This window comes from Clostridium sp. CTA-6 (assembly GCF_054768115.1).
Genome location: NZ_BAAAAU010000002.1, coordinates 346,027 through 403,697, shown reverse-complemented (window position 1 = coordinate 403,697; position 57,671 = coordinate 346,027). Strand labels below are relative to the sequence as shown.

Annotated in this window: 39 protein-coding genes (2 of these 39 only partly in view); 8 read left to right on the top strand and 31 right to left on the bottom strand. The window is 27.4% G+C overall.

The features are described from left to right. The 7 genes from ACYUDJ_RS05080 to ACYUDJ_RS05050 all read right to left on the bottom strand — a co-directional run. On the bottom strand, positions 1 to 566 hold the beginning of the coding sequence (locus ACYUDJ_RS05080; protein ID WP_003487406.1) for an APC family permease. Its footprint begins 886 nt before the window's first position; the window shows 566 of its 1,452 coding nt (coding positions 1-566); it begins with the start codon at positions 564 to 566; its stop codon lies off the left edge, out of view. Positions 567 to 1,165: 599 nt separating this feature from the next. After that, a complete protein-coding gene (locus tag ACYUDJ_RS05075; RefSeq protein WP_042385794.1) occupies positions 1,166 to 1,636 on the bottom strand; it encodes an HAD family hydrolase in 471 nt (156 codons plus the stop codon). A gap of 192 nt (positions 1,637 to 1,828) precedes the next feature. Then, a complete protein-coding gene (locus ACYUDJ_RS05070; protein ID WP_043031135.1) occupies positions 1,829 to 2,575 on the bottom strand; it encodes a phosphate ABC transporter ATP-binding protein in 747 nt (248 codons plus the stop codon). A gap of 1 nt (position 2,576) precedes the next feature. Further along, complete coding sequence (pstA, locus tag ACYUDJ_RS05065) at positions 2,577 to 3,407, bottom strand: phosphate ABC transporter permease PstA (RefSeq protein ID WP_003487409.1); 831 nt, start codon at positions 3,405 to 3,407, stop codon at positions 2,577 to 2,579. Positions 3,408 to 3,442: 35 nt separating this feature from the next. Beyond that, positions 3,443 to 4,315 carry a phosphate ABC transporter permease subunit PstC gene (gene pstC / locus ACYUDJ_RS05060; RefSeq protein WP_043031133.1) on the bottom strand — a complete coding sequence of 291 codons (873 nt, stop codon included), beginning with the start codon at positions 4,313 to 4,315 and terminating at the stop codon, positions 3,443 to 3,445. A gap of 233 nt (positions 4,316 to 4,548) precedes the next feature. Then, positions 4,549 to 5,460: a phosphate ABC transporter substrate-binding protein gene (locus tag ACYUDJ_RS05055; RefSeq protein ID WP_003487412.1), complete on the bottom strand. Its 912-nt coding sequence runs from the start codon at positions 5,458 to 5,460 to the stop codon at positions 4,549 to 4,551. A 416-nt stretch (positions 5,461 to 5,876) separates the two neighbouring features. Continuing rightward, entirely contained in the window at positions 5,877 to 7,388 is a 1,512-nt protein-coding gene (locus tag ACYUDJ_RS05050; protein WP_043031131.1) for a DUF5050 domain-containing protein, read from the bottom strand. 435 nt (positions 7,389 to 7,823) lie between these two features. Here ACYUDJ_RS05050 and ACYUDJ_RS05045 point away from each other — a divergent pair, with 435 nt between their 5' ends. After that, on the top strand, positions 7,824 to 8,813 hold the full coding sequence (locus ACYUDJ_RS05045) for an acyltransferase (RefSeq protein WP_043031130.1): 990 nt from the start codon (positions 7,824 to 7,826) through the stop codon (positions 8,811 to 8,813). Between the two features lie 59 nt (positions 8,814 to 8,872). Here the strand turns inward: ACYUDJ_RS05045 and ACYUDJ_RS05040 are convergent, their stop codons facing one another. Further along, positions 8,873 to 11,656, bottom strand: coding sequence for a cell wall-binding repeat-containing protein (locus ACYUDJ_RS05040; protein WP_043031185.1), 2,784 nt, complete (start codon positions 11,654 to 11,656; stop codon positions 8,873 to 8,875). A gap of 316 nt (positions 11,657 to 11,972) precedes the next feature. Here ACYUDJ_RS05040 and ACYUDJ_RS05035 point away from each other — a divergent pair, with 316 nt between their 5' ends. Next, entirely contained in the window at positions 11,973 to 12,404 is a 432-nt protein-coding gene (locus ACYUDJ_RS05035; RefSeq protein WP_043031129.1) for a hypothetical protein, read from the top strand. 76 nt (positions 12,405 to 12,480) lie between these two features. Here the strand turns inward: ACYUDJ_RS05035 and ACYUDJ_RS05030 are convergent, their stop codons facing one another. The 4 genes from ACYUDJ_RS05030 to ACYUDJ_RS05015 all read right to left on the bottom strand — a co-directional run bounded on the left by ACYUDJ_RS05030 (position 12,481) and on the right by ACYUDJ_RS05015 (position 27,732). Then, positions 12,481 to 14,763, bottom strand: a complete 2,283-nt coding sequence (locus ACYUDJ_RS05030) for an Ig-like domain-containing domain (RefSeq protein WP_043031126.1) — start codon at positions 14,761 to 14,763, stop codon at positions 12,481 to 12,483. Between the two features lie 283 nt (positions 14,764 to 15,046). Next, complete coding sequence (locus ACYUDJ_RS05025) at positions 15,047 to 20,773, bottom strand: cell wall-binding repeat-containing protein (protein ID WP_242867340.1); 5,727 nt, start codon at positions 20,771 to 20,773, stop codon at positions 15,047 to 15,049. 650 nt (positions 20,774 to 21,423) lie between these two features. Further along, a complete protein-coding gene (locus tag ACYUDJ_RS05020; RefSeq protein ID WP_043031124.1) occupies positions 21,424 to 23,481 on the bottom strand; it encodes a cell wall-binding repeat-containing protein in 2,058 nt (685 codons plus the stop codon). A gap of 480 nt (positions 23,482 to 23,961) precedes the next feature. Continuing rightward, a complete protein-coding gene (locus ACYUDJ_RS05015) occupies positions 23,962 to 27,732 on the bottom strand; it encodes a cell wall-binding repeat-containing protein (RefSeq protein ID WP_052500376.1) in 3,771 nt (1,256 codons plus the stop codon). Positions 27,733 to 28,395: 663 nt separating this feature from the next. Between ACYUDJ_RS05015 and ACYUDJ_RS05010 the strand changes: the two genes are divergently transcribed. From ACYUDJ_RS05010 to ACYUDJ_RS05000, 3 genes are all read left to right on the top strand, one after another. Further along, positions 28,396 to 29,430, top strand: a complete 1,035-nt coding sequence (locus ACYUDJ_RS05010) for an FAD:protein FMN transferase (protein ID WP_043031122.1) — start codon at positions 28,396 to 28,398, stop codon at positions 29,428 to 29,430. A 112-nt stretch (positions 29,431 to 29,542) separates the two neighbouring features. Then, positions 29,543 to 29,935 (top strand): NusG domain II-containing protein, encoded by a 393-nt coding sequence (locus ACYUDJ_RS05005; protein ID WP_003487436.1) that lies wholly within the window; start codon positions 29,543 to 29,545, stop codon positions 29,933 to 29,935. A gap of 17 nt (positions 29,936 to 29,952) precedes the next feature. Further along, on the top strand, positions 29,953 to 30,489 hold the full coding sequence (locus ACYUDJ_RS05000; protein WP_043031119.1) for a Gx transporter family protein: 537 nt from the start codon (positions 29,953 to 29,955) through the stop codon (positions 30,487 to 30,489). Between the two features lie 102 nt (positions 30,490 to 30,591). On the opposite strand, the gene ACYUDJ_RS04995 is transcribed toward ACYUDJ_RS05000, so the two are convergent. The 12 genes from ACYUDJ_RS04995 to ACYUDJ_RS04940 form a co-directional block, all read right to left on the bottom strand. Further along, entirely contained in the window at positions 30,592 to 31,680 is a 1,089-nt protein-coding gene (locus tag ACYUDJ_RS04995; protein WP_043031117.1) for a cell wall-binding repeat-containing protein, read from the bottom strand. 403 nt (positions 31,681 to 32,083) lie between these two features. Then, the gene (gene rnfB, locus ACYUDJ_RS04990) at positions 32,084 to 32,917 is read right to left on the bottom strand and encodes an RnfABCDGE type electron transport complex subunit B (RefSeq protein WP_043031115.1); all 834 of its coding nucleotides are present in this window, start codon (positions 32,915 to 32,917) and stop codon (positions 32,084 to 32,086) included. Positions 32,918 to 32,930: 13 nt separating this feature from the next. Beyond that, positions 32,931 to 33,509, bottom strand: a complete 579-nt coding sequence (locus ACYUDJ_RS04985) for an electron transport complex protein RnfA (protein WP_042385801.1) — start codon at positions 33,507 to 33,509, stop codon at positions 32,931 to 32,933. A gap of 54 nt (positions 33,510 to 33,563) precedes the next feature. Next, positions 33,564 to 34,163 carry an electron transport complex subunit RsxE gene (gene rsxE / locus ACYUDJ_RS04980; RefSeq protein WP_043031113.1) on the bottom strand — a complete coding sequence of 200 codons (600 nt, stop codon included), beginning with the start codon at positions 34,161 to 34,163 and terminating at the stop codon, positions 33,564 to 33,566. Continuing rightward, positions 34,163 to 34,735 carry an RnfABCDGE type electron transport complex subunit G gene (locus ACYUDJ_RS04975; protein WP_003487446.1) on the bottom strand — a complete coding sequence of 191 codons (573 nt, stop codon included), beginning with the start codon at positions 34,733 to 34,735 and terminating at the stop codon, positions 34,163 to 34,165. The genes rsxE and ACYUDJ_RS04975 overlap by 1 nt, the downstream gene beginning before the upstream one ends. Further along, positions 34,735 to 35,667, bottom strand: coding sequence for an RnfABCDGE type electron transport complex subunit D (locus ACYUDJ_RS04970; protein WP_003487448.1), 933 nt, complete (start codon positions 35,665 to 35,667; stop codon positions 34,735 to 34,737). The genes ACYUDJ_RS04975 and ACYUDJ_RS04970 overlap by 1 nt, the downstream gene beginning before the upstream one ends. Before the next feature lie 22 nt (positions 35,668 to 35,689). After that, positions 35,690 to 37,009: an electron transport complex subunit RsxC gene (gene rsxC / locus ACYUDJ_RS04965; protein ID WP_042385803.1), complete on the bottom strand. Its 1,320-nt coding sequence runs from the start codon at positions 37,007 to 37,009 to the stop codon at positions 35,690 to 35,692. Between the two features lie 1,398 nt (positions 37,010 to 38,407). Beyond that, complete coding sequence (locus ACYUDJ_RS04960; protein ID WP_043031181.1) at positions 38,408 to 39,823, bottom strand: sodium:solute symporter family protein; 1,416 nt, start codon at positions 39,821 to 39,823, stop codon at positions 38,408 to 38,410. Positions 39,824 to 40,081: 258 nt separating this feature from the next. Further along, on the bottom strand, positions 40,082 to 41,596 hold the full coding sequence (locus ACYUDJ_RS04955) for a sensor histidine kinase (RefSeq protein WP_003487456.1): 1,515 nt from the start codon (positions 41,594 to 41,596) through the stop codon (positions 40,082 to 40,084). Beyond that, positions 41,586 to 42,284, bottom strand: coding sequence for a response regulator transcription factor (locus ACYUDJ_RS04950; protein WP_003487459.1), 699 nt, complete (start codon positions 42,282 to 42,284; stop codon positions 41,586 to 41,588). Before ACYUDJ_RS04950 ends, ACYUDJ_RS04955 begins: the two co-directional genes overlap by 11 nt. Then, positions 42,230 to 42,904, bottom strand: coding sequence for a phosphatase PAP2 family protein (locus ACYUDJ_RS04945; RefSeq protein ID WP_052303008.1), 675 nt, complete (start codon positions 42,902 to 42,904; stop codon positions 42,230 to 42,232). Before ACYUDJ_RS04945 ends, ACYUDJ_RS04950 begins: the two co-directional genes overlap by 55 nt. Before the next feature lie 131 nt (positions 42,905 to 43,035). Next, on the bottom strand, positions 43,036 to 44,046 hold the full coding sequence (locus tag ACYUDJ_RS04940) for a YeiH family protein (protein ID WP_042385805.1): 1,011 nt from the start codon (positions 44,044 to 44,046) through the stop codon (positions 43,036 to 43,038). A gap of 308 nt (positions 44,047 to 44,354) precedes the next feature. Between ACYUDJ_RS04940 and ACYUDJ_RS04935 the strand changes: the two genes are divergently transcribed. Then, complete coding sequence (locus tag ACYUDJ_RS04935; RefSeq protein ID WP_003487467.1) at positions 44,355 to 45,677, top strand: aminotransferase class V-fold PLP-dependent enzyme; 1,323 nt, start codon at positions 44,355 to 44,357, stop codon at positions 45,675 to 45,677. Between the two features lie 108 nt (positions 45,678 to 45,785). Here the strand turns inward: ACYUDJ_RS04935 and ACYUDJ_RS04930 are convergent, their stop codons facing one another. The 3 genes from ACYUDJ_RS04930 to ACYUDJ_RS04920 all read right to left on the bottom strand — a co-directional run bounded on the left by ACYUDJ_RS04930 (position 45,786) and on the right by ACYUDJ_RS04920 (position 49,559). After that, entirely contained in the window at positions 45,786 to 47,054 is a 1,269-nt protein-coding gene (locus tag ACYUDJ_RS04930) for a cation:proton antiporter (RefSeq protein ID WP_043031112.1), read from the bottom strand. A 310-nt stretch (positions 47,055 to 47,364) separates the two neighbouring features. Next, positions 47,365 to 47,931: an HD domain-containing protein gene (locus tag ACYUDJ_RS04925; RefSeq protein WP_003487471.1), complete on the bottom strand. Its 567-nt coding sequence runs from the start codon at positions 47,929 to 47,931 to the stop codon at positions 47,365 to 47,367. A 287-nt stretch (positions 47,932 to 48,218) separates the two neighbouring features. Beyond that, complete coding sequence (locus tag ACYUDJ_RS04920) at positions 48,219 to 49,559, bottom strand: MATE family efflux transporter (protein ID WP_042385806.1); 1,341 nt, start codon at positions 49,557 to 49,559, stop codon at positions 48,219 to 48,221. A gap of 383 nt (positions 49,560 to 49,942) precedes the next feature. Here ACYUDJ_RS04920 and ACYUDJ_RS04915 point away from each other — a divergent pair, with 383 nt between their 5' ends. Together ACYUDJ_RS04915 and ACYUDJ_RS04910 are read left to right on the top strand one after the other, a co-directional pair. After that, a complete protein-coding gene (locus ACYUDJ_RS04915) occupies positions 49,943 to 51,130 on the top strand; it encodes an amidase domain-containing protein (protein WP_043031110.1) in 1,188 nt (395 codons plus the stop codon). 203 nt (positions 51,131 to 51,333) lie between these two features. Continuing rightward, positions 51,334 to 54,012, top strand: a complete 2,679-nt coding sequence (locus ACYUDJ_RS04910; RefSeq protein WP_043031108.1) for an EAL domain-containing protein — start codon at positions 51,334 to 51,336, stop codon at positions 54,010 to 54,012. A 421-nt stretch (positions 54,013 to 54,433) separates the two neighbouring features. On the opposite strand, the gene ACYUDJ_RS04905 is transcribed toward ACYUDJ_RS04910, so the two are convergent. The 4 genes from ACYUDJ_RS04905 to ACYUDJ_RS04890 all read right to left on the bottom strand — a co-directional run. Next, a complete protein-coding gene (locus ACYUDJ_RS04905) occupies positions 54,434 to 55,108 on the bottom strand; it encodes a TVP38/TMEM64 family protein (RefSeq protein WP_003487482.1) in 675 nt (224 codons plus the stop codon). 25 nt (positions 55,109 to 55,133) lie between these two features. Continuing rightward, complete coding sequence (gene mnmM, locus ACYUDJ_RS04900; RefSeq protein ID WP_043031106.1) at positions 55,134 to 55,700, bottom strand: tRNA 5-(aminomethyl)-2-thiouridylate-methyltransferase MnmM; 567 nt, start codon at positions 55,698 to 55,700, stop codon at positions 55,134 to 55,136. Between the two features lie 43 nt (positions 55,701 to 55,743). Beyond that, complete coding sequence (locus ACYUDJ_RS04895; RefSeq protein WP_003487486.1) at positions 55,744 to 57,237, bottom strand: hypothetical protein; 1,494 nt, start codon at positions 57,235 to 57,237, stop codon at positions 55,744 to 55,746. A 66-nt stretch (positions 57,238 to 57,303) separates the two neighbouring features. Continuing rightward, positions 57,304 to 57,671, bottom strand: the 3' portion of a protein-coding gene (locus tag ACYUDJ_RS04890) for a HAMP domain-containing sensor histidine kinase (protein WP_043031104.1). Its footprint extends 1,027 nt past the window's final position; only the last 368 of its 1,395 coding nucleotides appear in the window; its start codon lies off the right edge, out of view — the gene reads right to left on this strand; it ends in the stop codon at positions 57,304 to 57,306.

Here is a 57,671-nt window from a genome sequence, read left to right as displayed (position 1 = left end):
GTGAACAATGCAATTCCTACACAAGCAATCATAAGTGTTACTACACTTTGCATAAAAGCTGCTGGTTTTGCTCCAAAATAATTTACTATTGTTATTATTATGGCACTTATAGAACCTATTAATGCCCAAGAAGCATAAATATCATACCCTGCGATTGTATACATATAACCTTTCAAATAAGAAACAGAAAATAAATTTTCTAATACTGAAGGGAATGCAACCGCTTCAAAGGCTACAACGGAAATATATCCTAAAATCATTCCCCAAGTACATATAAAAGCTGCTTTTTTGCCTAATGCTCTATAACTAAATACCAAATCTCCCCCACACTTTGGCATAGCTGATGTAAGTTCTGCATAGGTTAGCCCTACAAATAATACTACGATTCCGCCTATTACAAAGGCCAATATAGCGCCCATGCTTCCTGCTTTCTGTATCCATTCACCTGTTAATACAACCCAACCCCAGCCAATCATAGCTCCAAAGGCTAAGGCCATAATATCCTTTTTCGATAGAACCCTTTCAAAATTTTGATCACTGCTACTGACGTCATTTTCCCTAGACATAATGATCCCCCTTTAATTTATAGTTAATTTTTTAATATTTTAATAATAAGATTATTTAACAATATTATAAGGTATAAGTTACAACTTGCAACTTAACCATTAGTGATGTTGTTACTTCATTATAATGTTTTTAATGGTAAACTGTCAACAAATTTTCCAATATTTAATATTTAAGTTATTTTAAACTATAAAAACTTTACTTTTGTTAATAAATTTGCTTAAATTTTACTAGTTCCTAGGTTATAAAAATTTATTCATTTATCCATTTCTGAATATATATACATATTTTCTTGAACTTATAAATAAATTTCTTAATAAATCTCTGTTTATACTAAAAAACCTTATTGCCTAATAATAAAAATAGCCTTTGAAATCTAATTTATAGAATTTTACAATCTATAAATTTAATTTTAAATAAATAAGAGCTATGAAATTTAGGTTTCTCCCCATTAATTTCATAGCTTTTATTAGCTTATTTTTATTTCTCAATTAATAAAAAATATTTAATTTTAATATAACAACACTCTCTTTTATTTCTAAATGGCCTTTATAAAAATTTATACTCCTATATTTTATGAGAATTGTTTTTAACTTTACTGTCAATCCCTAAGAGTAGCTACTATTCTATTGGTATTTTCAATCATAGAAAACACTTTTTCTATACTTCTAACAACTATGTCTGATTGAGCTATTAGTTTTCCTGCACAGCCTTCCTCACCTATTACAGCTATAGAAAGAATAGCTGCCTTAAACATTTCTATATCATTCATCCCATTACCTATTACCATAGTTTCCTCTGATCCCAATTTTTCTACAAAGGATTTTTTATGAAAAGTAGCATTACCTTTAGGAAAAGTTTCTACACTTACTGGTAAACCTTCACATTGCTTTTTAACATTTCCATAAGTATCTGCAGTTATTATGTATACCTTTAATTTTCCACTTATTTTTTTTAAGTTTTCTTTTGTTTGAGAGGCCATAATTCCATCCTCTGCTACTGTTCCATTATAATCAAAAACAATATTTTTAATATTAAGGTTATCTCTACCTGGAATTTCTACAAAAATCATTCTATACCTACTTTCTTTCATATCTAATGTACTGTACCACAAGATACTGTATTTATAATTGTATAATTTGAAATTAAATTGTGTAAATAAACATTTAAACTTTACATAAGCTTTATATTTATTTAATATTAAATGAATACTTGTATTATTAAATAATTCCAATATTTACGTGATATTTTCTTATATTATAGATTATCCATAAATTCCACTTATATAGTTTTTGGTTTCCTCATTTATAGGACTGTTAAATACTTTCTCTGTTTCCCCACTTTCTATTACTTCTCCATTTAACATAAAAATGGTATTATCCGAAATCCTTTTGGCCTGGGCTAAATTATGAGTAACTATTAATATAGTATATTTTTTCTTTAGTTCTAATAAAAGTTTTTCTATTATAGCCGTATTTTTTATATCTAGGGCAGAACAAGGCTCGTCCATTAAAAGTATTTCTGGTTCTGGAAGCAAAGCCCTTCCTATACATAATCTTTGTTGTTGTCCTCCTGATAATTTTAAAGCAGACATATTTAAATTATCCCGTACTTCATCATATAAACCCACTAATTTTAATTTTTCTTCTATTGTCTTTTTTACTTCAGATTTATCTTTTATTCCATAATACTTTAAAACATAATTAAAATTTTTGTATATAGAAAAAGGGAAGGGCGCTGGACTTTGAAATACACAACCAATTTTTCTCCTTAAAAGCTCTAAAGGAATACTTTCTGTGTCCTTTCCATTAAAGTAAATCTCACCTTCTATTTTAAAATTTATCGCTTCTTTTATTATGCCATTTAAAGTCTTAAGCAATGTAGACTTACCACAACCAGAAGGGCCTATTATAGCCGTTACCTTATTTTTTTCTATATTTAAATTCAAATTTTTTAATATATGATTTTTGTCTAAATACACATTTAAATTATTTGTCTCTACTATATTCAATTTACACCCTCCTTCTTCTTACAATTAGCATAGATAAAAAATTTAAAATTATTAATATGCTCATTAAAACAAAAGCTGTTCCATAGGCATTTTCCATGGATATACCTTGACTTATTAATATATAAAGATGATAAGATAATGCCATAACTGGTGACATTATAGAATCCGGTGTTGGTGCTGAAATTACAGCGGAGGTTAACATAATAGGTGCTGTTGCCCCCATAGCAAATCCACCAGATAACATTATTCCAGATACTATCTCTTCTATGCACTGAGGTAATATTATCTTAAAAAAAGTATAGGTCTTATCTATACCTAAAGAATAAGAGGATACTATTAATTTTTTATCTACTTCCTCTATAGCCTTTTCCGTAACCACTTCTATATATGGGAAAATCATTATAGACAAAGTTATAGCTCCTGCTAAAAGAGATACTCCTAAATCTAAAAAGAATACCAAAAATGAATATCCAAACAAGCCTAAAACTATGGATGGAATCCCGGATATGGAATGTATTATTATATGTATTATGCCGTCTATTTTTTTATTTTTATTGTATAAAGTAAGATAAACCGCCGTAGCTATACCTAGTATTGATGCGGTTATAGAGCTTATAAACATAAGTAATAGACTTCCTACTATAGCTGGAAATATTCCTCCTTCTTTCCCGAGAGGCATACCCTTTGGGTTATTTAATAAGAAATCTTTGTTTATAGTATGTATACCATTTTTAATCACATAAGCTATTATAAAAAAAACTATAAATACTACTAAAAAAGTGCTTAAAAAGTACCAAAGTAACAATAAAATATCTTTTAAGGATTTTTTCATACAAGTCACCTTTTCTACAAAATTTTCAAATAAAATTATTGTTGTATATTTTTCTTTAGCATATAAAATATAGAATTTATAATAAAGAGCATTATCATAAGTATCAATCCTGATGCAAAAAGTCCATTATAATGCATACTATCTACCTGAGCTGAACCCATTTCTAAGGCTATTAAGGAAGGTATAGTTTCTCCTTTACCGAATAGTTTTGGCATTAATGGACTATTACCTATAACCATCATAACTGCCATAGTCTCACCCATGCCTCTCCCTACTGCTAAAATTATAGAAGCTAATATTGCCTTTTTAGATGCTGGAATTATTAAATTATTCATCATATACCATTTTGATATGCCTAGAGATTTGGAATAAATAAAATATTTATCATAAACTTTTATCATAGTATCAGTACAATTAGATATTATAAAGGGAAGTATCATAATGGCTAAAACTATGGCTGCACTTAAAATACATTCTCCAGATGAGACACCTAATCTTCTCTCAAAAAATTTTACAACTACAGAAAGTCCAATAAAGCCATATATTACAGATGGAATTCCTGACAACATATCTATTATAGGTTTTAATATATTTCTTAACCTTTTTGAAGCTATATTAGCTAAAAATATAGAAGTACCTATTGCTATAGGTAGAGCTATTATTACTGCTAAAAAAGTCACATATATGGTAGATACTATAAAGCTTAGTATAGATAAATTAGGCGTCTCTCCTGAGGGTTCCCATACACTTTTAGTTATAAAATCCATAAAGGATACATTTTGGAATATATTTAAGCTTTCTTTCAATATGAATATAAGTATCAAAGATAAAATTACTATAGATAGAAATGTAAAAAATTTTATTATGTAATAAAAAAGTCTATCCCAAAATTTATACAAAATTTTCACCTCCTCAATATATCCTATGGCATAAAATAAGCCTATTGTATTTCCTTTTTTATATACAGACCATACATAGAAATTATTTAAATAGGATAAGAAGTCCTAATCTATTTTAAAGTATATACATTAATCATAAGTTTAAAATAACTTATATACTTAACATACGTAAAATAAATAAGAACTCCTAAAAATGCCTAATTTAATTGTATTTTTTATTAAATTCACAATTAATTTTTAATTTATTTTATAGAAACAAAACCTGATTCATCAATTATTTTTAAACCTTCCTCAGATTTTAAGAAATCTACAAAAGTTTGTTCTACTCCTGTAAGTTTACCATCTTTTATAAGTAAAAGTGGTCTAGCTATCTTATATTTTCCACTAGCTATATTTTCTTTTGTTGGGGCTATATTATCAACTTCCATTGGTATTAACTTACCCTTATTTTGATCTACAAGACCTACTGAAGCATATCCTATAGCATCCTTATTTTCTATAACCTTTTGAGTTAATGCTCCCATAGATGGTGCTTGTACAGCATCTTTGCTTACTTTTTTATCTCCCATAACAGCCTTTTGGAATACTTTTGCAGCTCCACCGCCTGCATCTCTAACTACAAGTACTATTTTATTAGCTGGAAGTGAAGGATCTACATCCTTCCAAGTTTTAGCTTCACCTGAGAATATTCTTTGAATTTCTCCTGAAGTAAGACCTTTTTTATTTTTTAATATTGGATTCTGTGGATTAACTGAAAGGGTTAATGCATCATATCCTAGTTTTATTTCATTGTATTCTTTCATTTTAGCTTTTTCATCTTTACTAACTTCTCTAGATATTAAACCAAAATTAGCTGTTTTTTCTAAAGCAGCCTTTACTCCTGCTCCAGAACCTCCTGAAGATACTGCTAACTCTATATTTTCATCTGGAAGTTTATCATTCATTTTTTTCCATGTACCATGCTTAGATTTTAAGGTATCTCCTGCTTTAGAAACTACTGGAGCTAAAGTTGAAGAACCTATACACATTATTTTGCCTGATTCTTTTTTTGAAGATCCTTCATCACTATTAGAAGTCTGTTTACTTCCACAGGCAGTAAAAAGTAATGCAGATGTTAATAACACACTTAACATTACACCTAGCTTTTTTTTCATAAATATTCCTCCCTTATAATAGTAACTATTAAGTCAATATATGTTAAGCCTAATGTCTCACATAGTATTTTATCATAATATTTACAACATTAGTTATATTATTACAAAATACCACATAAATTTTATTTATACTAATTGCTGTATCTATTTGTTTTATTTATATGTTTTTTATGTATTTACTTGATAAACATATATTTTATTTTACAAATAATTTTAAAATAAAAAGCTGACTGATAGAATAAATAAAAAAGTTCAAATAAAATTTTAACTTGAATATATTTTAAAAGGCTTTGATAATATAAACTTACCTAAAAAATTTATCTAAATAAAAAGATATAGAATAAATAGTCTTATAAACTATAAATTCTATATCTATATTGTTTTATTTAAAATATTTAAATATTAACGATTTAAATTTAATACACCTTAAATCTCATTACAACTGGTTCTTTTATTTCCTGTCCTTTAATATCTTTAATAGGTTTACTAACAACTAAATAATACAATCCACCTCTTTTATATAAAGTTTTTTTAGCTATTACTATGTTTTTACCCTCATTAACATTTACATCTATATCTGTTACTTTATTAAAGGAACTATCCATTACATAAACTTGATCTTTTAAATTCTCTGGATTTACAGCTCTATTAAAACTAATCTTCCAAATCTTATTTTGTGGAACTTCTTTAGCTTGTCCCCAGTCTTTATAGGAAGAGAAAACTTGATTAAACTTTTCTTTATCTTCTACTTCATAGGTTACTTGTTCTAATTTCATCTTATCATCTTTAGAAAGATCCTCATTATGATATGTTAAGTACCCATTTGAATAATGTAAATTTTCTACATGGTTGTCCAAAATTTGTTCTAATTTTGTACCATCATTTTTTACTTTATATAAAGTTCCTCCATCTGAATAATTACTAAAATATATATAATCATTGTAGTAAACTAAATTTACAGCTCTATCCTCTGTAAGCATTTGATTATTACTTCCATCTATCTTCATCTTATAAAGATTATAATCATCTTCATTGTTACTATAATAAATATAATCTAAATCTTTAACTACATAGTCTGCTTTGTGTAAATACTTAAAAGAATTGTCATTACAAACAGGGAAATCAGCTTTCACCCAGTAATGATCCTTTGCAATATCTTCATCTGACATATTAAAATATTTATAACGAACATAGCCGCTATCTGGCACCGGATCATTCCAAGTAGCATCTACTTGATAGTTTTTACCATTTATTCTTACTATATTCCAAGCATGACTAACACCATTACCATTCCCAGTTACCCTTATAGTATAAACCCCTACTTTATTTAATAGGAGCTGCATAGCTTTGGCATAACCATCACATACAGCGAAGTTATTTACAAGGCATCCATAGGAAGTAAAAATTAACTCTGAGCTAATATTCCCATTTAAAGCCTCTTCATCATATTTAGTATTTAAAACTATATAATCATGAATAGCCATTTCTTTTTCAAGTTCAGACATATCTGCGGTTACCACATTATTTGTTATAGATTGTACTTTACTATTTAATTCTTGTTTCATAGTATTTATTGTTTCTTTACTCTCTCTATATCCTAATTCTAGTATACCATTACTCCAAAAGGAACATTTCTCATAATCAAAATAAAATATTTCTGGATGATCATCTAAAACTTTTTCTAAAACCTTAAAAACTTCATCAGCATTTTTGGAATAAGTAGATGTATCAACCTTATCTTTTAAGTTTACAAGCCCATTTAATATACTATCATAAAGATACTTATTATATGTTACCGTTGTAGAATAGGAACGTTTTTCCACATCCGGTGCTGGATATTTCTTTATATTATCCGCTGCTAAAACATTGCTAACATTTAGGGAAAATATAAGAATAATTAAATATAAAATTTGTCTTGTTTTTTTCATAAACCTACCCTCACTTAATTATATAAAACCTAAATTTTAGATTTTGTATAGTAATCTTTTATTTAACTTTTATTAAATTTACAATAAAATATATTTTTATTTAAATAACTTCTTATTTTATATGTTAATTATCGACTATTTTTTATTTTTTTTAATATAGTATATTAGTAAATATCTTTTATTTTTGATATAATAATATTTGAAAATTTATCCGATGACTACCCGCTCTAATACTCCCATCTTCTTAAAAGTGGGAGTAAAGAGCGGGTACGTCCCTGGATAACGATTTCTCCTAAAGGATAACGACTTCTAAGGAGTAAAACTCCTAAGAAGTCTGTTAATAAGCTTTAGTGGTAGTAAAAACTCCCTCTGAAGCTAAGAACTCTGTTTATATTGAAGGAGGTAATAAAAATAAAAAGCAAAAGAATTGTAGCTATGGATTTATTAAGAGCTTTATCTACCATAGCAGTTATATTGATTCATATAACAGGCACTATATTATATAATAGCAATAATAAAAGTTTAACTTATAATTTTTCTCTTGTTTTAAACCAGTTAACAAGATTTTCAGTACCTGCTTTTATATTTTTATCTGGGTTTGGCCTAGCCTTAAGCTATAAAAAAGAAAGTAAATATCTATATTACCTAATCCATAGACTAAAAAAAATAATACCAGATTATTTAGTTTGGTGCATTATATATATTTTTTTAATAGAAAATCCAAACTTAACTTATAATGATAAAATACATAGTATCTTTGATGGAACGCTATACTATCACTTTTATTTTGTTCCTATAATAATTATATTATATTTAATATTTCCTATATTTTATAAATTTTTTAAAACTAAATTCGCATTATTTATTACCTTTTTTCTCAATATGGGAATATATATATTGCTTAGGTATCCTAATATACCTAAAAACGTTAGTGAAAAACTAACTAGAGAAAGTACAATTAATTGGATATTCTATTTTGTACTAGGAGTTTATCTTTGTACTAATTATAATAGAATACATATTTTTATAAAAAAACATAAAAATAAACTATTAATTCTACTATTAATAACTACATATATATTATTAAAAGATACATATTCATGTTTAAAAATAAATAGCAACTTAGATTATGGGACAACCTTTATAAGACCATCTGTTATGTTGTTTAGCATATTCTTTATATTGTACATAATGAGTTTTTCCATTAACAACATAACTTCAAAAAAAATATTTTATATCATATCAAATCATTCCTACACAGTATATTTATCTCATCCATTACTGCTTTATTGGCTTAAAAAATATTATACACAAAATAAATATATAATAGGAAGCTACAAGTTCTTTATAATTAGTTTTTCTATTTGTTTTATTGGAGGTTTACTAATATCAATATTAATAAATAAATTTAAAAAATTATTATAAAACAAAGGCAGATACAAAAATTGTATCTGCCTATTAAAGTTGCCTTGTTTACAAGTATTTTATTTTCCGTAACTTACAAATTGACTTGTATCTATATTTTCATATGAATATTTTGTAGCTGTACATTTTGCATATTCGTCATTTTCATAATTCCCTCTTTTATGATCTTTATGAAAAATGTTATCAGGAATATTAAAATAAGTGTGGTTAACTTTATCTAATGAATTATTAGATCCATTTTTATTAAAAATAGGTTCATCCCATGTAACATCTAAATTGTACCATTCATTGTCTAATTTAACCATATTCCAAGAATGTCTATCTCCACCTACAGCGCCATGTACAGAAATTCCCGTAACATATTTGCATTCTATTCCTGCTGCTTTTAACAATTCATACATAGCCTTTGAATAACCTTCAGAAGTACCAATCCTTTTTACTAAAACACCATAAGCATTACAATCATCTGGTAAAATAATTTTCTTATTGTGATTATCCATGTTATATTCTGTATTTTTAACTATATAATCATGCAAAACTAATTCTTTCTCTACATCAGACATACCTTCTTTTATAACATTGTTTATAATTTCTTGTACCTTAACTTTAACTGCTGCTTTTTCCATTTCTATAGTAGCTTTATCTAATTTATAAGTAATATTTATATTTACTTCTCCTTCAGGACTTTGAAAACTATCTTGATCATCTCTAATTTTTGGGTGCATTTCAGGACAACCATAATCAACTTCTGGATATCGTGAATATATTGATTCTAGAAGCATTAGAAGTTCAGATGAATCCAAGTCCACAATATCCTCTTGTAATTTTATAGACACACTAGGTTCGACTCTTTCTAAAACATCTCTTATTATGTCACAAAATTCCTGTGTATTATTAGCTACTAGCTTTTCTAAAGCTTTAACTTTTATATTAAATTCTTTATTCTTTTTTACAGTTCCTCTCTTTACTACAGCCGTTAAAGTTATATTTTCATCTTTATTTGTTCTTTTAACTACACCTGTATTTGAAAGAATATCATTATTACTTGATCTCCATTCTATATCTACCTTATTTTTCTCATCTCTTATAGGTAATTTTATATTATCAACTACAGAATTAAGATTACCTTCTAATTTTAAATCTTTTAGTGAAATATTCACAAGTTCTTCATCTGTGAATTCTTTAGCTTTAACAGTTACAACAAAGTCCTTTGTGTCCTTAGCTTCACCCTTTGACAAAGTAGCTGTTAAAGTTATTACAGCATTGCCTTCTGTTGCCCTTGGTCTTGTAACCTTACCTGTGTTATTCACTATATTTACATTAGTAGATTTCCAGGCTATCTCTACTCCATTTTCTGCCTTGATAGGTAAATCTAAATCTCCTATTACATTATTTAAATCTCCTAAGATCAATTTAGCTTTCTCTTTTTGAACTAAATTAGCATCAATTATTTTAGTTTCTTCTTTATTATCTATATTGTCTACATTTACTTTAAAGAAATCAGATACAGATTTTTCACCATCACTAGCAACAATAGTTATTTTAACTTGACCTTTGAATTGTTCCTTTGTCTTTATAGTTATATTACTATCCTTAACAGTCACACCTATTTTATCTTTATTTTCTCCATCTACTATTGTAGTATAAGTTAACTCATCTCCATCAGGATCTACAAAGGCCGCATCAGATTGATAGCCATCATTATTTAAATCCTTAAGATTAATCGTAATCTCTGATTTATCTTTATTTATATTGTATGAGCTCTTATTTAAAGTTCCCGTTGCTATAGGAGCTTTATTTTCTGGTTTTGGTTCAACATCCGGTTTTGAATCCGGCTTTTTCTCTATATATTTATTTATATTCTCTGTTACACTTTCTGGTATAACAGATTTTCCCCCAACTGCATTTATTTCTGTTGTTCCTTTAATATTATCTTTTATATATTTTAAAGCCTTTTCTGTATCCTTTGAATCTTTAGTATCAGTTAAAATTAATGGTGCATTAAATTTTCCTGCTAGCACAGAGGCTACTAAAGCGTCTGCATAGCCTTTCCCTGTAGAATTGGCTATGTATAAATGTGTATCAGATTTAACATTAAATTCTTTTAATATTTTTAAGTTTGTTTCAAATCTATTTGCACCACCATCAACTCTTCTACTAGCTCCAAGACTATTGTAAATTTTATCAGATACAACATTCTTAGTTCCTATTACTGTAGCTTTTGAATTATGCTTTTGTATAAATTCTGTAGCAGTTTTTCCATTATCTTTAGATACTATCAAAAGTATTTGTCCATTAGCTGCTGCAATTGGAGCTGCTGATAAAGCATCAGAAAAACCATCTTTCCCGTTTACTACCATAACCTCGCTAGTATCTACTCCTAATTTGACCATCTCTTCAGCTACATTTAAATTAGTTTCAAATCTATCCCTACCTTTTAATTCTATTAATTTATAATTATCTTTAAGTCTATTTCTTATTTTAGAAGATATGGATGCCTCTCCACCTATAACATAAATATTTTTAGCTTTTAATTTTTCTATAGTTTGTCTTGCATTATCATTTAAATTATTAGGATTAGTTAAAATTATTGGTGCATTTAATCTTTTAGCAAGCACAGAAGCACTTAAAGCATCTGCATATCCTTCACCAGATACAAGTACAATATTATCAGACTTTGTCCAATTAAAAGTAGCTAACTTAGCAGCCGTTTCATATCTATTATTTCCCTCAAATCTCTTTACTTGTCCATCATAAGCTTTTACATTACCACCAACAATATTAGTTTGCAAAACTAAAGCTAGAATGGTTGAACTAGCTAAAACTCTTTTAAATTTTTTCATATATAGCCCTCCCCGTATAGTTAACTACAAAAATTTATAAAATGACCTCCATAAGTTAACATTTTGTGAATTTATTATTAATTATATCATATTCTCACTTGTTATTATATTGAAAATTTATTATAAAATATGTATAAATGCAATTTATATATATTTTTTCCAAACCATATTCTTATAACAAAACCATTATAAATTCTATTTACCTAATAAATTCTTAAAAATGTATGAATTTCATTATATTCCTTTATATTTATTTTAAAAACCTATATAATATATTATGTAATTAATATTAATTAAACTAGATGGAGGAAATAGCATGAATAAAGGAAAGAGTAAATTTATTATCTTAGGGATAATTGTAATATTGGTAGGAATATTATCTTATACTTATTATCAAAAGAAACAAAGCTTTGTAAATACACCTTTAGAGCCAATATATAAAATAGTAAAAATACAAAACTTTAAAGAAGGAACCTATGAAGAATACAAAGAATTATTTGCAAATCCTAATAAAGTTATCACTAAAGAACAATTTGAAGCTTATAGAAATTCTAATAAAAGTAAAGATATGTTTAAATATGATGGTAGTTCTATAAAAGGAATAATGAAGCATATGAAATCAGAAGAAAAAGACAAAGATTTATATAAAGTATACTACTTAAAAAATGTTAATGATGATAATGAAAAGAAAGACGCAAATTATTGGATGGTAGTAAAAGAAAATAATAAATGGGTAATTAAAAATTAATTATCATAAAAACTATAAACAAATATACCGTTGAATAAATTATCTTATTCAACGGTATATTTATTTTTTAATAACTTTATTGATAGGACCAAAGAGTTAAATTATCATAAAAATATATTTTTCCTGTTATAGGATCCTCGTTCAATCTAGTTGGATCTGTCAAATTATTTTTGAGAACTATAGCATTCAATGTATTTCTATCTATCTTCCAAAAACCTCTATTAGTTAATCCGTATAAGTTTCCATCCACAGAAGCACATATTTCTCTATACCAAAAATTAGTGACCTTTTTTAAAACTTTACCAGTATTAGCATCCATACTTATTAAAGTTCCATTATTTGTTACACAATAAACTTTATCATCTAAATAGGCTACAGAAGCAACTCTCTTACTACCTGCTTCGGGAATTATATCAAATAGCTTACTTTGAGTTATTACATCATACTTTACCAAATGAGCATTTTCATTTAGCGTTTGTGAACCATAATTATAAATGGAAGAACTTCCTAAATAAGCAACACTAGGTTTGTTTGTATCATAAGCCATGCTATGAATATACTGATTAGGAACCACATTGTTTCTTATATAAAATTCTCCATTATTTTTATTATACGTAGTAACTGTACCACCATAATTTCCTGGTGACGGTTCAGATAACACTGTCACTGTACCTAACTTAGGGTTTGATATCATTTTAGATGGTCTGTTTTGATTATATCCTGTTGGTATTTGTTTTAAAAAGTAATTTTCATCAGTAAAATTCACTGAATCTGGATCATCTATAGCAGATTTATCATATCTCCACAATTTAGCATCAGCATAATTTCCTGTATATAATGAATCATTCAAAATACTTATAGATTTAACTTCACCTCGTACTTCTTTAAATATAGAGGTTTTACTATTAACATCATAAACAGAAAGCATTTTTCCACCAAAATATATCTTATCATTATACGGATACATATATACTGGTTTTGCCGCTGTACCTTTTAACCCCTTAGATGATAAATGAATTTTTTTAGGATTTGCCCCATTTAATTCATTTTCTATATAGTATCCATCTTGATTTATACTTGCTATATAGCTGTTATTTACTACACCAGAAGAAGTTATACCTCCACCATTATATTGTAAACACATTAATTTATCATTAACTTTATCATAATGAAATATATACCCATCTGGTCCCTTAAATGTTATAAAGTTATCATTAAATTCTGGATAATAATCATAATACTTATTACTTATTGTATTCATTCTTTCTGTAAATTTATTAGTTTTAAGATCATATGAAAGAACTGTAAATGAAGGATATAATACTACAAATAGTTTAGAATCCTCAACCTTTAGATAATTTACAAATTGTCCACTATATTTAGATGGCAATATATTGTTCTTTGCTTTTGTTTTTTCGTCATACTGGATTAGGCCTGCTTTTGAACCAATACCTGCATATACTTTACCATTATAATATTCGATAGATTTTCCATATTGCTCATTGGAAAAGGAACCTAAATCCTCTAATTTATTTTCTTTTATATAATACTTATAAATACGACTTCTAGGAGAAGTTGAAAGGTAAATCCTATTTCCATAAGCTTTGATATCCCAAATATAGTTATCATTTTTTACATCTGTAAGTTTATCTAATGTTTCAGTTTTTATATTATATCTATATAAGGTTGCGCTATTATAAGTTCCAAAATAAACAAAATCTCCATCTGACACCATAGATATTATTCCTTCAGAATTAGGAATAGAAATCATTTTTTCTAACTCTTTTGTAATAGTATTAAAAGCAAAAAAATTACAACTTCCTCCACCCATTACAATAGTTCCACCATATAAAACTGGTTCATTTTTTTTATTATGATACATAATGCCTTTATTGATCTGAAATCCCTGCTCTATAGCCCCAAAATTTGTGAATATACCTTTCTTAGTAAAATCTGTTTTTGTAGATTGTGCTGCAGTAGTAAATTTTATCATATAACCATTTTTCATTTCTTCACCTTTTTGGGATTTAATCTGAGGATTCACTTGTAAGATATAGGATTCACTATACTTGTATCCACCTACAGGTGCCTTTACAATAATTGATTTTTTATCCTGTGCTATTTCTAATTTGGTAGAAACTTTATTTCCTTTAGAATCCTGTACAATTATACTATCCTCTTTTACTGAATCCGTATAAATTTCTCTATTAAATTTTATACTCCAGTTCTTTGTAATCGCTACATTATTATACTCTTTTAATGTTTTATAATCTGATTGAGCCTTTATGTCACCATTAAAATTACACAAAATAACCATAAAACATAATGTCAAGAAAAAGTATGTAACTATTTTTTTCATTTTCTCCCCCCTGTTAAACGTTTTAAAAACTTTCTATTATTTAGTTGAATTTTAAATATTTTTGTGTCTTAAAATAATTCTACTATTTTATTTGTAAATTTAATAGTTATTTATTAATTTTACAATATATTTTCATAAATTTTATTATTATTTTATATAACATAAATCTAGCATATATGCTAAAAAACTATTATATTTCCCTGGTAATATGATTGTTTTATAATTTTTGTCAAACTAAAATATAAAGAGAATCGTCATTTCTGATGATTCTCTTTATATTCTATTATTTGCTAAATTTCATAGCTGATACCTTTATATTATTTTTTTGTGTACCTAAATTTACTTCTATTGGTTGTATTTCTTTTATAGATTCTACACCTATAACGATTACTTTATGATATTGTGAATCTGGAAACCATTGATTGGAATTATTAGGGTCAAAGCTTTTTGTGAAAATATGAACTTTACCATCACTATTATATGACTTATTATCCTTAAATGCCTCTCCATTCACCTTTGTTACATCATTTAATAAGGTTATAGATGTTATTTTATTATTTGCAAAAGAAAAACGATCTATGGCTATCATATTAGTTTCTTCTGAAAAAATAGCTGATACTAATTGATTATCTGCAAAAGCATGATTTCCTATTTTCTTTAAAGTTCCTGGAAAATCTACATACTTTAATTTATTTTTAGAAAAAGCATAAGCATCAATTTCCTTTACTCCTTCTGAAATATATAATGTATTTATTTGATTTTCTTCAAAAGCATTTGTACCAATTACTAATCCGTTTAAACCTTTAGGAATTGCTAAGCTAGTTAATCCATTCTTGGCAAATGCATAATTTTTAACCTTAGTTATAGCTTCGCCTTTATCATTTACCTTAGGTAAAATCAAATCTTTATTAGTTTTTAATTTTTCTTCTCCTTTGTCAGAGAAACCAGCTAAAGTTGTTCCCTCAAAATTAAAGTCTTCTACTTCCCATTTACTATCTTGTATATTCTCGAAATCCTCTTTTACTATTATTTTTCCTTGAACTTCTAATGTTATTTCTGGTTCTGATTGAGATATACCCTGTGGAAGTTTAAATGTTCCTATAGCATTATATTCTCCTGACACATTTCCACTATAATTTTTAATTGTCCAATTTAATTTCACTTCATGATTTTCACCATTTGAATCAACTATATAAGTACTTTTAGATAATTTATCCATTGCTATATTTTGTTCTGTTCCAAAGTCCACTACTACTGGTGCTACCTCACCTATTGATTTAATCATTATCTTGTCTACTGAATCTTTTTTCTTACATTCAACAATAAGCTCATTTTCCTTATGATTTAAATCAACTTTTCTTGCATCTGTATTTTCTAATTCATATTCATTATCTTCATATTTAGGAGTTATTTCTACAGCTTTATCACCTATATGAAGATATTTTTCTTCCCCTTCTTTCTTTCCAATCTTCCATATTTCTTCTTCTTTTAAAGTCTTATCTTCAGATCTATACTTAATAGTTAGTTTTGCTGGATCAATTACTTGATACTTAGATTCTTTCAAATTATTTGGATTATTATAATTATCTGTAAATAAATGAACTACACCATCATACCCTAAATTTTTATGGAAAGCGTTTGGTGCTAGCTCTTTAACGCTCTTTGGAATATTTACATCCTTTAAATGATTTAGTGAAAAGGCATATTCATCTATCTTTTCAACCCCATCTTTAATAGTAATAGAAGTCAAGAAAGTATCATGCCATGTATTTTGAAATGCACTTACTCCTATTTTCTTAACATTACCAGGTATTTTTACTGATGATATCTTATTTCTTGCAAATGCTTTTTTACCTAACTCCGTAACACTTGTAGGAATATTTATTGATTTTAAATTATTATTATTAAATCCAGATAAATATTCTAAAGTAGTAGGCAATGTTACTTGAGCTAATTTATTATCACTAAAAGCCATATCCTCTATTCTAGTAACTCCTTCTGGTATAGTTACACTAACTAAATTATTATAACCAAAAGCTACTGGTATTGTTTTTAACTCCTTAGAAAGTTTTAAATCTGCTATATCATTTAGAGTAAATGCTCCATTTCCTAATTCTGTAACACTATCTGGTATAGTCAAAGTTTTTAATTTATTGTTATTAAAAGCTAAACCTTTTATGGTAGTTACACTTTCAGGAATATTAATATCTGTTAAACAATTATTACGGAAAGCTTCTTTTCCTATTATTTTAACAGTATCTGGTATAATAACAGAATTTATTCCTATTTTAGGATCTTGTTTAGCTTTATCTTTATCTTTAAAACTTTCATTAGAATCGCCTTTTATTTCAAATTCACTACAAAAGGCTTCATCTGCTATTTCATTTATTTTTTCTCCAAACTGATTTGTCTTAGGTAAGATTAAGTCCTTGTTGTTTTTAAACTTCTCTTTTCCACTTTCAGCAAAACCAGTTATAGCTGTCCCCTTAAAAGTAAAGTCCTTTACTTCCCATTCTTTATTCTCTACACCTTTAGGTGTTACTGTCACTTTTAACGTTACTTTTAAATCAGTTTCTGGATTTGATTGAAGTACTCCTTCTGGTAATTTTAAAATTCCTGTAGCAGTATAATCTGCTGCAATATTTCCATTATATTTTAGAATTGACCAGTTTATATCTATATTATGTTCTTTATCTTTAGAATCCACTATTGTAATCTTCTTAGGTAGTTTTGCTTTTACATTAGCCTCAGTAGTTCCAAAATCCACATCTATATTTTTTATTCCTAATGGTTTTATTTGTTTTATAGTAGTTTTAGAACTTTCTTTATTTAAAGCTTCTATGGCATTATTAATACTTTCCACCACTTTATTTACTTCCTCTAAAGTAGCATTAGATTTGTCATTTAATTTATTCCCCTCTTCAATAGCTTCTTTTAATACCTTTACTTTATCTGCTTCTTTACCCTTTGTTTTTATACTCTCTGCTCTTTTAATGGCCTCTATTAGCTTAGAGTAAACTAATTTAATATTTTTATTATTATCAAAGGCATCTTTTCCAATATCTTTCACATTTGATGGAATATTTACTATTTTTAATTGATTGCCACTAAATGCCTTATTCCTGATAAATTCTACAGTTGATGGAATAACTATAGATTCTAGTTTATTCTGCGCAAACGCAGATAATGCTATTTCTGTAACTCCCTCTGATATTACTACAGAGCTTATTTCATTTTTAGAAAAAGCTGATGATGGTATAATAGTTAAATTTTTAGGAATCCTTACTGATGTTAGCTTATTACCCATAAAAGCTATGTTTCCCATGCTTTTTAAAGATTCTGGTAACTCAATAGATGTTAAATTATTCTTAGCAAAGGCTTGCATTTCTATAATTTCTACAGTTTGTGGTATATTTACAGATGTTAATTTTTTATTTGCAAAAGCTCCATTTCCAATAGTAGTAACCTTTTCTCCTTTAATTGTACGTGGAATAGTTATATCTGTTTCAGTTCCAATATATTTAGTAATTCTACCATCTGAGAATTCAAAATTCTCTATACCAACTAAAGTTTCTATAGCATTATCAATTTCTTCAATTGCTTTATTTACCTCATCCAAAGTAGCATTAGGTTTTTTATTCAAATTATTTCCTGCTTCAATAGCTTCTTTTAATAATTTTATCTTTTCTTCTGATTTATCATCTGTTTTTATTTTTTCTCCATATTCAATAACCTCTACTAATTTAGAATAAGTTAACTTAACATTTTCATTTTTAGCAAAAGCATCTTTTCCAATGTTTTTTACACTAGATGGAATAGTTACAGATTTTAATTTATTGCTACTAAAGGCAGTGCCTCCAATACTTTCTACAGTTGATGGAATAATTATAGTTTCTAGACTATTATCCATAAATGCAGCTCTTCCTATTGTTGTAACTCCATCTGGAATTAATACAGAAGTTATTTGATTTTTAGAAAAAGCTCCTGTAGGTATATTAATTAAGTTTTTAGGAATCTTTACTGATGCTAGCTTATTATCCATAAAAGCTATATTCCCCATATCTTTTAAGGATTCAGGTAATTCAATTGATGTTAAATTATTCTTAGCAAATGCTTGCATTCCTATACTTTCTACAGTTTTTGGTATTTTCACAGATGTTAGGTTTTTATTTTTAAAGGCACTATCTTCAATGGCAGTAACTTTTTCTCCCCTAATTGTCTCTGGAATAACTATATCTGTTTCATTTCCTATATATTTAGTAATCTTACCATTAGAAAATTCAAAATCTGTTTTTTCATCAAACTTTATTCTTGCATCCTTTACAGTCTTTTCAACATCGCTAACCCTTTCTTCTAAAGCGGATTTTCCTGATGTTTTATTATTCAAAGAATTTATTGATGCTTTTGCTGTTTCTAATGCTTTTTCTGCATTAATTAAATTATCTTTTAATGCTAAATCCTTCTTAGCTGTTACTTCTGCCAAATAAATTTGCTTTTCTGCTACCAATAAAGCATTAAATATTTCTTTACCATCCGCTGACCAGGTAAGAATTTTATCCCCACCATTTGTTAGTACCTCCCCAGTAGTTGAGCTTTCTAAATAGCTTGAAATAGTTATTATATGTGGTTCATTTTTACCATTTAAATATTCATTTGGTAATACTATTGTAATAGAATCTGTTACTTTATCAGCATCATCAAGTCCTTTTATATTAGGTTTAATTTCTGTTCCTTTTGGAAGAGACATTTTATTTAATTTATAATTTGAAGTATTTAAGACGTTATTAGCCTCACCAGATACTGATATTGGCTTATTAAACTTAATGTATACGTAATCACGTTGTGCATCATCTTTTCCATTTGTTGTGTTAACATCTAAGTCTTCATCTACATCTGCAAAAGACCAAATTATCTCAAATTTATTTTTTTCAGGCTCAGTTGGTTTTGATGGCTTTGATGGTCTTGAAGGTTTTTCTGGGTTTTTTATGTTTTCTTCTTTAACAACTTCCTTAATTTTATTTACTACTTCTTGGGGTATAACAGAATCTCCCCCTACTAATCCAACCTCTGTTTTGTCATTTTTAATAGATTTTATATGATCTATTGCATTCTTAGTTTCTTGTGAATCTTTAGTATGAGTTAAGATTAATTGAGAAGCAGTTCTCCCTGCTAATGCTGAAGCCACTAAAGCATCTGCATAACCATCTCCTGTAGCATTAGCTACATATAGTTTATCTGTATTTAATTTAAAATATTTCATTATATTAAGATTTGTTTCAAATCTGTTGGCTCCACCTGTAACTCTTTCTTTTGCTCCTAATTTATCATAAACTGCCTTTGGAATCACTCCTTCTGTTCCTATTGCAGTTACCTTTGAATTATGTTTTTGTATAAATTTAGATGCTAAATCCGCTGTAGATGGATCTTTCCCTACTATTAATAAGATTTGCCCTTTAGCTGCTGCCACGGGTGCTGCTGATAAGGCATCTGAGAAACCATCTTTACCATTTACAACTAATATTTCATCAGCTTTGACATTATGCTCTTCTACTAAATAATTCGCTATAGCTAGGTTTGTTTCAAATCTATTTTTTCCTCCTAGCTCAGTTAAGGCATAACCTTCTTTTTTTAGATCATCTCTTATGGATTGTGATACAGATGCATTCCCACCTATAACATAAAGATTTTTTGCTTTTAAAGTTTTTAAGGTTTCCTTAGCACTTTTATGTAATTCTCCTGATTTTGTTAATATTATTGGTGCATTTAATTTCTTAGCTAAAACTGATGCACTTAATGAATCCGCATACCCCTCTCCTGAGGCTATTATTACATTTTCAGCCCCCTCTTTCCAGTTAGCTGTTGCTACATTGGCAGCTGTTTCATACCTATCCTTTCCTGGCACCTTATTAACATCCCCTGGTGCTGCCTTAACATTTCCTGATGGAAGCATTGTCAGCACTATACCTAGGGCTGTAGCGCTAGCTAACATTCTTGTTCCTTTCTTATTCATTATTTTACCCCCTTTAAAATATACAAAAATAACTAACATGTCGTTATCTCTTTTTTAATGAGATGCACATGTTAATTTTATTGGAAAAATATTCTCAATTCATGTCTAATTATAGCATATATTGTAATATTTACTACGTTTGCAATTTATTTTATTTTGTTATATATTAACAGTTAACTATAAGAAATGGTAATAGCTATTTATCTTCTTAAACTTAAGTTTATAACTAAATTTAATCATACCTATAAATAAAACTTATGTATTTATATTTAACTATAATAAACAATAATAGAGAGATATAACTTTAGGAGGTTTAATAATGGAAGCTGGAGTAAGAAATAAAATTATAGGAAAAGTAGATGAAATAAAAGCTGACAATGTTATGGCACAAATTAAAATGACTGTTGATGGATGAACTACTTCACCTGTAGTTACGTCTGTAATGACAAAAGAAAGTTTAGAAGATGCGGGATTTAAAGAAGGAGATAAAGTAGAAGCTTTAGTCAAAGCTATTAATGTAGTTTTTGTAAAACAATAAAGATTTATATTTGTTACCTTATTATCTATAATAAATGTTCATTACATGAACATAAAAGACTATTAAATGGATTATTCCATTTAATAGTCTTTTTATATGCTTTATTTTCTGTTTACTCTTTATTTTCATCAGCAGGTTTATCTGGTGCTTCTCGTTTTACATTTATAGTATAATCTAAATCATCTCTTCCTTCTACTGACACATAATACTCTCCTGATTTTAATTCTACTGGATCAAAATCCTTATTAATTTCAAAGCCATAAGACTTAAATCTCTGTATTGGATTATTGTCCTTATCGCATAAATAAATAGTCCACTTTCCATAGCTTTCATCGTGTTTAAAGTTGATTGTTACTTTTGAATCTGAATTTAAATTTATTTTATAATAATCTCTATCATCTCTTGATTGTATATTTCCTATATACTCTTTATTGCACTTTATATAATTAGCATCTTGTATATAATCATTTGGCTCTGACTCATAATTTTCACCTTCAACATTATAAACTAAATTTAGTTCATACTGTAAAGGTTCATCATTCCATTTTTCACACTCTATTTTTACAAAATAAGTGCCTTTAGGAAGTCTTAATTTATTACTATAAGAATTTATATCTTCTCCTCTACTAATAAATTCTGATATTGATTTATTATTTTCATCTAATAAACTAACCTTAAATCCATATCTACCATATTGATTATGTTTTAAATTTATTTTTAAATTTCCTTTTTCATTTAATGTGAATTTATAATAATCTACATCATTATAACTATGAATACTTCCTACAATACTTTTATTAGGTTCTATAGCATTTGCAGTTTTTAGATCATTATTAAATTCCTTTTCAAAGCCTTCTCCCTCTTGAATATATTTTGCTTTGATTGTGTAAGTTCCGTTCATATTAAATGCATGTACCCTAACTATATATTTTCCTTTAGGCAGTCTTATATCATTATAATTATCATGAACACTCTTATTTTTCTTCAAATAATTATAAGATTTTTTTATAATTTCATTACCCTTTCCATCTAAAACAATTAAATCGAAACGAGTAAAATCGTTAAAATCATATTCTATATCTAACTTACCCTCTTCTGGTAAATCAATATGGTAATCTTTAAGATAGGATCTATCCAATCTTTCTGCAACAACTTCTTTAGTATCTGATCTTGTTTCACCAGGCTTAAATGCTCCAAACAAATTACTTAGAGTAGGTTCCTTTACTACTGCTTCTCCTCCAAATATTGTTACATTTTTAAAATTAAATTTATTAGTACTTACAAAAGATTTTGTACTTCTGTTTAAATCATCATTTATTAATATTATTGGAGATTTATTTTTACTAGCTAATACTGAACCAGATAAAGCATCTGCATATCCATCTCCTGATGTAATATATACTTCATCTAAGTTTATCTCGTCTCTAAAATGGTCCAATATAGCTATATTAGTTTGAAATCTGTCCATTCCACTTAATCTAATTGGATTTTTTAATGAATTTTTTATATAATCACTAACTGTAGCAGGTCCTCCTAAAACATAGCTTTTATCATAAGAATTTTTCTTTAAAAACTCCATTGTGTCATTTGTTAATTTGTCACTAGGTGTTAACAAAATAGGCATTTGTTTAGTAGCTGCTATAGGTGCCATAGCCAATGCATCAGCAAAGCCTAATCCATTTGTAACTACTACTCCGTTTTTTACTCCTATTTCTTTTGCAATTTTTAAACTAGTTTTATATCTATCTTCACCATATATTCTATTAACCTTTATTCCTAGATTTTTTAATTCTGTTACTATATCTTCTGAAATTGAACCAGGACCTCCAACTATTATTACCTTTTTAGTTTCCAATTTTTCTAACTGAGCTTTAGCATTATCATTCAACTTATTTTTCCCTGTTAAAATTATAGGTGCATTATATTTTTTAGCTAATGGAGCTGCACTTAAAGCATCTGCAAATCCCTCTCCACTTGCTAGAACAACATACTCTGATGTTTCCCATCCACCACTACATATAGAAGCTGAGGTTTCATATCGACCTTTGCCACATAACCTTTTAAAATTAATCTCATCATCAGCTTTTACCTTATTAGAATTAACAATAAAAATTAAAGTAATGGCTAATAAGGTAAAAAATACTTTGCTTTTTTCTTTAGATTTTACCATATTGTATACCCCCTAAATATTTCATATAATGGTTTACTATACTATATTACCATAATCATGGATAAAAATTCACCCAACCATTGTGAATAAAGTGTAAATAAAACAATTATGGAAGTCATTCTGTTTTTTATACATAACCCTGTCTCTATTTGAATTCTATTATTTAATTATTAGCCTAGAAGTACATGGCTAACATTCTTATAATAAAATACAAACAAAGATAAAAAAGACTATTGAATAGAATAATCCATTCAATAGTCTTTTGATATGACTATTTTATCTTTTCAGTCAGTGATATGATCTGACTATTTTATGAAGTTTATGAGAATTTGATATGATTGGTTTTTGAAATGTATCCGTTCATCATATATCTTAAATATGAGAAGGATAGAATAATCTACCCTTCTCTATATTCTTTTAATTTCTATTTACATTTGGTTCACAACTATCAAAAGTTCTTGGAATATAGTATGAACTTTCTTATGAAGCTATTGTAACTATGATGTTATCTTTTATCGCTTCTTTAGCATTTTTAGTTAATTTTACTTTGAACTTACCAGCATTTACAGTATCTTTTTCTACACTTACTGTAATTGTATTATCAGCGATAGCTGCTTCTACTGCTGCTTTTACTCCAGCTATTTTTGCATCATCTGTATCATCTGTTCCTTTTGCTAACTCATATGAAGCATTAACTGATGAAAGTTTTCCATTTACTGCTGCTTGATCTGCTTCTGCTGCTTCAAGAGCTTCTATAGCTGCTTCTGCATCTTTTAAATTTGCTTCATTATCTACTAATTTCTTTTGATCTTCTGTTAACGCATTATAATTTTTTCTTGCAGTTTCTATTGCTGTTTTATTTTCTAATTTTACTTCACCTTTAGCTGGTAATTTAGCTATTTCTTCTTGTACTTTATCTGCTGCTGCTTTATCTGCTACGCCTTGATCTGCCTTCTTTATATTATCAAATATTGTTGAATCTTTTTCTGATTTAGTTATAGTTTGAGCTTTTGTTGCATCAGCTTCATTTCCTTCTAAATCAGCTATATTTATTCCATCTTCATTATAATTATCTGCTGTTTGATAATCTTCGTTATCTGTTAATCTTATTGTAGTATTTGTAACATCTATATTAATCTCTTTATCTAATACTATAACTGCTTCATCTTTATTGTCTGTAAATTTACCTATACTTACAGATTTAACTTTCATATATGATCCATTAGATCTTATTTCAAAGTCATTACCTATACCTTTTTCCTCTGCCTTTTTAATATCTTCTTTTAAATCTTCATCAAATGTAACTTTTATTACATTAGTCTTTGTATCATTGCTATTAGCTTTAACAAATTCTACATCATCTATTGCTGGCGCTTTATCATCTTTTAAAGTTAAATCCATAATTACATTTTTCTTTTCACTAGCATTATTAGCTACTACTTTGCCACCATCAGTTTTTATTTGATTACTTAATTCAAACTTGCATAATCCATTATGCTCAATCTTTCCTTTTGGAAGTTCGATTAAAACTATTTTTTTGTCACTGTCTTCAAATCTTACTGTAAGATCTTTATTGTCTTTTCCATATTTTTCAGTTAAAGATTTTCCGTCTATAAGATAATTAGATGGGTTTAATGCATTTCCATCCATTTTTTCTGGATAAGTTATAGTAATTTCATTTTTATCAGGTTTTGCAACACTTACATTGCTTGAATTTACTGTTACAACTTCATTACTTGATCCATCATAAATAACTTTAGTAGTCAATTCTTTGTTTTCTTTTTCAGTTCCTACACTCTTAACTGCACCTTTTTTGAATTCTATTTTATAAGTTCCAGCATCTAATGAATCTTTCATTTCAATTAATAATTTTTTAGCATCTACTTTATCTATAGCTACACTTTTAGCCTCTAGTTTCACACCATCTTCATCAGTTACAATAATTTTTTCTAGTTTTGCACTGTCTTTTAATAATTGTTTATCAAATACTATTGATAAAGTCTTTCCATCCACTACTGTGTTAGATGATTCTGATAATACATTTGGTCCAAAATCTTTGTTTAATTTAACAGTAGAACTATATTCTTTTCCTGCTACTCCGTTTTCGCCCATGAAATCTTTAACTGTAACATTTAATGTTACACTATCTTCTCCTTCTTCAAATAGAGGATTTGTTTCACCTATTGCATCTGGAGCTATTGTTACTTCATAAGTATAATCTTCATCATCTACTGGAGTTACTGTATATTTAGGTTCTGGTAATTTATATCCATTTTTCTTTATTTCTACATTATTCTTTGATAAAGCTTGAACTGTAGTGTTTAACTTAATTCTAAATGTATTTGATTTATCATTTTTAACTTCTAATTTTTCAACCACTGGTGTTGAATTATTTTCTGTTGCTGTATATTCACAGTTAATTACATCAACTTTATTATCTGCAAAATCCTTAGCATTGTATATTACAACTTGATGTTTTCCTACTTTTTTAGCATCATTATCTAAATTAGTAAGTTTAACTTCATAGTTTCCAGGTTCACTCTTTAATTGTCCAGGCATTTTAGATAAATCTATATCAGCAGGTTTTATTTCTTTTCCATCTATTTTAACAGTTAAATCTGATGCATTGCCTTTTATTGGTTCATTGAAAGTAAGTTTGACATCTGATGCTCCTGTGTATTCTGTTTTTAATACTTTAGGATCTTCATTGTCTTGGAACATTACAAAGTCGCCTTCATAATCTTTCATTTTTTTGTAATTAGTATCAACTACATTTTTAACATTTACTTTATATTTTGTACCTGTTACAAATGTAGCATCAATATCATTTATTCTTAAAACTACAGATTTGTTATCATCTTGTAATTTTGCTGTAAATTTTTTATCGAAATCTACTCCATCTGCATTTCCAACTTTTTTATATAAATTATAATTTGATTCATTTTCAGCTGAATCTTTATTTACTTCTCTATTAAATACTACTTTAATTTCTTTAGCATTAATAGCTTCTGATGATTCAACTTTAACTTCTAATTTAGCTTCTGCATCAGCTATTGCTTTGTCTTTAGCAGCTATTCTAGCTTCGAAAGCTGATTTTTTAGTTGCATCTTTAACGTTGTTTACTGCTTTAACAGCATCTACTTTTAAAGCTTTTGCAGCTGTTATTTCTTGAGCTGTTCCTATTTTTGCATCTTCATAAGCTTTAACAGCTTTTTCTGCTGCTGATAATTCTGGGTTAACAGCATTTTCTATTTCATTAACTATTTCATCTGGCATAACACCTTTTCCACCTACTGTAGAAACTTCTGTTTTGTCAGTTTTGTTATCTTGTATATATTTTATTGCATTCTTAGTTCCTTGAGCATCTTTAGTGTCAATTAGAACTAATGGTGCACCATTTTTTCCTGCTAATGCTGAAGCTACTAAAGCATCTGCATAACCTTTTTGTCCATCAGTTGCGTTAGCTACATATATGTTATCAGCATTTAATTTGAAGTGTTCCATTATTTTAAGGTTAGTGTCAAATCTATCTGCACCACCATTAACTCTTTCACTTGCTCCTAATTTATTGTAAACTGCTGCTGGAACAACTCCTTCTGTTCCTATTACAGTTACTTTTGAATTGTGTTTTTTTACAAAGTCAGCTGCTAAATCTGCTGTAGAAGCATCTTTTCCTACTATTAATAGAACTTGTTCTTTAGCTGCTGCTACTGGTGCTGCTGATAAAGCATCTGAGAAACCATCTTTTCCATTAACAACCATAACATTTTCAGCTTTTACGCCTAACTTGTCTACTAAGTGATTAGCTACAGCTATGTTAGTTTCAAATCTAGTTTGTCCGCCTAATTCAGTTACTGTATATTGTTTTTTAAGTCCATCTCTTACTGATTGTGCTACAGATGCGTTTCCACCTATAACATAAACATTTTTTGGTTTTAATGTTTCTAATGCACTTTTAGCATTTGAATTTAATTCTCCTGCTGTAGTTAATATTATTGGTGCATTTAATTTTTTAGCTAATACAGATGCACTTAATGAATCTGCATAACCATTTCCTGAAGCTATTATTACATTTTCAGCTCCATCTTTCCAATTAGTTTTTGCTACGTTTGCAGCTGTTTCATATCTGTCATTTCCTTGTACCTTATTAACATCTCCTGGTGCTGCTTTAACATTTCCTGTTGTAACAGTTGCTAAAACTAGTCCAACAACTGTAGCACTTGCTAGTGCTCTTGTACCTTTCTTATTCATGTGCTTATACCTCCTTAAATGTGTAAACATTAATTAATAAAATAAATAACATTACTATTGTTGCATTTTGCTTTAAATAGTATGTTAACTTTTCCTTAATATATATATTTTTCTTTAATAGTGTTATTTAATCAATTTTTACATAACATATGTTATCTTTAGTTTATTTTCCTAAACAGGATTTTTTAAGTCATTTTTAATTATAACACAGGCTTGTAACATTTTCTATAAGTAATATTTATTTCATTAAATAATATTTTTTACAAAATATGATTTAATATTACATATTATAATATATTTTTACATTTATCATTAAATTATTCCATTTTTGTATATCTTTCGACATTTTTCTATTGTCGTATTTTCATTTTTTTTATTTTCTTTAAGTATTTTGATAATAATTGTATTCATACCCATATTATATTTTAATTACATTATTCTATATTTAATGGTAAAGTCCTCCTTTTTGGTAGTGATTTTATTAAATTTTTATAATATACTATTAAAAGTCTAGGATTTAATGTTATTTTTCCTACAATGCTTTTATAATGATCACATACAATATATAATTAAATATAGGGTTTATTAAAACTCTTATTTATAATTAATTTAAAATTGATTATAAACTATTGTTGAAGACTAAGGATTGGAGTTGAATTTATTGTGAAAATTAAATATGTTACTATACTTCTTCTATGTATTTGTTTGCCTTTAGTTTTTGTAGGTTGTGATTCCAAATCGGAGGAGCCTGTATCTAGAGAAACTTATCTTATGGGAACTATAATAAATATTAAAGCCTATGGAAAAAATGCTGATAAGGCAGTACAGGCTTCTGTGGATAAAATTTCTGATATAGAAAATAAAATGTCTCTTAATATATCTACTAGTGAAATTAATAAAATCAATAAAAATGCGGGAATAGCTCCTGTTAAAGTAAGTAAAAATACTTTTGACGTAGTAAAAGCTTCATTAATATATAGTGAAAAAACTAAAGGTTCCTTTGACATAACTGTAGAGCCATTAGTATCTCTTTGGGGTATTGGAACAGACAAAGCAAGAATTCCATCTAAGGATGAGATAAGCAATGCTTTAAGCCTTATAAATTATAAAGATGTTGTTATAAATGAAAAGGAATCTACTATTATGCTTAAAAGGAAAGGTCAGGCTATAGATTTAGGGGCTATCGCTAAAGGATATACCGCAGATGAACTAAAAAAAGTTCTTTTAAACTATAATGTTAGTTCTGCTTTTTTAAATCTTGGGGGAAATGTATATGTTTTAGGAAATAAACCTGACAAAACTCCTTGGAAAATAGGTGTTCAAAATCCTTTGGAACCTCGTGGAGATTATTTAGGTATAGTATCTGTTTCTGACAAGTCTGTAGTTACCTCTGGAAATTATGAAAGATTTTTTGAAAGAAATGGGAAAAGATATCATCATATATTTGATACTAAGACAGGTTATCCTGCAGAAAAAGGCCTTATTAGTGTTTCTATAATATCAGATAAATCCATAGATGGTGATGCGTTATCCACTAGTGTCTATACTTTAGGCCTAGATGAAGGTAAAAAATTAATAGAAAGCCTAAAGGATGTAGAAGCCGTATTTGTAACTAATGATAAAAAAGTTTATACAACCTCTGGGCTTAAAGATACATTTAAACTAACAAATACAGATTTTAAACTACAAAATAAATAATTTTTTTAAATAGTTTATTTTTATATTTTAATTAGAATATATTAAAATATAAAATTTAATTTTTAAATTTAATAAATTTTTATTTTGTTATAAGATAATAGGTGGTGATCTAATGAAAAAAGGTGATAAAATTGTAATATATATAGTTTCTATTCTATTAGCTTTAAGCGTAATAAGTATTATTTTCTTCAAATTCTTTGTAAAATCTGAAAATGCTGTAGCTGTAATAAAACAGAATGGTAAAATTATAGAAAAAGTTGATTTATCTAAGGTGAAAGAAAAAAAAGAATTAAAAATTAATTATAATGATAAAGATCATAAAGGTTATAATATTATAGAGATAGATAAAGGCTCTATTAGATTTATAGATGCGGATTGTCCTGATAAGGTTTGTATAAAATCAGGTGTATTAAAAAAACCTGGAGAAACAGCTGCTTGTCTTCCTCATAAACTTATAATTACTATTGAAAAAAATGATAAAGAAGTAGACGAAGTTTCTTATTAAATTTAGGAGTAATCTATATGAAAAATAAAAATTATAATACTAGAAAAATGATTTTTTTAAGTTTGATGGTAGGTATAGCATTAATTATATACATAATAGAGGCTCAAATACCTGTACTTTTTCCTGGTATTAAACTAGGTCTTGCTAATATTATTTCACTAGTTACCTTAATTATGCTAGGTGGGTATGAAGCCCTATTGGTTATGTTTCTAAGAACCCTTTTAGGCTCTATGTTTGCAGGAAATATGTCTTCTTTTATGTTTAGCTTGGCTGGTGGTTTTTTAAGTAACATTGTTATGATTATGCTTTATTATAAATTTAAAGAAAACTTAAGTTTAAGTTCCATAAGTATTTGCGGTGCTATATTTCACAATATAGGTCAACTCTTTATAGCAGCCTTTGTGGTAAAAGATTTTAGAATATATGTGTATTTACCAGTACTTATGATTTCCGGTATAATAACAGGCTATTTTATAGGCCTATGCACTAAATATCTTAATAAAAACTTAGGCAATGTAAAACTATTTAATGAACTAAAGAGCAATGAAAAATGATCAATTAATAATTATTAATTGATCATTAAATAAAAGAGCTAAGTAAATTTATTTACTTAGCTCTTTTTTATATACTCTATACTCTATACTCTATACTCTTTCTTAAAATATATCTAATATTCTAAAATCTCCTACTTTTTCATCTAATTTTTGTTCCACTGACTCTGATACTGAAGCTTTTCCACCAACAATAACTAAGTTACCCTCGTCCTCTATATTAGTTTCAACAAATTTTTCTGCATTAGCTATTTCTGATGTACCTGCTCCTAATCCACTCAGAACTAATGGTGCGCCTGTTTTAGCTGCTGCTGCTGAAGCTACTAGAGCATCTGCAAATTGACCTTGTCCAGCTTTTCCGCCTTGTCCTCCTGCTGCTATATATACATGACTAAAGTCTAATCCACCTTTACCTTTAAAATATTCTAGCACTGCTAAATTAGTTTGAAATCTGTTTTTAGATTGAGCATCTGAAGTTATCTTTGTACCATTTACAGAACTAACCACAGAGGAAGGTAACACACCACTACCACCTACTGCAAGAATCTGTAATTTGTTTTTTGATATTATATTACTTTTTACTACATTTGGTACACTTTTAGTATTTCCAAATAATACTGGATAACCATTAGTAGCTGCTACCGAAGCTACAGATAATGCATCTGCATATCCATCTTGTCCATTTACCAAAATACCTGTCTTTGATTTAGGACTTAATCTTAATATCTCTTCTGCCACTCTGGCATTAGTTCCATATCTTGTTTTGTCACCATATTTTTGTCCATCGTAACGTGTAACTTGGAACCCCTTACTTTTTAATGAACTTTCCATAGTTGTAGATACAACGCCAGTACCACCAACTATATATATTTTTTTAACATTTTGTAAGTCACTTATAGTTTTTAACACCTCTGACTCTAATGCTCCTTTATTTTCAGTTAAAAGTATTGGAGCATTTAATAATCTTGAAAGTGGTGCTGAACTTACTGCATCTGCATAGCCTGTACCATTTACTAAAATAACGGATTCTGATTTTTGGAATATTTCCTTTGCTGTTTTATTAGCCGTATCTATTCTATTACTTCCATTCATTCTTTTTATAGAAGCTGCTTGTACATTAGTAAAAGAAATTCCTATTACCATTACTAAAGTAGCAGTTATAACTGAAAGAATTTTTTTATTCTTCTTTAACATTAGTTTCCCTCCATTTATATAATTTTCTATATTTTTAATTATATACTAAATCAATTTACATTTATATATTCTATATAATATTCGTACAAAATCTTTTGTTTTTTAGAGTTTATTTTTAAATATCTCTTACTTAATATAAATTTTCTATATATTAAATTTATAATATATGTACATTTACTATTTTTGTAATTTACAGTGTATTAATAGAATATTTTATAAACTTGGAACTAAATATGTCAGTAAAACTCTAAGTAATTTAAAACCATTTACGATAAACAATGTACAATGATCAATTCTAAATAAACAATAAGCATTGATAATTGCACATTGTTTATCAAGTAAAAAAGAGTTAAGTAAATTTATTTACTTAACTCTTTTTTACTCTATAATCTATACTCTTCCCCTAGTTTGCTGGCTTTTCTTCTTTTACTACTATGTCTTTTCCATAAGCTATTAATGCATTTGTAGGACATTTTTTAACACATGCCATACATTTTACACATTTTTCTTTATCTACTACTGGTAGATTGTTTTCCATTGTTATAGCTTTTACTGGACAAGTTCTTTCACATAGTTTACATGTCATACATCCAACTTGGCAAATATCTTTAACAGCTTTTAATGTATCTTTAGAGTTACATGCTACTCTAATTACAGCTGATAATGGTTTTAGATCTATTACTGCTCTTGGACAAGCTTTTACACAGGCTCCACAACCTACACATTTTTCTGGATCTACTTCTGCTATTCCACCTTCTGTTACATGGATAGCATCAAATGCACAGGCTTTTGCACAGCTTCCTAAACCTAAACATCCATATTGACAAGATTTTGATGCACCACCTGGAACTACTGATGCTTGTTGACAATCCATTGTTCCGTAGTACTCTCCTCTTTGTTTAGCTTTATCACAAGTTCCGTTACATTTTACGTATGCTTTTAATGGTTCTGATTCATCTACAGAAACTCCCATTATTTCTGCTACTTTTGCTGATACAGCAGCTCCACCTACTGTACAGCAGTTTGGTGCTGCTGCACCTTCTGCTACTGCTTGTGCATAAGCGTCACATCCTGCATATCCACAACCACCACAGTTAGCTCCTGGTAAAGAATCTCTTATTAATGGTACCTTAGGGTCTACTTCTACGGCGAATTTTTTAGATGCATATCCTAAAAGAACACCGAATACAAGCCCTAGTGCACCTAAGCTTAATATAGGAAATAGTAATTCATTCATCTATCTACACCTCCTAATGTAGTAGTCCTTGGAACCCCAAAAATGCGATTGCCATAAGTCCTGCTGTTATTAATGATATTGGAAGTCCTTCCATTGCTTTAGGCATTTTATCGCATGCTTCCATTCTTTCTCTTAAACCTGCTAAAAGAACTATTGCAAGCATATATCCTACTCCTGAGAAAGTTCCAAATATTAGTGATTCTATTAAATTAAGTTTATCGTTCATGTTTATAATAACCGCACCTAATATAGCACAGTTTGTAGTTATAAGTGGTAAGAATATTCCTAGAGCTTTGTATAAACTAGGACTTTTCTTTTTAATAACCATTTCAACAAATTGAACTAGTGCTGCTATAACTAATATAAAAGCTATAGTATATAGGTAAGTTATGTTAAGTGGTACAAGTATAGCATTGTATACTATATAAGATATAAGTGATGCTAATGCCATAACGAATGTAACTGCAAGTCCCATCCCTGTAGCAGTTTCAACTTTCTTTGAAACACCAAGGAAAGAACATATTCCTAAAAATCTTGCTAAAACGAAGTTATTAACAAATAACGCTGATATAATCAAAGCAAATATTTTCATACTTTTTTTCACCCTTCTTTCTTAAATAAGGATATTTAAAATTCCTTCTCTTGGTTATTTAGCTTTTTTTAATTTTCTGCTATTTATTATTGCCATTAATATTCCTAATGTAAAGAATGCTCCTGGCGCAAGTATCATTATTAAAGCTGGTTGGAATGAAGATGGCATTATTTGATGTCCAAATAATTGTCCTGCTCCTAATAGTTCTCTTATCATTCCTATTACTGTTAATGATATTGTAAATCCTAATCCTTGGCCTAATCCATCAAATATTGAAGATACTGGACCATTTTTTGATGCATAAGCTTCCGCTCTTCCTAGGATAACACAGTTAACAACTATAAGTGGTATAAATATACCTAATGATTGATATAATGCTGGTACGAAACCTTGCATTAAAAATTGAAGTAATGTAACAAATCCTGCTATTACTACTATAAATGATGGTATACGAATTTTATCTGGTATTACTTTTCTAAGTAATGATATAACTAAGTTTGAACCCATAAGAACTACTGTGGATGCAAGTCCCATACCTATACCATTTTTAGCACTTGATGTTACCGCCAAAGTAGGACACATTGCTAAAACCTGAACGAAGGTAACATTTTCGTCTATAATTCCATTTTTTAATCTTTCACCTAAAACGCTCATTATTTTTGTCCTCCCTTCAATTCATTTTTATAAAATTTAACGGCATCATTAACACCATTTGTAACTGCTCTTGATGTTATAGTTGCGCCTGTCATAGCTTGTATTTCATTGTCTTTTCCTGGTGCTGTCTTAACAACTTCTAAATCTTTTTCAATTGGTTTTCCTTTAAATTGTCCAGAGAATTTTGGTTGTGGTGCATTTGCTCCAAGTCCTGGTGTTTCTGAATGGGAAAGAATTTTTATTCCTTCTACTTTTCCTTCTTTAGAAACTCCTACCATCATTTCTATTTGTCCACCGTAACCCTTTGTTAAAACTTTTATAGCATATCCTGCTGTATCGCTACCTGTTTTTCCTTCATTAACTTCTGTTATAGCATCCTTTTCTTTTCCATCCATTTTTTCAAATTTATCTGCTTTTGGAAGGATTTCTTTCATGGCTTCAGTATTTGTTTTTTCTACTTGATCTGCTATTGGCTTTTTAGTTATTACAAAAGCTCCTCCTAATATAAGACCAGCTACTGCTGTTATTATAAAAAGCTTTAATCCTAATTTTAGTGTTTCATTCTTTTCCATTATTTCACCTCCCCAAATACTCTTGGAGCTACAAATTTATCTATTAGAGGTACAAATAAATTCATTAATAATATTGAGTAAGAAACTCCTTCTGGGTATCCTCCAAATATACGTATAACTGTTGTTATAACACCACATCCTATTGCGAAGATAACCTGTCCTTTTTTAGTCATTGGTGAAGTTGTGTAATCAGTTGCCATGAATATAGCACCTAACATTAATCCACCTACAAATATTTCATATATTGCATTTCCAGACATAGCTCCATGTCTACCTATTATTGCTGTAAGTACAAATACAGTTCCTACATAAGTAACAGGTACATGCCAAGTTATTATTCTTCTATATAAAAGATACGCAAACCCTATAAGTAATGCTAAAGCTGATGTTTCACCAATACATCCTCCTATGTGTCCTACAAAAGCTGATGCTAAACTTGGTAATTCTCCTGGTGCTCCCTTTAAAATAGCAAGTGGTGTAGCTGTAGTAACCCCATCAACAGTCCAAGTAGTCATAGCTACTGGCCAAGATGCAAGTAAAAATGCTCTTCCTGCTAAAGCTGGGTTTACTATGTTTTGTCCAATTCCTCCAAAGAATTGTTTAACAACTATTATGGAGAAAAAGCTTCCTATAACTACCATCCATAATGGAAGTGTTGGTGGTACATTAAATGCAAGTAACATTCCTGTTACTACTGCACTTAGATCTCCTATACTTATATCTCTTCCTGTAGCTTTTTCCCAAATGTATTCTGCTGCTACACAGGAAATAACTGCTGTTAATATAACTAAAAGTGCTTGTAATTTAAAGAAATATATTCCTGCAACAGTTGCTGGAAGTAAAGCTATTACAACATCTCTCATTATTGATTGAACAGAGTCTTTTGAACGAATATGTGGAGATGAAGATAATGTATACATTGATTCAGACATCCAAAGTCACTCCTTACTTAAATTATTTTTTTCTTTTTGAAGCTATAACTGTACGTTTAGCTGTTCTTATAGATTGAATTAAATGACGTTTAGCTGGACATACAAAAGTACAGCATCCACATTCTATACAATCTAAACCGTGTAATTCTTCAAAGCCACCTAATTCACTTCTGTTAGATAAAGAATCTAATGTAGATGGTATTAAGTTCATTGGACATGCCTCTACACATCTTCCACATCTAATACAGCTTGATGCTTGTGGTAATACCGCTTGAGCACCAGTTAAGCTTAATAAGCCTGAAGAACCTTTTACTGTTGGTATATCTAATGTTGGTATTGTCATACCCATCATTGGACCACCGGATATAACTTTAACTGGATCTTCTTTATATCCTCCACAGAATTCTACTAATTCTCTAAGGTTTGTTCCAAGTTTCATTCTTATATTTTTAGGTTCTTTAACAGCTTCACCTGTAACTGTTATAATTCTTTCTATTAATGGTCTTCCCAAAACTACTGCATTATATATTTCTCTAACTGTTGCAGTGTTTTGAACAACACATCCTGCATCTGCTGGAAGTTTTCCTGATTGAACTTCTCTTCCTTTTATAGCATATATTAATTGTTTTTCTGCTCCTTGTGGGTATTTAGTTTTAAGAGCTTTAACTTCTATATTTGCTATTCCTTGTGATGCTTTTTTCATAGCTTCTATAGCATCTGGTTTATTATTTTCTATTCCTATATAACCTTTAGCTTCTGGGAATATTTTTAATATTATTTTTAAACCTTCTACTATTTTATCTGACTCTTCTAGCATAAGTCTGTGGTCACAAGTTAAATATGGCTCACATTCCGCTGCATTTACTATGATTGAGTCTATTTTTTTGTCTGGTGGTGGTGAAAGTTTTACATGAGTTGGAAAACAGGCTCCACCCATACCAACAATACCTGCTTGTTGGATTAATTTCATTATTTCTTCTTTTGTCATTTCGTTGTAGTCTTTTGGCTTTGGCATTTCAATTTCTTCATATTGTCCATCATTTTCTACAATAACTGCCATTACCTTTGTTCCTGCTGCAGTTAATACTGGAGCAAGATTTTTTACAGTACCTGAAACACTGCTGTGTATAGGCGCTGATACAAAGCCTGTAGCTTCTCCTATAACTTGACCTACTAATACTCTGTCACCCTTTTTAACTACAGGATTACAAGGTGCCCCTATATGTTGAGACATAGGAAAAACTAAATCGCCTTTTGGTAAATATTCTTCTATAGGCTTTTTCTCTGTAAGGTATTTTCCATGTGGTGGATGTACACCTTTTTTAAAAGTTAATAGTTCCATACTAATCCTCCTATCTTTATGCATACATGGTAAAAATCATGAAACACACAATATTATTACCTAAAATATGAATTGAATAAAAACAGTAAATTTATTATTATTAATTAAGAATAAAGATTAAAATAAAATAATAAACAACTTCATAAAGTTAAAACTACTACATAGTACATAATAATTGTAAGCAACAACTGTGCCAAAATAAAGCGCAAAAAAATTCCCTATAATTTTTATCTTATTTTTTAAATAGTAAGTAGTAATTATTAAGAAATTTTTAATATATTAATTTTATTTTAAGAACACACTAATTATTTTATAGGAATTTGTCCATATCTGCAAGTGTAATTTTACTAGCTATCATTACAAAATTTTACATTTTAAATTAAATTAAAATAAAATTATACTCATACACATTATAAGTTTTTTGTAATCGATTTACAAGAGTAATACTAAGTTTAATTTATAACATACTTTATATCATTTTATATACTTATATGTCTAAAAATTACAGTTTTTTTGTAATTTTTTCTTGTTCTTTTTTTGCTACAATATACAATTGTAAGTTCTAAAAACAAATCTTGCATTTTCTTCATTTGCCAACATTATAACTTAAGAAAAAATACTATGCCCTCTATGCTTTAAAAATAACTAGTAAAATTAAAAATGCATTTTAAAATATGAAGATATACAAATTTTTAAAAGTATAGTCAAAATATTAACTGAATGCTTTTATTATGTTCTTTATTTTAATTATATGTTTTAAGTATTGTTTCTATTAATAATATTGATTTTTAATGAATTTCATAATATAAATATATGTTACTTATATTTGTATATAATAGCTTTATGGAAATTTTTATATATGCTTCATACATTAACTTTTTAAGTTATAATAAGAATTTTCGATTTTATTGTTATATTTTTAACATAATTGTGCATAAAATAAATTTTATTCATTTGAATAAAAATTTGTCTTACCCATTACTTAAAATGGAGTTATACTACTCTTAGTTTAAAAAAAGACTTAACACTAGCTTCAACCTATTAAAAAAGGATATGTGGCGAGATCGACAACTCAATTCGCTAAGAGATTCTAATTTATTTTTTACCTATTGCAGATTTTCCTTTCAGTTGGAAATTATTATAACAGCTTTTGAAGGCATTAAAACAAGAAATATTTTTAGAGAAAATAGATATCTAGAAAAATAATGAGAATACTTTATTTGTGATCTAATATTTAAGCGTAAAGTAAACAGGACGTTTGCTTAGCTCTGTTGCCACAGGATGTGGCATTAGAGCGTTAGCTTAAATATTAGGACACAAATATTAGTATTCTTTATTTTTATAGCTATCTATTGAACAAAAATATTTCTTGTTTTAATTCTAACTCTTTAAAAGCTGTTAAGTCCTAATTTCCTTTTTTATTGCTAGGAAAATTATCATTACAATCAAAGAACATAATATCCCTGTAGATTGTGCATTTAATATCCATATACCTTTGTCATTGTTTTGAAATTGTAAATATAATGTTACTATTATTCCTATTATAGATGATATAAAAGCTATTTTAGTATTTGGTTTTTCTGAAAATAGTCCAAATAATAGTGGTACTGTTAAAGAAACTGACATTAGTGTATAAAATATAGACAATGCTGTTATTATATTAGGTAATATAAAGGCCATAGCTACTCCCAATACTCCGCCTATGACTGTAACTATTCTCCCTGCCTTTAATAGCTTTTTATCTTCTATTTTAGGATTTATAAAAGTTTTATATATATCTTCTGTAAAGGTGGTTGTTAGCATATATAAAACCGCATCTGCTGTACTAACTTCCGCTGCAAATATAGCGGCTAATGCTAAAGCAGATACTGAAAAAGGCATTAGGTTCTTCATGACCATAGGTAATGCTAATTCCTGTTGATTAAGATTAGGAAACACTGCAAAAGCGCACATTCCTAATATAGTAGGTAAAAATGCAAACAATCCTTGAACTACTGCACATATTCCTGCTCCTTTTTTTATGGTTTTCATGTCTTTTGCTCCGTAAACTTTCCCTATCAATCCTGGTGATATAAAAAATGATGGTGTAAGCATTAAAAACCACCCTACTATGGTACTTATACCTATACCTTTTAAACTAAAATAATTTACACTTTCATTTGCTGATAAATTATTTAGTATAGCTGTATGTAATCCAGTAAATCCATTTACACTCTTTATACAATAAGGTACTGCAATTATAAACCCTAGTATTATTATTACTAATTCTAATACGTTTACTATAGCTGAAGATAAAAGCCCACCGGATGAAAAATAAAGAACCACAACCACTGCTCCAATTAAAATTCCTATATTTTTATCAATGCCTGAAGTTACATTTAATATCCATGCAATTCCCATAAGTTGACCTGCAAATAATGCTAACGTACCTATGGTCATCATTATAGATATAGCTCCTTTGAAATATTTAGAATATCTTATATCTAAATAATCTCCTAAGGTATACAAATTGTATTTCATGGATTTTTCCCATATTTTAGGTCCTACCAAAAAAGCTAATACAGCTGTTCCTATAGCAGACATAAATATCCACCAATAAGAAGATACTCCATATTTATATGCAATACCGGTTATCCCAACAGTGGACCCTGCCCCTATATTTGCTGCTATTAGTGTAGTAAATAATAATTTAGAATTAAGTTTTCTTCCTGCTACAAAAAAATCTGCAGCACCTTTCACATATTTTTTGACAAAAAATCCTGCTAATATAAGTATTATGGCATATATTATTATAAATATTAAATATCCGTTCACAATCAACTAGTTATGGAAATCATAACAAACCACAACCTCTCCTTTCTATGTTTTTTCTTTTTTCTTTTTATGATTTTTTTAAACTAATATATTTTATTAAATCTTCATAATAGTTTACAAGATTTAATTCCATATCCTTTTAATCTCTTATATTCTATTAAAGTTATATTTTATATTACAATATTTATTTAATACATAATATTTTTCATTATATTATAATTTAAAACCTGATGCAATTGCATCAGGTTTTAATAAATTTTATTCATCCTCTACCATAATTAATTTTATATAAAAAGTTATATATCCCTTTTGGTATTCCGCCCAAATACTGCCTTTATGCATTTCTACTATACTCTTGGCTATAGCTAACCCTAAACCACTTCCACCAGTTGATGCAGTTCTTGATTTATCTAACCTATAAAATCTATCAAATAATTTTTTTAGGTCTTCTTTTGATATTTCTTCACTTTTATTTGATATGGATACCATAGAAAATACTCTTTCCTTATACAAATTAATTTTTATTTCTCCTGGTTTTATACTATACCTTATAGCATTCATTATTAGATTTTCAAAAACTCTTACCATTTTGTCCGCATCTATTTCTGATACTATTTCAGAATCCCAGGCATATTTATTTATACTTACTTTATTTTCTTCACATATAGGTACTAATTCTTCTATTAATTGATCTAATAATTCTCCTAAAATAATCCTTTGTTTGTTTAAGGTTACTCTGTCATTTGTATATTTAGTATAAGAAAATAAATCCTGTATTAAATTTTTTAGTTTTTCCGATTTGTTATAAGCCACATTTGCATATTCCATCAACTCTTTTTCACTTTTAAATTTCTTTTCTTTTATTAATCCTAAATAACCCATTATAGATGTAAGGGGTGTTCTTAAATCATGGGAAACATTTGTTATTAAGTCATTTTTAGCTTTTTCTATCTTTCTTTCTTTTTCCATTTTATCACTCAACTCTTTTGCCATATAATTTATATTATCTGCTAATAATGCTAGCTCATCGTTTCCTACTCTTTTTACTCTATAATCTAAGTTTCCTTTTGATATTTGTAAAAGTCCATTTGATATTTGTTCTATATAATTCATTTTCTTTTTTGTTATAAATAGAAATCCAAATATAAATACTATAACAGCTAACAAAAACGCACTTACAGATTTATCCTTGGTATAATATACAGTCTCTGCTCTTGGTATACCTTGAACTATTATATAAGCCTTTTCATTTTCAAAAATCAATGGATTAATACTTACAAATTCTTTTCTTCCTATATCATAATCATATTGATAATTCCCTGCATTTTGAAGTTGTATATTATTTTTTATAATTTCAAATATATCAACCTTTTCGGCTTCTACATTTCCTACCTTAAAAAGAATTTTCCCTTCAGTATTAGCTATAAATATTTTATTGTTCTTATCTATGCTCCAATGCCTATCTATAATATCTTGTATAGTCTTTTCATCTTCTATTTTTAATTTTTGGCTATTAATTTCATTTGATATAGATAAAGAATTATTATAAATTTCATTTATTCCTTTTTCATAATCTATCTCTGAATACCTACTAGCTTTAGTTAGATAACTATTAGCTATAATATATGTCATAATAGCCATTAAAAAACATAATGCAAAAGTAAATATAAGTTCTAGTCTTATGCTTTTTTTTACTTTATAGGATATTAATTTATATACATATTTAAAAGGTTTTATTATCTTATTAAATAATCTCTTTATTCTATTTTTCAACCTTGTATCCAACTCCCCAAACTGTTTTTATATATCTTGGATTTCTAGGGTTTTGTTCTATTTTTTCCCTTAATTTTCTTATATGAACCATTACTGTATTATTTGAATCTAAAAATTCCTCTTTCCATACTAATTCATATATTTTTTCTATACTAAACACTACCCCTCTATTTCTAGCCAGTAGCTCCAAAATATCAAATTCTCTTGGTGTAAGTTTAACTAGCTGATCTCCAATCCTAACTTCATGGGTTGCTACATTTATAGTTATATCTTCTATAGTAACAATATCTTCATTTTCATTTCCATTTGAATTATTAAGCTTTATATATCTTCTTAACTGAGATTTAACTCTAGCTAAAAGCTCTAAAGGATTAAAAGGCTTTGTTATATAATCATCTGCACCTGTCGTCAATCCTATTATTTTATCCATATCTTCACTTTTAGCTGAAAGCATTATTATAGGCATACTTTTTTCTTCTCTTATTTTCATGCAAGCTTCTATTCCATCCATCTTAGGCATCATTATATCTAATATTATAAGATGAACATTATTAGTCTTTAAAAGTTCTAAAGCTTCTATCCCATTAGATGCTTTTAAAGTTGTATAACCTTCATTGGTTAAGTATATATCTATTAAATCTCTGATTTCTTTTTCATCATCAACAATGAGTATTTTTTCTGCTGACATTTCTTAATCATCTCCAAACCATAATAATTTATCATATTATAAATTCCTTCACCTAAGATTATAGCAAATATTATATCGAATAAAACATGTTGTTTTATAAATTCAGTAGATAATATAATAAGTATCCCCAATATTCTAACAATAATATTAGTTATTCTATTATTTTCTACTTCATTATTTAACATATATCTCATAATAATATAAGTAGTTATAACATGAATACTTGGAAAACAATTATAAGGATTATCTGTATTATATATAAATTTAACAACACCACTAAAGGTATCATTAGCTATTACTTCTGGTCTTGGTACTGTGGTTTGAAAAAAGAAAAATATAATATAGCTTACAATTAAACTTATTATTATACTTGATAAAGATTTATAATATAATTCTCTATTTTTAAAACACATATATATTAAAGATATAATTATAAATGGATACCAAACCATATAAGGAACAGAAAATGCAGGTATAAAAGGCATAGATTTATCCAAGTCCGTAACTAAAGTGTATACTCCCCTATTTGAGTTATTTAAAATACCATAAAAAATATTTACTATTGGTATTATTAACATTAAGCTTAATGGTATAATATTTTCTTTAATTTTGTGTATCAACTTAACTTCCCCCATAACCTTTTTTTTGTTTTTATCTTATATAATAATTGTACTTAAAATATCTTAATAAAAACTTTTCTTAATCCTTAATACTTTCTTAATATAAATAAGGAAAGTGCTACGCACTTTCCTTAAATTTGTCCTGTTATAAATTGTATTATTATACTTACTACTGCTACATTAAACCATACTATAACGCCTAAAAGTATTGGTTTAAATCCTGCCTTAGTCATTTCTTTAAAGTTTGAACTTAGCCCTATAGCTGATAGTGCCATTACTATTAAAAATTTTCCTAACTCATTTATATAATGAATTGTATTTCCTTTAAATAATCCCATAGTATTTAATAGGGATGCTACTAAAAACCATAATATAAACCATGGAAATATTTTTTTAAAGGAATAATTTACTTCTCCCGTTCCCATTTTAGCTTCTTTTTTCTTTTTATAGGCTGTTATAAATGCAAATATTAATGATATTGGTATTATTAGAGTAGCTCTTGTTAATTTAACTATAGTTGCATATTCTCCTGCCTTATTGCTAAAAGCATATCCTGCAGCTACTACGGAGGAGGTATCATTTATAGCTGTTCCTGCCCATAATCCAAAGGCTTTATCTGAAAATCCTAATAGATGACCTAAGGGTGGAAATATTAAAACAGCTATTATGTTAAATAAAAATATAGTGGATATAGAGTAAGCTATCTCCACTTCATCTGCTTCTATTATAGGAGATATAGCTGCAATAGCAGAACCTCCACATATAGCTGTACCTACTCCTATTAAAGTTTTTAGCTTGTCTGGTATTTTAAAAAACTTACCAACTACATAAGCAGTTATAAAGGCTGTGGCTATTGTAAATATAGTCACTTCTAAGGATTCTAACCCTGTTTTCCTAACCTGTGATAAACTTAATCCTGCCCCTAAAACTATGATAGCCCATTGTAATACTTTTTTTGATGTAAATCCCACTCCTTCTATAGTATTTTTAGGTTTACCTATAATATTGTTTATCATTATGCCTATTATTATGCCAAAGACTGCTCCCCCTATTACTGGCATTAAGTTTCCAAGCCAAGTTGCTAATAGAGCTATAGAGAACGATAGCAAAATCCCTGGTAATATAGTTTTTAGTCTTTTCATTTTTTCCATCTCCCATTTTATCTTGTGATTTTTAATTTTAAATATAAACTGATATTATTACTTTTCTTTCCCTTTATTATTTTATATTCTTTATAGTTAAAAGTTAAATATTATTATTTTATAATTATAATAAGTATTTACTTATTATAAACTCTATTTTTATAAAAACATCTCTTAAAGATATTAAAACAAGAAATGCTTTTAGAGAACATAGATATCTACAAAAATAATACCATAATATTTTTTAAATTTAAGTTACATTTTTTTATGTTCTTAATATTATATAGTAGGGGAATAGAGGTGATTATATGTATTTTAACAAAAGATCTCCTTATAGATATTTAGTTGTTGGTAGTGACACTAAAGTACCTCTATATAATGGACAACTATCTCCTTGTATAAATTTTGATAATGCAGCTACTACACCACCTTTAGTTTCTGTAATGAATGCTATTGTTAATTTTTCTCCTTGGTATTCCTCCATTCACAGAGGTACTGGATATAAATCTCAATTATCTTCTAAAATATATGAAGATTCTAGAGAAACTGTTGGGAAATTTGTGGAAGCTGATTTAGACAAAGATACTGTTATATATGTAAAAAATACTACAGAAGCTATTAATAAACTTTCTTATAGACTTTGTTCCTATGATGATGATTCTATAATTTTAACTACTTCTATGGAACATCATTCTAATGACTTACCTTGGAGAAATAAATATAAGATAGATTATATAGAGGTAGATGAATTTGGAAGATTAGTAATGGAAGATTTAAAAAACAAACTAATAAAATATGGTGATAAAGTTAAATTAGTTACTATTACTGGTGCATCTAATGTAACAGGATATATAAATCCTATTTATGATATAGCAAAATTAGTTCATGAATATGGATGCAAAATTTTAGTAGATGGAGCACAACTTGTACCACATTGTAAAATTAGTATGAAACCCTATAATAGTTTAGAACACATTGATTATTTAACTTTTTCTGCTCATAAAATGTATGCACCTTTTGGTGTAGGTGTTTTGATAGGACCTAAAGAAACTTTTGAGGAAGGCGCTCCAGACTATAAAGGTGGCGGTACTGTAAATGTAGTAACTAAAGACTATGTTTTATGGGCAGATCCTCCTGAAAAGGATGAAGCAGGTACCCCAAATGTCATGGGTGTTGTAGCTCTTGTTGCATCTATAAATGCCATAACAAGCATAGGAATGAAAAATATTGAGATTTATGAACAAAATATTTTCAAATATGCTTTTAAAAATATTGCACAAATACCAGATGTTAAGATTTACTCATGCACAGATGTAAATTGCCCTAGAGTTGCTATAATACCCTTTAATATAAATGGTATGCACCATAGCATGACTGCAGAAATACTTTCTAAAGAGTTTGGTATAGCTGTAAGAAATGGCTGTTTTTGCGCTCAACCCTATGTTCAAAAAATATTAAACATTCCAAAAGAGGAGATAGGGTCATATGCAAATGCTCCTATGAATAAAAGACCAGGTATGGTTAGATTGAGTTTTGGTATGTATAATGACATTTACGAAATAGACTTTCTAGTTATGGCTCTTAATAAAATAGTTCAAAACAAAAATAAATATTTTAAAAAATATAGTTAAGATATAACACCTATAAGTTTATATTATTCCCCATAACTTATAGGTGTTATTTCATACATTTTACTTTTAAATTTTAAAAACTTTATATTTATAAATATATTATATGCTTTATACTTTTACACTATCCACTGCTATTTCTTTTTTGCTTTCACCTACATCTAATTTTAATAATCTAGCCAAAGATTTAGATGTACTTGCTTGAAATGTTAATGTTATTATTATAGTTGTAAATGTGACTGATGCTATTATATCTGAATTCTTTATATGCATTGTTAAGAGCATGCCTACTAAAGCTGCTGGTATAACGCCTGTTTCCCTAACCCACATAAGATAAATTATCTCTTTTATATTCCATTTTGCCTTTCTATCAAATATAACTGATAAAAATGCTGATACTGGTCTTGAAACAAATATTAATAATGCTACTACTAACAGATCCTTTGTAAAATACTGAGATAATACTCCGAAGTCTATATGACTTCCTAGTAATACAAATATCATCATTCTTAATATTATAGTTAAGACCTCTTTAAATCTAAGATGAGTTTGATTATATTCATCTGGTATACAGCAATTAATTCTTTTCTTATTTCCACATACCATACCTATTATGAATACTGCCATAAACCCACTAACACCTAATTTATCTGCAATTAAATAAGTCCCTATTACTGCTACTATTGATACTTCTGAAGGAAATTCCTTTAAAAATGCATACTTTTCTCCTGCTATTAATTTGGTAGACATATAACCAAAAATACCACCTATTAAAATTCCTCCTAAAGATGACTTTAATAATTCAAAAGTACTCTTACCTAATGAAAACTCTCCACCTGCTATAACCCCTAAAATAGCAAAGGTTACTATTGCCGCTGCAGCATCATTAAATGCTGATTCGGATATTATGGTTTGCTTTAATTTATTACTTACATTCATATTTTTAAATAAAGGTACTAAAACTGATGGGTCTGTAGATGATACTATTGCACCTAATAATAATGCATATATAAAATCTATATGAAATATTTTATAAACAAAAAATCCTGTAATACCTGTAGATATAAAAACTCCTAAGGTTGACAAAAGTAATACAGATATTTTTACTTCATTAAAAACTTTCAAATCTATTTCTCTACCACCATCATAAAGAATATATGCCGCTCCAAAAGTTAATATCAGTTGATTTCCTACAGGGTAAGAATCTATATTTATAAGATTCAATACTTCTGGTCCTAGTATAACCCCTGCTAAAATAAATAAAACTACATCTGGCAAATTAACTTTTCTACTTATTTTCCCAAATACTACACCAGCTAAAATAACCAATGCAATCAACTTTAATATATTATTAGCCGATAAAATTACATTTGTTTCCATTTAAAAATCATCTCCAAGCAATTTTTTATATTACTTTATATGTTATATCACCTTTATATTTAAATTACAATATACTTTTCAAAAGTTTTTTGTTAATTATTTCAATTTTTTGTCACTTTTTTAACATTTATGTAGAGTAAAATTACATATTATATGTTTAACTATAAAAACTAAAGGAAACCCTTTTATTATATGTTAGGGTTTCCTTTTTGTTCTTATTTAGTTATAAATACTATATATTAAATAGCTTTTAATCAAATTAATATAGTTTTTGTTACCTTTAACTTCAATTGAATATTTCTTACAAATCCTATAATCCAAGTACTTCTGAAATTTCTTCCATGGAATTAAGCGACAATTCTGCGAATTGTGGAAATTCTATTCCAAGCTTTTCTATAGACTTCATAGCTTCTCTATTTGCTCCTGCGGCAAATCTTTTTTCTTTCATTCTTTTTGTTATAGATTTAACCTTTACGCTAGAAATTTTTTTATCTGGATATACTAATGTTATGGCTGTTATAAATCCTGTTATAGGATCTGCTGCATATATAGCCTGATCCATTTTTGATTTTATTTCTACTCCTGATTCTTGATTATGAGCACATATAGCATTATACATATCTTCATCTCCAAAACCTTCAGCCTTAAGTATTTCAACAGTTTTTGGTCCATGAAGATGAGGATTTTGTACATAATCTACTATATCCGCATCTAAATCATGTAAAAGTCCTGTTATACCCCATTTATCTATATTTTCTGGATCTAACTTTTCTGCTAGCCCTCTCATTACTGCTTCTACAGCATAGGAGTGCTTTATCAAGTGTTCTGCTTTTAAGTTATTTAATAATAGTTCTTCTGCTTTTTCTCTACTAAACATATGTAATAGCCCCCTTATAAAATTTTTTGCTTTAAATTTTATTATATAATAACAATTTATAATTTCAAGTATATTCTATAAATTCAGAAATTTATTCGTAAAATTTTCAGTATATATTTAAACTTTTTTCAGTATCTCTCAAAATAAATTTAGTTTTAATATAGCAAATATAAAAAATACATGCATTAAACATATGAATAAGCTTTAGTAGGTCTTAATTAGGGAAATTAAAATTAAATCTATTTTATTTTGAGGTATCTTTATTTAATTTACTTCTCTCAAAAAAATCATGGTTGGTATTGCTTAAATTTTTTGCTCAAAATTATTTTCATAAGTAGAAAATCTATAAACCACTGAAAAGCCGTTATCCACCAAACATATACTACAGAATATTTTAATTTATATATATAATAATAAAACAATGGCACTCTTATACACCAACTAGAAATTAAAGTTACAATAAAGGGTGTTTTGGCATCTCCCATACCTTTTAAAATATCTTCAACAACGGTAGATGCAGCTATAAATGGTTGTTCTATAGCTCCAACTAACAAACATAAAGTTGCTAATTTTACAACTTTTCTTTCTTTATTACCCACAAAAAATCCTACTAACAAATTAGGCATAAAAATAAATAATAAAGAAAATATTAAAGATATACTAACCGCGAACCAAACAGATTTATTTGCATATTCTTTTGCACCTTTATAATCTTTTTCTCCTATTTTTATTCCAACCAATGTAGTAGCAGAAACTCCCAAAGCGGCACTAGGTATTATGGAAACTGTTTCTATGGTATTTGCTATTTCATTAGCGGAAAAGGAAATACTCCCAATTTTTATTATCATAAAAGCGCACAATAATCTACTTATACTAAATGTAGCTTCTTCTAAAGATGCTGGTATATACATATTTAAAATGTCTTTTATCTTATCTATTTTAAACAATTTAAACAAATTTATATTGCCATGAGATTTTAATTTATCTAACATGTATATAAATGAAAATATAAAACCCATTATTTGAGATAATATGGAGGCTAATGCTGCTCCAAATACACCTAATCCTTTTTTTCCTATACCAAATATAAAAATAAAATCCAATATAATTTTACAGCTACTTACTATTACTGCTGTAAAAAAAGGTATTCTTGTATTCTTATATCCTCTTAGTATAGAATTTATAATTTCCGTATTCATTTTAAAAAAAATTGAAATAGCCATTGTCTTATTAAAAACATTAGCTATTTTAAGTATATCTCCTCTTGCACCTGCCATATATAAGATTTTTTCACTTTTATAAAACATAAGATAACTTATTAAAAATGAAATTATAACTCCTAAAAATAAACCACATATAGAGTATTGTTGTGCATTTTTATAATGTCTACTTCCTATACTTCTAGCTATTAGTGAAGTTAAAGAAACTGCAAGACCTACGGAAATAAACACATCACAAAGAGTAAAAATAACTCCATTGCTTAATCCTACTGCAGTTAAACATTTATTACCACCATAATTTCCTATCATCATCATATCAAATACTATCATTAGATTATATAATGTCATTTCTGCTATGATCGGAATAGAAGTGTCTAGAATTTCTTTCATCGTATATTTTTTTGTCATATCATCCCTCATAAAAATTAATTATATTTATCCGATGACTACCCGCTCTAATACTCCCATCTTATTCAAAGTTGGTTCAAAGAGCGGTTACGTCCCTGGATAACGATTTCTAAGCTTTAGTGGAAGTAAAAAACTTCCTCTAAATCTAAGAACTCTGTTTATACCTTAAAATTCATTTAACAAATTTTATATAGAATTTTTATTTAAATTTTGGGGAAATACTAAACTATAAAATATGCTAACTTAAAGCATTAAACTCTATTACTTTATATATTCATATTTATATTGGGTTATGAATAATTTCATTTTTAAATATTTTATTCCCTTTTTATCAACTTCAAGAACTTTATTTATAATAAAATTTCTAGGAGGACAAAAATAAAATGAATAAGCAGAAGAAGTTAATTTTAATTATAATTTTATGTATATCTATTACATATCTTTTTTTATATAATAATAACAAAACCTATGTCTATACTTCTTTACAAGAAGAAAATTCTTTAGATAAAGATTTAGTTAAAAATAACTTAGAAGAAATATATAAAAAAAGATGTGAATCTTTTACTTCTTTAGATTTAAAATCTTTAGAGGATTATTTTGATACTTCTCATAAATACGGTGAATGGTCTTTAGCACATGAAATTAAAAGAATTAAATATTTAAATGATTGGTCTTATAATAGAGGAATTAAATTTACTAATGTAGCTTCTTCTTTAAAATTTAAAAAAATATCGCCAACTAAAAAAGGTGTGAGGGTATCTTTAGATGAAGTGTATAAATTTGATTATGAGTATAAATCTGATGAAACACCTACTAAAAATTCTTTTGGTGTTTCCATACAACATACTGTAGATTTAGTAAAAAAAGATGATGGGTGGATTATATTTACAGACTGGTATACTGATTGTTTTGAAGATGCTCTTAAATCTTATTCGGCTGATACAGATAATTTAGATAAACAAACTTCTCCTCCAAAATATAATATTAACTCATGCTCTAAAAATTATGAACCTAATTATGAAGGTAAATATAATAGAATAAAAGCTATAGAGTATGCAGATAAATATTGCGGTATTCCTTGGGCTAGCGGAAATGATCTAAAACATAATAAAAAATATAAAAATTTCACTGGTGCTGGAGGAGATTGCACAAATTATGTTTCTCAAGTTTTAGGCGATAAAGAAGCTGGTGGCCTACCTTTCGATGGAACCTGGTATTGTAGGTATCATAAATATGGTGGAGGTGAGGGAAGTAAAGCTTGGGTGAATGCAGATGCTTTTAGAAATTACCTTATATATAGCGGAAAAGGAAATTTAATAAAGAAAGGTTCCTTTGAAGATTTAATAAAACCTAATGATAATTATAGCTGCGGTATTATAGAAAAATTAGAACTAGGTGATATGATTTGTTACGCCCTAGGAAGTAATATAGATCATTTTGCAATAGTTACTGGCTGGGATTCCCATGGATATCCTTTAGTAAATTCTCATACTACTGATAGATATAGGGTTCCTTGGGATTTAGGTTGGGGAGATAAAAATATATTTTTTCACTTGATTCATATAAAGTAAATATTATAATAAATTTCAAATAATATTTTAATACAAAGTTGCCACTAATAAATTTTTATAGGCAACTTTATTTTTTTATTTTAAAATTTTATCTATTGTAATATATATGTATCTATTATAAGTTAATATATATTATAATAAATATATATTATTTTTTAATAATTCCTATAAGATTATTTAATTATATAGAGGTCGTGATCATAATGAAATTATATAAAAAGTCCCTAAATATAATATTGTTGATTTTTTTATTATCCATAATTATTACTAGTATTTTTTCAGAAACTTATATAATAAAAAAATTTAATAACATAGAAATTAAATATAATGTATCTAAAACTGAGCAATTATTAAAATTAATAAATAAAGATATTGAAAGTACCTATGATTTAAATAAAGATTATGCTATATGGGATGATACTTATAAATTTATAAATGATAAAAATAATAATTATATAGAAACTATTTTAAAAGAAAGTAGCATTTTTAAAAATTTTAATATTGATTTAATATTATTTGTAAATAAAGATAATGATATAGTATTTCAGCAATATTATAATAAAAATAAAAAATTAAGTAAAAAAAATATAAATTATCTTTCTTCCATTGCTATTTCTAATATTAAAAGTACTCATCCTCTTAAAGGCCTAACAAAACTTGATGATTCATTGCTATTAATGACCGCTGCACCTATTACAGATACTTTAAATTCTAAAACCCCTAACGGTGCCATGATATTTATTAAATTTTTAACCAAAGAAAATATTAATAAATATCATGGTAATAATACTAATTTTGAAATTATAGATTACAAAAATTTGTATAATGTTATATATAAAAAAAATGATATATCTATAGTTGAAGGTAATGATAATTTAATTGAAAGCTATGGATTAATAAAAGATATATTTAATAATAATTCCTTTATGTTAAAACTAAATATAACTAGATATATCTACTTTGCTGCGAAAGAAAATATCAAATTTTTTCTATTTGTTATATTTATTTTAGGTATTTTTATGAGTATACTTCTTATAAAAATTTTAAATGAATTAGTACTTAAAAGAATTCATACTATAGAAAAAACTTTAAATTATGTAGCTAAAACAGCAGATTTATCTGTACGTTTAGATACTACAGGAAATGATGAAATAACAAGTTTAAATAAAAACTTTAACAATATGTTTGATATGTTAGAAACATCAAAAGAAGAAATTATAGAAAACCAAAAAAAATATAACTATCTTTTTTCTAGTGTTATAACTAACTTCTCCTATAACAAAATAGTAAAAAATAAAGATTCTAATATTATAGATTTTAAAGTAGTAGAAATAAACAACTATTTTAGCGAATTATTGAATACAGATAAGGAAAATATAATTGGAGAACATATATCTTCATTTATTCCCTCTATCTTAAATGAAAATCCAATTTTAACAAAATCCATAAAAAAGATCTCTTCTGTAGGTGGTAAAGAAACTTTAGAAGAAATTTATATAGAAGAATTAAGAAAATGGTTTTCCGCAGTGGTTTATAGTATGGAGTTAGATTATTTCGCCCTACTTTTAACAGATATAACTGAAAATAAAAAAGATAAAGAGAAAATTTTAGGACTAGCTTATTATGATTCTCTTACTGGTCTTTCAAATAGAAAAAAAATTATAGAAACTATAAATAAAACTATAAAGAACTATAGGAATAAAAGATTTGCTGTTTTATTTATAGATTTAGACCACTTCAAGTCTATAAATGATACTTTAGGTCATGATGTTGGGGATTACGTTTTAGAAAAAGTTTCTGCTAGATTCAAAATGTTGATAGGTCCTAATCATAAAATTGGTAGACTTGGTGGAGATGAATTTATAATTGTACAAATTATAAATTCTATAAGTGATGCTGAAAAACTAGCCGGTAAAATATGTACCACTTTAAATCATCCAATAAAATATAAGGAAGATGATTTATTTATTGGTGCTAGCATCGGCATAAGTGTCTATCCAGAAGATGGTAAAGACACTTCTACACTAATGAAAAATGCAGATGCTGCAATGTATGCAGCAAAAAAAAATGGTGGATATAAATATGAAGTATATTCTAGAAGCATGAATGAAAGAGCCCTAGATGATTTAATTCTAGAAAATAGATTAAGGCGAGCTTTAGAAAAAAATGAATTATTAGTGTATTTTCAACCTATTTACCACTTAAAGACATCCAAAATTATAGCAGTAGAGTCTTTAGTTAGATGGAAATTTGATAATAAAATTATAAGCCCTAATCAATTTATTCCATTAGCTAAAAACATTGGTGAAATAGCTAATATAGATAATTGGGTATTAAATAAAGCTTGTTCTCAGTGTCATTTATGGGAAAGACAAAATAATAATCCCTTGTATGTATCTGCAAATATATCTTTTAAACAAATGAAGGATAAAAATTTTGTAGATAATGTTTTAAATATACTTAAAACTACTAAACTACCACCTAGCTACTTATGTCTAGAAATAACAGAGGATGAAGCTATGGAAGATGTGGATCTAAGTATTAGAACTTTAGAAGCATTAAAAAAACATGGAATAAAAATATCTCTAGATGATTTTGGTACTGGTTATTCATCCTTAAGTTATGTTACCAAATTACCTATAGATAATATTAAAATAGATAAAAGTATTATAAAAAATATTCACAAAGATAATAAAAGTTTACAAATAGTAAAATCTATAATACTTATGTCTAAAAGTTTAGATATAAATATTATTGCAGAAGGCGTTGAGACAATTGATCAGCTAGAAATTCTTCAAGAACTAGATTGCGATTTTATTCAAGGTTTTTATATCTCTGAACCATTACCTATAAAAAACTTTGAAAGTAAATTTATTAGATAATTTTACAATTGAAATTTTTTCTGGAAATTTTTAATCATTTAGACTAAAAAGCTGTTTCAAGATAGATTTAATTTTAATTTAGCAAATATAAAGAGAGTGTCTCAAAATAAGAATAGCCTTAATTTTAATATAGTAAATATAAATAATACATGTAATAAACATATGAATGAACTTTAGTAGTTCTTAATTTGACGGAATTAAAAATTTTTGTAATTCCTCACAGGACGTGAGGAGCCAGCAGCGAATCCAGAGGAGGTTGCCTCTTTTACTGGGTAAAAAATTTTTAATGAAGTCGAATTTAGAACTACTTAGTAAAATGAATTGCTTTATGAATGTATTATTTATATTTACAGTTTTAAAATTAAGGCTATTTTGAGACATACTCTTGCGGTATTAAGACTAAATCTATTTTGTTTTGAAACTATAATTTTTCATTTTTTACAACATTAATCTTGCTTTTCTTATAGACATAAATTCCTATAATTGTAGTTAGTATAACTAAAAGTACAGGAACTATAAATTTTGAAGTTAAAGGATTCATAACATTTTTCCCCATATAAGAATAACATAATGTTTCTGGTATAACTCCTAATAAAGATCCTAAAACAAAATGCTTATATTTCATTTTTGTAAGTCCTGAGGCATAACTTAAAGGATCATAGGGGAATATTGGTGGAAACCTCAAAAGAAATATAATCTTAAACCCTTCTTTTTCTATATTATTATCCAACTCTACAGCTTTTCCCCTTAAAATCTTATCCACAAAGGATTTGCCTAGAAGCCTGCTTAACCAAAAGGCCAAGCTTCCAGATAAGAAAAAGCCTAACATATTTAATATAAATCCCTTTACAGGTCCAAATAAGATTCCACCTACAAGGGACAACATAGAAGCTGGAATAATAAGAACTAAGGGTTTTAAAGCATACACTAATAAAAAACATATAGATGAAAACTTTCCACAACTTTGAATATATTTTACTGTACGTCTTATATTCATTCTTCTAATTGTATGTCCATGTTTTGCTAAAAACACAGCTACAATAATAACAATTAAACTTAAACCAATTATTTTGAATAAATCTTTTTTATTTTTCATAAGTTAACATTCTCCTCAACACATTCTACCTTTTTTCTATACAAATTAAAAATGGTGGATCATTAGCTTGGTTTATAAATGAATTTTTCATAACATTATAAACCTTTTGATCTAGTGCACTTGTAAATTTCTCCAAAACAGCTTTTTCTTCTTTTCCATTTTCATGACCATAATATATTACCAATAAAACTATACCATTATCATCTAATAGCTTTAAAGCTTTTTTTAGTGCTTTTAGAGTAGTTTCTGCTTTAGTTGTTATATTATGATCTTTTCCTGGTAAATATCCTAAATTAAAAATAAATAGTTTTACCTTTTCTTGTATATACCTGTCTAAATTCTCATGTCCATCATTTATAAGAGTTATATTTTTATAATCAATATCTTTTAATTTTTCTTTTGTTTTGTCTATAGCTTCTTTTTGAATATCAAAGGAAATTACTTTTCCTTCATTTCCCACTAAATTTGCTAATAATATAGTATCATGTCCTTTACCTAAAGTACAATCTACAGCTATATCACCAAATTCTAATGTATTTTCACATATATATTTTGCTATACTAACTGCGTTATTAAACTTTTCTTTTGACATTTTCTACCATTCCCTTTTTATAATTAACCCATCTATATTTCTATTATTTTATTATGTGTGTGTTTTTATTTTTTAAAATAGTATCTGTCCATTTTTTCACGTAATCTGCCGTAGCCCACTCTGCCATAACTACAGTTTCTTTATCTAGCTCCATTTGATAAACAGGCTTATTAGATAGTTTTCCATCCTCCATAGTATATACATATAACTCTTTTTCTGTAGTTATTATAGCTAAATCTTTATTAGGAGAAGTATAGGCATCTAAGGCATTAGGAACTTTACTTTTAATACTATTCCAAGATAAATGTAAATCGTCATAATTTAATATTTTTTTAGGTATCTCAGTATTGATATTAAAGTCTATATATTCCTCTTTATTAACTATTCCATTTAATCTACCTTTAAGTATCCAATGTCCATTTCTTCTACTAAGAAAAAAACTATCATTTCTACAGCTTTTTTCTACTTTATTTAATATATCTTTATCCTTAGATTTAATGCAACTTTCTAAAGATGATGCTAATATTTTTTCACTATCCTTCTCTATTATATCACCTATATTTACCCCTGCCATTGCATTTATATTGTCAATAGGTAACATTTTAACTTTATATAACTCAGTAGGCTGATTTTTATGAATATTATTATATTCTATAGATATGTAATCATTACTTACAAATAATATATCCCTATATATATTTCTATTTTTAATATCCTGTTCTAGTATAAAATTATTTTTTATTGGATAGTTATTATATAATGGATTTACGAATATAGTATCTTGTATATTATTTAAATTATTTATTCTATTAACTCCAATTTCACAAAATCCATTTTTCCTAGGCACAAATAAATTCTCCGTTTCTATCACATTCTTTAAATTTCTATTTCGGGAAGAAATAAAAATAGTTCTGTATTTTTTTTCATTTTTATACTCATCTACATAGTCCTCTTTTGAACTTTTTAATCCTATCAATATACCGGTCCTTAATAATGTATATCTCTTGGGCATTACTATATCCTGTGAGGAATTTTTTTCTTTTATATTATATTTAGGTTCAATATATGAATTATTAGATTTTTTTGTTAAGATTAATAATTGATTATCCACACATACTAATAATTTCTTTTCATCTATTTTTATAAAATCATAGAAAGGATTATTGTCCCAGGAAGTTGAAATAACTTCTATTTCTTTTTTATTTATATTTAATCTATTAGGCTTGAGTTTTAATTTATATAGAAAATACTCTTCTGTTTTTACGGTTTTAACCTTAAATTCAGGTAATTTACATACTTCATTTCCTAATATTATATATTGAGAATTTATAATAACATCCTTATCTTTTAGTTTTAGCCTTAATTTACTATCTTTGTCTAAATTGCTAAAATCAATTTTCCAAGTTCCTTGTATTGGACAGGAGTTGTTATTAGGAGCTACTATATTATTTTTATTATTACCTAAATTCACACAGGCAGTTATGGTTAATGAATAAATAAAAATCATAAATATTAATAGAATTTTACTTTTTCTCATATGAATTCTCCTAGTTATATATACTAAATTAATATTAATTATATTTAACTATAAAATAAATTTGTATTATAGTTTTATTACTGGTAATTTTACCGATATAGTAGTGCCTTTGTCCTCTTCGCTTTCTATATGTAATACTCCATTGTGAAGCTTTACTATTTCATCACATATGGATAACCCTATGCCATTTTTTGATTTACCACTGTTACCTTTATAAAACTTTTCTTTAACCCTCGGTAAATCTTCCTTGCTTATCCCTACCCCTGTATCTTTCACAAAAATTGTTATATATTCTTCTTCATACTTAATATTTAACTCTACTAGTCCTCCTTCTGGAGTAAATTTAAAAGCATTATCCAATAAATTTATTAAAACTTGTTTTATTCTATTTTTATCACCATATATATTAGGCAGTTTATTTATACAGGTTGCTT

What these genes read in the sequence shown, in the direction of transcription:
- ACYUDJ_RS05075 (WP_042385794.1), bottom strand. Translation starts at nt 1,636, where the DNA reads ATGATTTTTGTAGAAATTCCAGGTAGAGATAACCTTAATATTAAAAAT.
- pstA (WP_003487409.1), bottom strand. Translation starts at nt 3,407, where the DNA reads ATGAAAAAATCCTTAAAAGATATTTTATTGTTACTTTGGTACTTTTTA.
- ACYUDJ_RS05055 (WP_003487412.1), bottom strand. Translation starts at nt 5,460, where the DNA reads ATGAAAAAAAAGCTAGGTGTAATGTTAAGTGTGTTATTAACATCTGCA.
- ACYUDJ_RS05050 (WP_043031131.1), bottom strand. Translation starts at nt 7,388, where the DNA reads ATGAAAAAAACAAGACAAATTTTATATTTAATTATTCTTATATTTTCC.
- ACYUDJ_RS05045 (WP_043031130.1), top strand. Translation starts at nt 7,824, where the DNA reads ATGGATTTATTAAGAGCTTTATCTACCATAGCAGTTATATTGATTCAT.
- ACYUDJ_RS05040 (WP_043031185.1), bottom strand. Translation starts at nt 11,656, where the DNA reads ATGAAAAAATTTAAAAGAGTTTTAGCTAGTTCAACCATTCTAGCTTTA.
- ACYUDJ_RS05035 (WP_043031129.1), top strand. Translation starts at nt 11,973, where the DNA reads ATGAATAAAGGAAAGAGTAAATTTATTATCTTAGGGATAATTGTAATA.
- ACYUDJ_RS05030 (WP_043031126.1), bottom strand. Translation starts at nt 14,763, where the DNA reads ATGAAAAAAATAGTTACATACTTTTTCTTGACATTATGTTTTATGGTT.
- ACYUDJ_RS05025 (WP_242867340.1), bottom strand. Translation starts at nt 20,773, where the DNA reads ATGAATAAGAAAGGAACAAGAATGTTAGCTAGCGCTACAGCCCTAGGT.
- ACYUDJ_RS05020 (WP_043031124.1), bottom strand. Translation starts at nt 23,481, where the DNA reads ATGGTAAAATCTAAAGAAAAAAGCAAAGTATTTTTTACCTTATTAGCC.
- ACYUDJ_RS05015 (WP_052500376.1), bottom strand. Translation starts at nt 27,732, where the DNA reads ATGAATAAGAAAGGTACAAGAGCACTAGCAAGTGCTACAGTTGTTGGA.
- ACYUDJ_RS05005 (WP_003487436.1), top strand. Translation starts at nt 29,543, where the DNA reads ATGAAAAAAGGTGATAAAATTGTAATATATATAGTTTCTATTCTATTA.
- ACYUDJ_RS05000 (WP_043031119.1), top strand. Translation starts at nt 29,953, where the DNA reads ATGAAAAATAAAAATTATAATACTAGAAAAATGATTTTTTTAAGTTTG.
- ACYUDJ_RS04995 (WP_043031117.1), bottom strand. Translation starts at nt 31,680, where the DNA reads ATGTTAAAGAAGAATAAAAAAATTCTTTCAGTTATAACTGCTACTTTA.
- rnfB (WP_043031115.1), bottom strand. Translation starts at nt 32,917, where the DNA reads ATGAATGAATTACTATTTCCTATATTAAGCTTAGGTGCACTAGGGCTT.
- ACYUDJ_RS04985 (WP_042385801.1), bottom strand. Translation starts at nt 33,509, where the DNA reads ATGAAAATATTTGCTTTGATTATATCAGCGTTATTTGTTAATAACTTC.
- rsxE (WP_043031113.1), bottom strand. Translation starts at nt 34,163, where the DNA reads ATGAGCGTTTTAGGTGAAAGATTAAAAAATGGAATTATAGACGAAAAT.
- ACYUDJ_RS04975 (WP_003487446.1), bottom strand. Translation starts at nt 34,735, where the DNA reads ATGGAAAAGAATGAAACACTAAAATTAGGATTAAAGCTTTTTATAATA.
- ACYUDJ_RS04970 (WP_003487448.1), bottom strand. Translation starts at nt 35,667, where the DNA reads ATGTCTGAATCAATGTATACATTATCTTCATCTCCACATATTCGTTCA.
- rsxC (WP_042385803.1), bottom strand. Translation starts at nt 37,009, where the DNA reads ATGGAACTATTAACTTTTAAAAAAGGTGTACATCCACCACATGGAAAA.
- ACYUDJ_RS04950 (WP_003487459.1), bottom strand. Translation starts at nt 42,284, where the DNA reads ATGTCAGCAGAAAAAATACTCATTGTTGATGATGAAAAAGAAATCAGA.
- ACYUDJ_RS04940 (WP_042385805.1), bottom strand. Translation starts at nt 44,046, where the DNA reads ATGAAAAGACTAAAAACTATATTACCAGGGATTTTGCTATCGTTCTCT.
- ACYUDJ_RS04935 (WP_003487467.1), top strand. Translation starts at nt 44,355, where the DNA reads ATGTATTTTAACAAAAGATCTCCTTATAGATATTTAGTTGTTGGTAGT.
- ACYUDJ_RS04930 (WP_043031112.1), bottom strand. Translation starts at nt 47,054, where the DNA reads ATGGAAACAAATGTAATTTTATCGGCTAATAATATATTAAAGTTGATT.
- ACYUDJ_RS04925 (WP_003487471.1), bottom strand. Translation starts at nt 47,931, where the DNA reads ATGTTTAGTAGAGAAAAAGCAGAAGAACTATTATTAAATAACTTAAAA.
- ACYUDJ_RS04920 (WP_042385806.1), bottom strand. Translation starts at nt 49,559, where the DNA reads ATGACAAAAAAATATACGATGAAAGAAATTCTAGACACTTCTATTCCG.
- ACYUDJ_RS04915 (WP_043031110.1), top strand. Translation starts at nt 49,943, where the DNA reads ATGAATAAGCAGAAGAAGTTAATTTTAATTATAATTTTATGTATATCT.
- ACYUDJ_RS04910 (WP_043031108.1), top strand. Translation starts at nt 51,334, where the DNA reads ATGAAATTATATAAAAAGTCCCTAAATATAATATTGTTGATTTTTTTA.
- ACYUDJ_RS04905 (WP_003487482.1), bottom strand. Translation starts at nt 55,108, where the DNA reads ATGAAAAATAAAAAAGATTTATTCAAAATAATTGGTTTAAGTTTAATT.
- mnmM (WP_043031106.1), bottom strand. Translation starts at nt 55,700, where the DNA reads ATGTCAAAAGAAAAGTTTAATAACGCAGTTAGTATAGCAAAATATATA.
- ACYUDJ_RS04895 (WP_003487486.1), bottom strand. Translation starts at nt 57,237, where the DNA reads ATGAGAAAAAGTAAAATTCTATTAATATTTATGATTTTTATTTATTCA.